Raw genomic sequence first — 56,755 nt, 5'->3', positions numbered from 1 at the left:
GCGCGGCAAGCACGCGGCGCGGAGCGGCGCCGAGCTTTTCCACCGCGCCGGCGATGTCGGCGGCCCCGGTCCAGCGGTCGCGGGGCACGGGCCGCCATTCCGGCCGGACGAGGGCGAGGAGGGGCACGCCGGCACTGCACGCGGCCTCGGCCGCGTTGCGCGACATGCTCGCGGCGAAGGGGTGGGTGGCGTCGATCAGCGCGTTGATGCGCTCGGCCTTCAGATGCGCGGCCAGCCCCTCGACACCGCCGAAGCCGCCCGAGCGGGTGGGGGCGGGCTGGTCGAGCGGGTTGCGCGTACGGCCCGCAAGCGACAGGCTGAGCGTGTAGCCCCCGCGCGCGGCCAGCTGTGCCGCGAGTTCGCGGGCCTCGGAGGTGCCGCCGAGGATGAGCAGGCGCGGGGCGCCGGCATCCCGGCTGTGGGAAGGCATGTCCATGCGGGCGGTTGAATCCGGCGTGCCGGAATCCACTGATCCGGCGTCGCGCGACGATGCGCAGGAGCGGCGCTGGTTGTCCATCGTCGGCATCGGCGAGGATGGGCTGGAAGGCCTGTCGCCGGCCGCGCGGGCGGCGATCGGCGCGGCGCAAATCGTGTTCGGCGGCGCGCGCCATCTCGCGCTCGCCGGGGACGCGGTGACCGGCGAGGCGCGCACCTGGCCTAGCCCGTTCGAGGCCGGCATCGACGAGGTGCTGGCGCTGCGCGGGCGAAGAATCTGCGTGCTCGCCTCGGGCGATCCGTTCCTCTACGGCGTCGGCGCGGTGCTGGCCCGTCATGTGCCGGCCGGCGAGATGTTCGCGCTTCCCGCGCCGTCCTCCTTCAGCCTCGCGGCGGCGCGGCTCGGCTGGGCGCTGGCGGAAATCGGTTGCCTCACCGTGCATGGCCGCTCGCTCGACCTTTTGCGGGCGCATCTCAATCCCGGCCGGCGCCTGCTGGTGCTGACCTCGGACGGGGCGGGGCCGGGCGAGATCGCGCGGCTGCTGGCGGGGACGGGCTTCGGCGGGTCGACGCTGCACATATTGGAGGCGCTGGGCGGGCCGCGCGAGCAGCTGCGTTCTTCTCTCGCCGAAGGCTTCGCGCTCAGGGACATCGATCCGCTGAACCTCGTCGGCATCGAGCTGGCGGCCGGGGAGGGCGCGCGCGTCATTGCCCGCGCACCGGGGTTGCCCGACGAGTTCTTCGAGAATGACGGCCAGCTCACCAAGCGCGAGGTTCGCGCGGTGACGCTGTCCGCGCTGGCACCGCGCCGGGGCGAGCTGTTGTGGGACATCGGCGCCGGGGCGGGTTCGGTCGGCATCGAATGGATGCTGGCCGATCCCTCGCTCCGGGCCATCGGCATTGAGGAGAACGCCGAGCGGGCGGCGCGGGCGCGGCGCAATGCGCATGCGCTCGGCGTGCCGGGGCTGACCGTGGTCGAGGGGAAGGCGCCCGACGCACTCGCCGGCCTGCCGGTGCCGGACGCGGTGTTCGTCGGCGGCGGGGCGGGGGATTCCGGCGTGCTGGACGCCGCCATCGCGGCGCTGCGGCCCGGCGGGCGGCTGGTGGTCAATGGCGTGACGCTGGAGACCGAGGCGCGGCTGATCGCCCTTCACGCGGCGCAGGGCGGCGAGCTCGTCCGCCTGTCGGTCGCCCGCGCGGCGTCGGTCGGCGGGCTCACCGGCTGGCGGCCGGCCATGCCGGTGACGCAGTGGAGCTGGGAGAAGCCTGGGAACTGGGTGAAGCCCGGGGGCGGCCTGTGATCGTCGCCGGGGTCGGCAGCCGTCGCGGTGTGAGCGCGGAGGAGGTCTGCGCCTGCGTGCGCGGGGCGATGGCGCGCCATGGTGTGAAGCTGTGCGACATCGCGCTGATGGCGACACCGGCGCTGAAGGGTGGCGAGGCCGGAATCATCAAGGCGGCGCTCGATCTCGGCCTGCTGCTGGTCATGGTGCCGCAGACGCAGCTGGAGGCGGCGGGCGCGCGCGCCGTCACCCATTCTGAGCGCGTCGTGGCGCTGATGGGTGTGCCCTCGGTGGCGGAGGCCTCGGCGCTGGCGGCGGCGGGGAGGCGCTCGACGCTGATCGGGCCGCGCTTCGTGCTCGGCGCGGTGACCTGCGCGCTGGCGCGGGAGGCGGACAAGGCTTCGGACGAGGAGACGCAGCAGCCGTGACGGTTCATTTCATCGGCGCCGGGCCGGGTGCGGCGGATTTGATGACGCTGTGCGGGCGCGATCTCATCGCGCGCTCGCCCGTCTGCCTCTATGCCGGCTCCATCGTGCCGCCCGAAGTGCTGGGTTGGTGCCCGCCGGGCGCGCGCATCGTCGACACGGCACCGCTTTCGCTCGACGAGATCGAGGCGGAATTCCTCGCCGCCGAAGCTGCGGGGCATGACGTGGCGCGGCTGCAGTCGGGCGACCTGTCCATCTATTCGGCGGTGGCCGAGCAGGTGCGCCGGCTGGAGCGGCACGGCATCGCCTATACGCTCACCCCCGGCGTGCCGGCCTTCGCGGCGGCGAGCGCGGTGCTGGGGCGCGAGCTGACGGTGCCGGGACTGGCGCAGAGCCTCGTCGTCACCCGCGTCTCCGGCCGCGCCTCGGCCATGCCGGAGAGCGAGACGCTGGCCACCTTCGCCGCGACGGGGGCGACGCTCGCTGTGCATCTCGCCATCCACGCGCTGGAGCGGGTGGTGGCGGAACTCACGCCCGTCTGCGGCGCCGATTGCCCGGTTGCCGTGGTGGTGGAGGCGACGCGCCCGACGCAGCGGGTGATCTCGGGGACGCTGGCCGACATCGCGGCGAAGGTTGCCGCCGAGCCGGTGGAGCGCACCGCGCTGATCATGGTCGGCCGGGCGCTGGCGCCCGAGGGTTTCCGCGAGAGCGCGCTGTACGATGCCGGCTACCAGCGCCGCTTCCGGGGGCGCGAATGAGGGGGCTTTGGAATGCCGTCATCCCCGGGCTTGACCCGGGGATCCACGGCTTCATCGAAGCCCGCGCCCGGCCGGACGGCGTGGATGGCCGGGTCAAGCCCGGCCATGACGGTGCTGCAGGACGTACCGGCCGCTCCGGATTCCGCCCATGACCGCGCGCGGCTTCATCATCGCAGCGCCGCGTTCGGGGTCGGGCAAGACGACGGTGACGCTCGGCGTCGCGGCGGCGCTGGCGGCGCGCGGGGTGCGGGTGCGGGCGGCGAAGTCCGGCCCCGACTATATCGACCCCGCTTTCCACGCCGCCGCCACCGGGCAGCCGGGGCTGAACCTCGACAGCTTCGCCATGAGCCCGGCGCTGGTCGACGCGTTGGCCGGCGAGGCGGCGCGCCAAGCGGAACTGGTGGTCGTCGAGGCCTCCATGGGACTGTTCGACGGCATAGGCGGCGAGCCGGGGCGCAGCGGCGCGGCGGCGGACCTTGCGGCGCGGCTCGGCCTGCCGGTCGTGCTGGTGCTCGACATTTCCGGCCAGTCGCAATCGGCCGCCGCCGTGGTGCGCGGCTTCGCGACGCATGACCCGGCCGTGCGCATCGCCGGGGTGATCCTCAATAAGGTGGCGAGCGAGCGACACCGTACGCAGGCCAGCGAGGCCATCGCCGCGCTTGGTATCCAGATATTGGGCAGCCTGCCGCGCGATGGAGCGGTCAGCCTGCCGGAGCGGCATCTCGGCCTCGTGCAGGCGGCCGAGCATCCCGCGCTGGCGGCGGCGCTCGAGGATCTGGCGGCGCGGGCGGCTGCATATATCGACCTCGACGCGCTGATGGCGCTGGCGGTGCCGCTGGCGCCGGCCGGGGGTACGCCCGTCGCGCTGGCGCCACCCGGCCAGCGCATCGCGCTGGCGCGCGACGTCGCCTTCTCCTTCATGTACGAGCACCTGCTCGCCGGCTGGCGGCAGGCGGGAGCGGAAATCCTGCCCTTCTCGCCGCTCGCCGACGAGGCGCCTTCGGAAGCGGCGGACATCTGCTGGCTGCCGGGCGGCTATCCCGAGCTGCACGCCGGCACGCTCGCCAATGCCTCGCGCTTCCTCGACGGCGTGCGCGATTTCGCGCGGACACGGCCGGTGCATGGCGAGTGCGGGGGCTTCATGGTTCTGGGCGAGGCGATCGAGGACGCGCAGGGCGTCTCCCATCCCATGCTCGGCCTGCTCGGCCACGCCACGAGCTTTGCCCGCCGACGGCTCAATCTTGGCTATCGCCGCGCGATCACGCTGGCGGATTCTCCTGTGGGCCCGGCGGGCACGCGGCTGCGCGGCCACGAATTCCATTATGCCAGCGTCACATATCCCGGCGACGATGCGCCGCTGGTCGAACTGGGCGACGGTCAGGGTAATCCTCTGGGACCTGCCGGCCGCCGCCGCGGGCAGGTGTCGGGAACCTTCTTCCACGTCATCGCGGTCGACCAACCACTGGAGTGAGTCATGAACGCCTTCCGCCGCTTTCTCGTCCTTCTGGCCGGGCTGATGGGGGCGTCGGGCGTGGCGGCGGCCGCCGCCGGGGCGCATATGAGCCCCGATCCCAACCTGACCACCGCCGCCTATTTCCTGATGTTCGGCGCCGCCGCCGTGATCGGCGCCGTGGCGCTGGCCGCCGCGCGCGGGCCGGGCTGGTCGCTGGCCACCGCCGGCGGCGGCATCCTCGCGCTCGGAACGGTGCTGTTTTCCGGCACACTGGCCGGCAGGGCGCTCTGGGACATCACGATTTTTCCTATGGCCGCGCCGACCGGCGGGACTATGCTGATCCTCGGGTGGCTGGTCCTTGGACTGGCGGCTTTCGAGCGGAGCGCCCGTGCCGGCTGAACTTGGCCAAAAGGTTGCATCAAGCAGTTTGAGTAGCCGCTGCCCGGCCCGGCCGGGACGGCGGCCGCAACGGGAGCACTAGCTGCACATGTCAGTCGAGGTCGAAGAGAAGATGCTGGACAAGCCGGAGACCCCCGCCCGCGCGGTCACCCCCGCCGCCGGCGACGACGTCGCCAAGTTCCGCGCCGCCGTGATCGCCAAGCTCACCTATGCGGTGGGCAAGAATCCGGCGGCGGCGAGCGACCGTGACTGGTTCCTGGCCACCGCCTTCGCCACCCGCGACCGCATCGTCGACCGCTGGGTGACGTCGACGCGCCAGACCTATTCGGAAGGCCGCAAGCGGGTCTACTACCTCTCGCTGGAATTCCTCATCGGCCGCCTGCTGTTCGACGCGCTGACCAATCTGGAGCTGCTCGATACGGTGCGCGCGGCGCTCGGCGATCTCGGCGTCGACCTCGACCGCCTGCGTCAGGTCGAGCCCGACGCGGCGCTCGGCAATGGCGGCCTCGGGCGCCTCGCCGCCTGCTTCATGGAAAGCATGGCGACGCTCTCCATCGCCGCCTATGGCTACGGCATCCGCTACGACCACGGCCTGTTCCGCCAGCGCATCAAGAATGGCTGGCAGATGGAATATCCCGAGGACTGGCTGTCTTTCGGCAATCCCTGGGAGTTCGAGCGCCCCGAAGTGCTCTACGACATCGGCTTCGGCGGCTCGGTGGAGACGCTCACGGTCGGCAACGACCGCAAGAAGCAGGTCTGGCACCCCGCCGAGAAGGTCGAGGCGGTCGCCTATGACACGCCCATCGTCGGCTGGCGCGGGCGCCATGTGAACACGCTGCGCCTGTGGTCGGCGCGCGCGGTCGACCCGCTGCGGCTCGACGCCTTCAACCAGGGCGACCATGTCGGCGCGCTGGCCGACCAGGTGAAGGCCGAGGCGATCTCGAAGGTGCTGTACCCCTCCGACGCCACGCCGGCGGGGCAGGAACTGCGGCTGCGGCAGGAGTATTTCTTCACCGCGGCCTCGCTGCACGACCTGATCCGCCGCCATGTCGACAGCTTCGGCGACATCCGTTCGCTGCCCGACAAGGTGTCGATCCAGCTCAACGACACCCACCCCTCCATCGCGGTGACCGAACTGATGCGCGTGCTGCTCGACGAGCACGACATCGAGTGGGACGAGGCGTTCGACATCACGGTGCGGACGATCTCCTACACCAACCACACGCTGTTGCCGGAGGCGCTGGAGACCTGGCCGGTGCCGCTGATGGAGCGGGTGCTGCCGCGCCACATGCAGATCATCTATCTGCTCAACGCCAAGCATCTGGAGCGCGTGCGCACGCAGTTCCCCGGCGACGACGCGCTGCTCTCCTCGGTGTCGCTGATCCAGGAGGATCACGGCCGGCGCGTGCGCATGGGCAACCTCGCCTTCCTCGGCTCGCACTCGGTCAACGGCGTCGCGGCGCTGCACAGCGACCTGATGACCACCACGGTCTTCAAGGATTTCTACCGCCTGTTCCCCGAGCGGATGAACAACAAGACCAACGGCATCACCTTCCGCCGCTGGCTCTATCAGGCCAATCCGGCGCTGACCTCGCTGCTGGTCGACGTGTGCGGCCCCGCCGTTCTGGACGACGCCACCCAGCTCACCAAGCTCGCGCAGTTCGCCGGCGATTCTGCGCTGCATGACCGCCTCGCCGCGGCGCGCCGGCAGAACAAGGTGGCGCTCGCCCGGCTGATCCGCGACCGGCTGGACATCAAGGTCAATCCGGGCGCGCTGTTCGACGTGCAGATCAAGCGCATCCACGAATACAAGCGCCAGCTCCTCAACATCCTGGAGACCATCGCGCTGTATGACGCGATGCGCGCCAATCCGGCCAAGAACTGGGCGCCACGCGTCAAGATCTTCTCCGGCAAGGCGGCGGCGAGCTACCAGATGGCCAAGCTGATCATCAAGCTGGCCAACGACGTCGCCAAGGTGGTGAACGACGACCCGACCGTGCGCGATCTGCTGAAGGTGGTGTTCCTGCCGAACTACAACGTCTCGCTGGCCGAGGTCATCATCCCGGCGGCGGACCTGTCCGAGCAGATCTCCACCGCCGGCATGGAGGCGTCGGGCACCGGCAACATGAAGATGGCGCTCAACGGCGCGCTCACCATCGGCACGCTCGACGGCGCCAATGTCGAGATCAAGGAGCATGTCGGCGACGAGAACATCTTCATCTTCGGCCTCACCGCCGAGCAGGTCGAGGAACGCCGGCGCAACGGCGTCGACGAGATGACCGCGATCCGCAATTCGGCGCATCTGGGCGAGGTGCTGGACGCGGTTGGCTCCGGCGTGTTCTCGCCGGACGAGCCGGACCGCTTCAAGCCGCTGGTCGACGCGCTGCGCCACCACGACTATTTCCTGGTGACGCCGGATTTCGACGCCTATTGGGATGCCCAGCGCGCCGTCGACGCCCGCTGGCACGACCGCGCCGCCTGGTGGACGTCGAGCGCGCTCAACACCGCCAATATGGGCTGGTTCTCCTCCGACCGGACCATCACCGAATACGCCACCGACATCTGGAACGTGCCGGTGCGTCCCGTCCGCTGACCCGGCGGGCCGTGCGGCGTCCGCCGCGCGGCCCGTTTCTATGGCTTCGCCACCACAGGTGGCCGTGAATCGTGGACTTTGTCTTGGCGGTAGGGGAACCTTCACTGTGCACGGGTCTTGATCCCGGTAGTCCGGCTCAGGAAAGGTTGACAGTGATGTTCGCGTGGCAGGCGCCCGGCCGTGAGGTCGACGCACTCGTAGGCGGCCGCCATGACGATCCGTTCGGCCTGCTGGGTCCGCATGAGACGCCGGACGGGCTCGTCATCCGCGCCTTCGTTCCCCATGCTGGCACGCTGGAGGCCATCGAGCCGGACGGTACGCTGATCGCCGACCTCTCCCGCCGCCATGATGCCGGCTTCTTCGAGGCGCTGGTGCCCGGTCGTCCCGCCTGGGCGCGCTACCGTCTGCGGGCGCGCAACGACGGCGGCGAGTGGCTGCTCGACGACCCCTATTCCTTCGGCCCGGTGCTCGGCCCGCTCGACGACTATCTGCTCGTCGAGGGCACGCACCGCCTGCTTTATGAGCGGCTCGGCGCGCATCCGTGCGAACACGAGGGCGTGGACGGCGTGCGTTTCGCCGTGTGGGCGCCCAATGCGGCGCGCGTCTCCGTGGTCGGCGACTTCAACCAGTGGGACGGTCGCCGCCACCAGATGCGCAAGCGCATCGACAGCGGGCTGTGGGAGATTTTCGCCCCCGGCGTCGGCATCGGCACCATCTACAAATACGAGATCGTCTCGGCCGACGGCCGGCTGCTGCCGCTGAAGGCCGATCCCTTCGGCTTCCGGGGCGAGTTTCGCCCGGCCACCGGCTCGGTGGTGGCGCGCACCGACGATTTCGAGTGGCACGACGAGGCCCATGTCGCCTCCCGCGCGGAAGGCGAGGCGCGCCGCAAGCCGATGAGCATCTACGAGGTGCATCTGGGCTCCTGGCGGCGCGGCGACGGCAACCGTTTCCTCTCCTATGACGAACTGGCCGACCAGCTTGTCTCCTATGCGGCGTGGATGGGCTTCACCCATATCGAGCTGCTGCCGATCTCCGAGCACCCGCTGGACGCCTCCTGGGGCTACCAGCCGATCGGGCTTTTCGCGCCGACCAGCCGCTTCGGCGACCCGGCGGGATTCGCCCGCTTCGTCGACCGCGCGCACCAGGCCGGCCTCGGCGTGATCCTCGACTGGGTGCCGGCGCACTTCCCAACCGACATTCACGGGCTTGCCCATTTCGACGGCGGCCCTCTCTATGAGCATTCGAACCCCCAGCGCGGCTTCCACCCCGACTGGAATACGGCGATCTACGACTTCGGCCGGCGCGAAGTCGCCAATATGCTGATCGCCAACGCGCTGTACTGGCTCGACCGTTTCCACATCGACGGTCTGCGCGTCGATGCGGTGGCGTCCATGCTCTATCTCGATTATTCGCGCCGCCACGGGGAGTGGTCGCCCAACCCGGACGGCTCCAACGACAACAAGGATGCCGTCGCCTTCCTGCGCCGCGCCAACGAGACCATCTATGCCGAGCATCCCGGCACGGTGGTGATCGCCGAGGAATCGACCTCCTGGGCCGGCGTGTCGAGCCCGGTCCATGCCGGCGGGCTCGGCTTCGGCTTCAAGTGGAACATGGGCTGGATGCACGACACGCTCGACTACATGTCGACGAACGCGGTCTACCGCCCCTGGCACCACGACAAGATCACCTTCGGCTTCGTCTACGCCTTCACCGAGAACTTCGTGCTGCCGCTCTCGCATGACGAGGTGGTGCACGGCAAAGGCACGGTGTTCACCCGCATGCCCGGCGACGACTGGCAGCGCTTCGCCACCCAGCGCGCCTATTACGCGATGATGTGGGCCTATCCCGGCAAGAAGCTGCTCTTCATGGGGCAGGAATTCGCCCAGCGGCGCGAATGGAGCGAGGAGCGCTCGCTCGACTGGCATCTCGTCGGCATGGGGCCGCATCATCGCGGCATGCAGATTCTGGTGCGCGACCTCAACCATCTCTACCGCGACACGCTCGCGCTGCACGCACGCGACTGCGAGCCCGAGGGTTTCCGCTGGATCGTGGTCGACGACCGCGACCAGTCGGTCTTCGCCTGGCTGCGGCTCGGCGGCGAGGAGGACGCGCCGGTCGTCATGGTGGCGAACCTCACGCCCGTGCCGCGCGACGGCTACCGCCTCGGCCTGCCGAAAGCCGGCCGGTGGCGCGAGATCCTCAACACCGATGCGGACGGCTACGGCGGCTCGGGGCTCGGCAATCTCGGCGCGGTGACGGCCCATGAGGCGCCCGCGCACGGCATGCCGGCCAGCGCCCATGTGGTGCTGCCGCCGCTCGCCACGCTCTACTTCAAATGGGAACCGGAAGAGGCCGCGCCGCAGGGCACGGTCGTGGACCGGCAATAGACTTCAGGGAGACGACGCTTCATGGCACGGCCGACGCTTCAGAATGCTCCACTGGCCCGTTCGGCCATGGCCTACGTCCTCGCGGGCGGGCGCGGCAGCCGCCTGATGGAGCTGACCGATCGTCGCGCCAAACCGGCGGTCTATTTCGGCGGCAAGTCACGCATCATCGACTTCGCGCTGTCCAACGCCATCAATTCCGGCATCCGCCGCATCGGCGTCGCCACCCAGTACCAGGCGCACAGCCTGATCCGGCACCTGCAGCGCGGCTGGAACTTCCTGCGCCACGAGCGCAATGAGAGCTTCGACGTGCTCCCCGCGAGCCAGCGCGTCTCCGAGACCATGTGGTATCTCGGCACGGCCGACGCGGTGTACCAGAACCTCGACATCATCGAGGCCTACGACACCCGCCACATCATCATCCTGGCCGGCGACCACATCTACAAGCAGGACTACGAGATCATGCTCCAGCAGCATGTCGACCAGGGCGCCGACGTGACGGTGGGCTGCCTTGAGGTCCCGCGCGAGGAGGCCAGCGCCTTCGGCGTGATGCATGTCGACGAGAAGGACAACATCATCTCCTTCCTCGAAAAGCCGAAGGACCCGCCCGCCATGCCCGGCCGCCCGGACAAGGCGCTGGCCTCGATGGGCATCTATGTGTTCGAGACCAAGTTCCTCATCGACCAGCTGCGCCGCGACGCTGCCGATCCGCTCTCGACGCATGATTTCGGCAAGGACGTGATCCCCTACATCGTCAAGCACGGCAAGGCGGTGGCGCACCATTTCTCCCGCTCCTGCGTGCGCTCGGACCAGGAGACGGCGCCCTACTGGCGCGACGTCGGCACGGTGGACGCCTATTGGGAGGCCAATATCGACCTCACCGGCGTGGTGCCGGAGCTTGACCTCTACGACCGCGACTGGCCGATCTGGACCTATGCCGAGATCACGCCGCCGGCCAAGTTCGTGCATGACGACGAGGGCCGGCGCGGGCAGGCGATCTCCTCGCTGGTGTCGGGCGGCTGCATCATCTCCGGCTCGTCGCTGCGCCGGGCGCTGCTGTTCACCGGCGTGCGGATCAATTCCTACGGCTCGATCGAGAACGGCGTGATCCTGCCCTATGTCGAGATCGGCCGGTCGGCGCGGCTGAAGAACGTGGTGATCGATTCCCATGTCCGCATTCCCGAGGGGCTCGTCGTCGGCGAGGACCCCGTTCTCGACGCCAAGCGGTTCCGGCGCACCGAGAAGGGCATCTGCCTGATCACCCAGTCGATGATCGACCGGATGCCGGCCTGATCCGCCCCCCGTTCCCGACGAAAGTCATCCGGGTGACGGGGAGCGGATATAGAGTGGACGTGCGGCGCAGGGCGCACCGGCAGGGGGCTGGCGCGGAATATGCAGCCGGGGTTTCAGGGCTCGGGATCGAAGCGTGTCATCCTTGAAGGTTCTCTCCGTCGTTTCGGAAGTCTATCCGCTGGTGAAGACCGGCGGCCTCGCGGACGTCGCCGGCGCGCTGCCGGCGGCGCTGGCGCCGCACGGCATCGAGCTGCGCACGGTGATTCCCGGCTATCCCGCCGTGATGGCGGGGCTGGAGGCGGGCGAGCCGGTGCACCGCTTCGACCACCTGTTCGGCGGTCCGGCCCAGCTTCTCGCCGGGCGGGCCGGCGGGCTCGACCTGTTCGTGATCGACGCGCCCCATCTCTTCGAGCGGCCGGGCGGCCCCTATGTTGGCGGCAACGGGGTCGACTGGCCCGACAATGCCGCGCGCTTCGCCGCGCTTGGCGCGGTGGCCTCGGGTCTCGGCCTCGGACTGGTGCCGGGCTTCGTGCCGGACATCGTGCACGCGCATGACTGGCAGGCGGGCCTCGCCCCGGCCTATCTGCACTATGCCGGCACGCGCCGGCCGGGCACGGTCATGACCATCCACAACATGGCCTTCCAGGGCCAGTTTCCGGCCCATGACTTCCCCATGCTCGGCCTGCCGCCGCACGCCTTTGGCCTCGGCGGCGTCGAATATTACGGCATGGTCGGCTACCTGAAGGCCGGCCTGCAACTGGCCGACCGCATCACCACCGTGTCGCCCGGCTATGCCGGCGAAATCCTGCTGCCGGAGGGCGGCATGGGGCTCGACGGCCTGCTCAACGCGCGCAGCCACGTGCTTTCGGGCATCCTCAACGGCCTCGACGAACAGGCGTGGAACCCGGCCGCCGATCCGCTGATCGCCGCGCCCTTCGACGCCAAGGCCATCAAGGGGCGCGCCGCCAACAAGGTGGCGCTGAAGGCGGCCTTCGGGCTCGACCCGGACCCGGAGGCGCTGCTGTTCGGCGTGGTGAGCCGCCTCTCCTGGCAGAAGGGGCTGGACCTGCTGGCCGACAGCCTCGGCACGCTGCTGGAGCTCGGCGCGCAGCTCGTGCTGCTCGGCTCGGGCGACGCGGACCTTGCCGGTCGCTTCGCCGGTGCGGCGCAGGCCCATCCCGGCCGCATCGGCGTGCGGCTCGGCTATGACGAGGCGGTGGCGCACCAGCTCCAGGCGGGTTCGGACGTGCTCATCGTGCCCTCGCGCTTCGAGCCCTGCGGGCTGACCCAGCTCTCGGCGCTGCGGTATGGCGCGCTTCCCCTCGTGGCGCGCGTCGGCGGCCTCGCCGATACGGTGATCGACGTCAACGAGATGGCGCGCAGTGCCGGCGTCGGCACCGGCGTGCAGTTCTCGCCCGTCACCGCGCCGGCGCTGCAACTCGCGCTCAAGCGCACCGCCGCGCTCTGGCGGGACAAGGCGCTGTGGAAGAAGCTGCAGCGCAACGCCATGACGACCGATGTCTCGTGGGAGCGTGCCGCCCGTCAGTATGACGCGCTGTTCCGCCAGCTCGCGGGGGAGCGCGCCGCGTGAGCACCTTCGCCGTCTCGCCCGGCCATCCCGAACCGCTGGGCGTGACGGCGACGGGTGCCGGCGTCAATGTCGCGGTGTTCTCGGCCCATGCGGAGCGCATCGAGTTCTGCCTGTTCGATGCGGCGGGCGAGGTCGAGACCGCCCGCATCGCTCTGCCGGCGCGCACCGGCGACGTGTTCCACGCCCATATTAACGGGGTGCCGGCGGGCGCGCGCTACGGGCTGCGCGCGGCCGGCCCGTGGGCGCCGGAACAGGGGCACTGCTTCAACCCCGGCAAGCTGCTGGTCGATCCCTATGCCAGCCGGCTCGACCGGCCGTTCCGGCTCGATGACAGGCAGTTCGACGCTCGCGCGCGCGGCGCCGAACGCGACGAGACCGACAGCGCGCCTTCCATGCCGAAGGCTATCGTGCCCAATCCGCTCGTCCATGGGTCCGGGGTGCCGGTGCACGCGCCGCTGGCGCCGTTCCCATGGGATGCGCAGGTGCTGTACGAGCTGCATGTGCGCGGCTTCACGCGGCTGAACGAGGCGATCCCGCTCGACATGCGCGGCACCTTCGCGGCGCTGGCGCAGCCGGCGGCACTGGATCATTTGGTGCGCCTCGGCGTCACCACGGTCGAGCTGATGCCTGCCATGGCGTGGATCGACGAGCGCCATCTGCCCCCGCTCGGGCTGACCAATTACTGGGGCTACAACCCCGTCGTGTTCGGAGCGCCCGACCCGCGTCTCGCGCCGGGCGGCTTCGAGGAGGTGGCGCGCGCTGTCGCCGCGCTGCACGACGCCGGCATCCGGGTGGTGCTCGACGTGGTGCTGAACCATTCCGGCGAGAGCGACGAATTCGGCCCGACGCTCAGCCTGCGCGGGCTCGACAACGCGACCTATTACCGGCATGCGCGCGAGGACGCTGCGCGCCTGATCAACGACGCCGGCACCGGCAACACGCTGGCGCTGGAGCGCGCGCCCGTGCTGCGGCTCGGCATGGACATGCTGCGGCGCTGGGCGGCCTGCGGGCTCGATGGCTTCCGTTTCGATCTCGCTGCGACACTTGGCCGGCGGCCGGACGGTTTCGACCCCGAAGCGCCCTTCCTCGCCGCGCTCCAGCAGGACCCGATGCTGCGCGACCTCGCGCTGATCGCCGAGCCGTGGGACATCGGGCCGGGTGGCTATCGGGTCGGCCAGTTCCCGCCCGCATGGGGGGAGTGGAACGACCGCTTCCGCGACACCGCGCGGCATTTCTGGCGCGGCGACGGGCGGGTGGGCGAGCTTGCCAGCCGGCTCGCCGGCTCCGCCGACATCTTCGCCGGCCGGCACCGGCCATTGTCGCGCGGGATCAACTTCATCACCGCCCATGACGGCTTCACCCTGGCCGACTTGGTGGCCTTCGAGCACAAGCGCAACGAGGCCAATGGCGAAGAGAACCGCGACGGCACCGACAATAATGGAAGCTGGAACCACGGTGTCGAGGGCTGGACCGACGACGCCGCGATCAACGCCGCCCGCCATCGCGACATGCGGGCGCTGCTGGCGACGCTGCTGACGGCGCGCGGCACGCCCATGCTCACCATGGGCGACGAGTGCGGGCGCTCGCAGGCCGGCAACAACAACGCCTATGCGCAGGACAATCTGCTCACCTGGCTCGACTGGTCGAAGGTCGATGCGGAACTCGCCGCCTTCACCGGGCAACTCGTCCGGCTGCGGCTCGACCATGCGGCCCTGCGCGGCGAGGCCCCACTCACCGGGTATCCGGTCGATGCCAGTGGCCTGCGGGACGTCGAATGGCGCGCGCCGGACGGCGGGCCGGTCGACTGGGACAATGCCGGCACGCGGGCGCTGGTCGCGGTGTTCTATGCCCCCGCCGACGGCGCACGGCCGGCCGACAGGGTGGCCGTGGCGCTCAACGGCTCGGCCGATGCGTTCGACCTCGTCCTGCCGCCGCCGCGCGCGGGCTTCGTGTGGCGCGCCGCGCTCGACACCGCCGCGCCGGACGGCACGCCCGGCGAGGAGGGCCGGCTCACCGCGCGGTCCGTGCGCGTCTTGGTGGAGACAGCCGACGCGCGCAGCACCCGGCGCGGCGATCCGCAGCTTCTGGAGCGTCTCTCCGCCAGCGCCGGCATCGACGGCGCGTGGCGGGACGTCGACGGCAACCGCCGGAGCGTGAGCGACGACACCAAGCGCGCCCTGCTGGCGGCATTGCGCCTTCCGGCGGACGGCGACGGCGAGGTGCGCGACGCGCTGGCGGCCCTCTCCGAGCAACGTGTCGGCCGCGCCCTGCCGCACGCCCGCGTGCTGCGCGTCGGCGGGCCCTGCACGCTGGTTCTGGCAGGTGCGGCGGCGATTTCGCCGGGCCGGCTCGACCTCGCCATCGGTCTTGAGAACGGCGACAGCCTGGAATGCGCCATCCGCCCCGAAGACGGGCGGCGCGCGATGGTCGAGCTGCCCGACGGGCGGCTGGCGAGCGTGCGCACCGTCGAGCTGCCGGACCTGCCCCTTGGGCGCCATGTGCTGGCGCTGGGCGACGTGCAGTGCCGGCTCACCGTGGCGCCGCCCGCCTGCTACCTGCCGCCGCGCCTTGCTGACGGCGGGCGCATCACCGGCATCGGCATGCATCTCTACACGCTGCGCCGGGCGATCAACGATCAGGGCATCGGCGACTTCACCGCGCTGGGCGATCTGGCGGAGCTGGCCGCCGGTGCGGGCGTGGAGGTGCTGGGACTGAACCCGCTGCACGCGCTGTTTCCCGGCGAGCGCGAGCGCGCCAGCCCCTATTCCCCCTCCGACCGGCGCTTCCTCGACCCGATCTATATCGACGTCGCCGCGCTGGGGGCGGACAGCGCCACCTTCGCGCCAGTGGTGGGCGGTGGAGGCATCGACTATCCCGGCGTCTGGGCGGTCAAGCTCGCGGCACTGGAGGCGGCGTTCGCGGCCTTCTGCAAGGCACCCGACGGCGATTTCGACCGCTTCGTCGCCGAGGGCGGCGAGACGCTGGCGCGCTTCGCCCTGCATCAGGCGATCTCCGCCGCGCATCCGGGCATAGGCTGGCGCGACTGGCCGGGCGGGCTCGCCGATGCCGACGGCCCGGCGCCCGCCGCCTTCGGACGCGAAAATACCGAGGCGGTGCGCTTCGCGCTCTGGCAGCAATGGATCGCCGACCGGCAATTCGCCGCCGCCGCCGGACGCGCCCGCGCCGCCGGCCTGTCGCTCGGCCTTTACCGCGACCTCGCGGTCGGCACCACACCGGACGGCGCGGAGGCGTGGTCGGAAGCCTCCATGCTGATGCAAGGGGTGAGCGTCGGCGCGCCGCCCGATCCGCTGGGGCCGGAGGGTCAGGACTGGAGCCTGCCGCCTTTCGACCCGCTGGCGCTGACCCGCGACGGCTATGCGCGCTATGCCGGCCTGCTGCGGGCGAATATGCGCCACGCCGGGGCGCTCCGCATCGACCATGTGATGGGGCTGCGCCGCCTGTTCCTCATCCCGCACGGGGCGAGCGGAGCGGACGGCGCCTATCTCGCCATGCCCTTCGACGACCTCGCCGGGCAGGTGGCACTGGAGAGCGTCCGCGCGGAATGCCTCGTGGTGGGTGAGGACCTCGGCACCGTGCCCTTCGGCATGCACGAACAGCTCGCAGGCGAGCGCATGCTCTCCTACCGCGTGCTGTGGTTCGAGCGGCAGGGCCAGGATGCGCAGGGGCAGGACTTCACGCCACCGCAGGACTATCCCACGCTCGCGGCGGCCTGCATCTCGACGCACGACCTGCCGACACTGGCCGGCTGGTGGACGGGGGCGGACATCGCCGAGCGCCACGCGCTGGGGCTCGACACCGAGGAAAGCCTGACGGCGGCTCTCGCCGGGCGTGCGCGCGAGCGTGCGCGGCTTGCCGAGGCGCTGCTCCGGGAAGGGCTGATCGCCGCGTTGCCGGGGGAAGGCGCACCGCTCGACGATGCCTTCCTCGCCGCCGCGCATGCCTATATCGCGCGCACCCCCTCCGTGCTCGCCTTCGCCCAGCTCGACGACCTCGCGGGGGAGACCGTCGCGGTCAACCTGCCCGGCACGGATCGCGAGCGGCCGAACTGGCGGCGCCGGCTGACGCGTCCGCTGGACGAGGTCATGGCCTCGCCAACGGCCACGGCCGCGCTCGCGGCCATGAGGCAGGAGCGCGGCCGAATTTCCTGATCGCCGGGCATCGTGGCCGCCGCGCCCGTGGGGCGGACGCGGCGGTCAGGTCCCGTCACGGCGTGGTGGGCGCGGCCGGGGCTGGAGCGTCGGGGGCCGGAGCGGCCGGCGGGGGCGTTTCCGGCGTCGCGGGCGCCGGCGTCGCGGGCGTGTCGGCCGGCGGCGGCGTCATGGTGTCGGGCGCCGGCGGGGGCGGCGTGACGGGATCGGCCGCCGGGGGCACGGCCGGCGTGGTCGCGGCGGGCGGCGTCGGGTTCTCGGTCGGTTGCGTCGTCATGCGGCCCGAATACTGAACGGCCGCATAGGCCGCGAAGACGAGGACGATGGCGGCGATGATCATGAGGGTGGTGCGGCGCATGTGTCGCGTCTCCCGGTGGGCGCCCTCAGGCGGGCAGGGACGCATGCGGGCACCAGGCCGGCACGAAGGTACCGTTTTCCCCGGAAATCCAGCCCGCACGCAGATTTCGATTGTCCCAACGTGACGATTGGACGAAAGTTCCGGGATACCCCACGCTATATGCCGCTGGGGCATGTCATCGAGCCGCCGAAGCGGCCACGGAGCCCGCCAAGACGGGCCGGACAGGGAGGGAACGAACATGCCGCATGCCGACTTCGACGTCGTTACGCTCTCGCCTTCCACCGTGCGCGTGATGCATCGCGTCGCCCACCACATCTACGAATTCGCGCTCGTCCACGATGGTGACGGGCGCCGCGTGGTCAGCCGCGGGCCGCAGATCACCTTCGGCCGGGACGGCGACATCCCCGCCTGGGAACTCGTCGGCGTCGCCGAACAGGTCGCCGCCGACACCGCCCGCCACACCGGCATGATCGACTGAGGCGAAGGCCAGTACCCTTGGGAACTGCCAATAGCGGCCCGCCAAGATGGCGGACGGCAAGTGGAAGGGATTCTTGTACGGTATCGGCTGGGGTGCGAAAAGCCGTGGGCAGGAGACTGTCAGGACACCTTCGGGCAACGGGAGGGGTTGAATGGCAGCGGTCCACCGACGTAACGTCACTCGGCATGACCGCCGGGCTGGTGCCGAAGGTGACAGGCGTCGACGATCGCCGTGTCGGTGTTGAGTTAAGCGTGCCGCAGCTCGTGCGATAGCGGTTCCGCGAACGCCAGGGGAGTCGATGATCGAGCGGCGTCTGTTCCTGAAGCTTGCAGCTTCCTCCCTCGGAACCCTGGCCGTCGGCGCCCCTGCTTCCGCCCGCAGCTGGGAAGCGCACTTCGCGAGCGCCTCATGGGCGCGGCTGGGTGCACGGGTGCGGCTGGAGCTTCCATCTGCCGAGCTTGCGGTTCTGGACGAGGAGGGCAATCTCCTGCTGCGCCGGTTCGGCAGCGTGCGGGCGGGCCTTGCCGGCGTCGTCGGCGAAGAGCTGGAGCTCCGGCTTGCCGACGATTTCCGCTCCGGACGTGTCACACGGGTCGGCGGGGTTAGTTTCGCCCGCACCGAGGTAGTGCTGTTCCTGCTCGCTGCCCGGCCCGGGCAGGCGTGAACCTGCGGGACCTTGGGACAGATGGCTGCCGGATACATCGATGCGCGCGGATCGGAGGTTGGCGAGGAAATCGAGGCTTCGGTCGCCATTTTCGGCGCCGGCGCTGCTGGCCTTACCCTTGCGCGGGAGCTCTCCAGAAAGATCGGCGGCGTGGCTCTGATCGAAGCGGGCGGCTTCGATCTGGAGGGCGAGACGCAGAGCCTCTATTTCGGGAACCAGCTCGGCCTTCCCTATTACAATCTGGCGGCCTGCCGCCTGCGCTATTTCGGCGGAACGACGAACCACTGGAGCGGCTTCTGCCGGGCCAACGACGCCATCGACTATGAGGGGCGGCCCGTTCTGGGCCTGCCGAAATGGCCCGTCACGCCGCAGGAAGTAGAGCCCTATATTCGCTCTGCCGCTGAGTCCCTGGGCATTTCCGGTGACTTTTTCGACGTCGGGCTCTTTGTCGAAAGCCTGGGGCTCTCCAGCGACGAGCTGGCGGACGGCCGGTCCGAGGTGCTGGAGACCAAGGTTTTCCAGGTGGCCCGCGACATCAGGCTGGGGAAGATCTACCGCGAACCGCTGGGAAGCACCGGCAACCTCACCGTCTATCATCACCTCAACGCGGTGCATGTGCGGCTCGCCGCCGATGGCAGCCGGGTGGAGGCGGTCGACTGCGCGACGCTGACCGGTCGGAAGATTCGGGTAAAGGCGAAGATCACCGTGCTCTGCTGCCACGCCATTGAGAATGCGCGCCTCCTGCTGGTGTCGAACGACGTCATGAACGTTGGAATCGGCAATGAGAGCGGGTGCGTGGGGCGCTATTTCATGGATCACACGCATATATTCGCGTCCCGCTTCATTCCGAGCCCGACATTTCCGCTGATCTACGACAAGCGCTTTACGGAACGGAACAATCTGAATCTAAATGTCGGATTCAAAGATGATTTCCTGCGCAAGGAAAATTTGCTTCAGTATTATTGCCGATTCAATCCAGTGTATTTCGACGAAGATATCGGCGAGTCCGTTCGGAACATTCGTTACGGACTCTTCGAGCCGGGGGATGTCCGGTTTCTGAAGGATGTCGCCAATGTGCTCAGTGACATTCACGGCGTGGCGGCGCAGGCTGCGACCTATCAGGACATGCTGCCCTATCCCCTGCCGCGCTACTACAAGCTCGAGCACCGGCTGGAACAGGCACCCAATCCCCATTCGCGTATCGTCATTTCTGACCGCAAGGACGCGCTTGGCAGCGCGATCGCCGATCTCGACTGGCAGATCAACGAGCATGATATCGACAGCTTCCGGCGCGGGCAGGAGTATCTGGTCAACGAGTTCTCCGCGCTGGGGTATGGCCGCGCCGAGATCGAGGAGATCACGCCGGAACTGGTGAAGAGCCGCGTCTCCGGGCATTATCACCACATAGGCACAACCCGCATGAGCGACACACCGGCGGACGGCGTGGTCAATGGGGATTGCCGGGTTCACAATGTCGCGAATCTCTACATCGGTGGCAGTTCAACCTTCCCCACGGCGGGCTATTCCGGGCCAACCATGATGATCATAGGTTTCTCCCTCCGGCTGGCGGATCGGATCGTGGCCGATCTGCAGGCCTGAACTCTTTTCTACCGGACCGGCTCCATGATGTTGCGACTTCTCGGCATGTTGTTCAGCCTCGTGCTGCCGCCGGTGGGAGTCTATCTCGTGTGCGGCGTGGGCTTGTCTCTGTACGCCAGCATCGCGCTCACGCTGCTTGCGCTAGCCGTCTTCTTCGGGCTGTTTGCCGGACCGGGGCTGGCGTTATTCATCCTCGCCATTCTTCATGCCTTCGCATGCACACTGTTGTGCCGGCGCCGTGCGACGGCCTCCTGACCGGCTACTTTTATTTGGGGCAAACCGTCGTGCGAAAATTCCTGGCGTTCGGAACACTCGGGCTGGCTCTCGCGGCATGTGGCGGCGAGCCGGAGCCCGACCGGCAGGCCGTGGCGCGCGGCGAAAAGCTGGCGGTCAATTGCTCGCCCTGTCACAGTCTGAAGAGCCGAAGCGAAGGCATTGGCCCGCCGCTGCTGGGGGTCATCGGCCGAAAGGCCGGCGGCTACCCCGGTTATGACTACTCGCCGGCCCTCAAAGCGTCCGGCATAAGCTGGGCGCCGGAGCAACTCGCCAGCTTTATCCAGAATCCGGTCGGGGTCGTGCCGGGTACCAAGATGGCGCTGAGCCCGCTGAGTCCGCAGGAGGCTTCCGACATCGTGGCCTATCTGCGCTCCCTCGACTGATGATGGGCTCGACAGGCCCATCGCAATCTCCTCGCACGAGCCGCCACGAGGCGGCCTGAGGGCTGCCGGTCCGCCCCCAGCCACGCCGCGCGGATCACCTCTGGCATCCACCGGGTATTCATGTATATGGACGGATACATGTATATCAGCGGATATACGAAAGAGGGAGCCGCGCCATGTCGTCTCGTCGTCAATTCCTGAGCCGCGCCTCGGCGCTGGTCGCCTTCGCCGCGCTAGTTGGCACCGCCCTCGCGCCTGCCGGCCTGCGTGCGCAGGAGGCCGCGCCGACGGTGTTTGCCGCCGCCAGCCTGACCAATGCCTTTCAGGACATCGGCAAGCTCTACAAGGAGAAGACCGGCAAGGACGTGACCTTCTCCTTCGCCGCCTCCTCGGCGCTCGCAAAGCAGCTTGAGGCCGGGGCGCCCGCCGCCATCTTCGCCTCCGCCGACAACAAGTGGATGGACTACGCCGAGGGCCGGGACCTGACCCTCAAGGCGACCCGCGTCACCCCCATCGGCAACAGCCTCGTGCTGATCGCTCCGGCCGACAAGGCGAAGGACGTGACCATCGACAAATCGTTCGACTGGCTCGCCTTCCTCGGCGCCGACGGCAAGATCGCCACCGGCCTCACCGACAGCGTGCCGATCGGCATCTACGCCAAGACCGCGCTGACCACTCTCGGCCAGTGGGACAAGCTGCGCGAGCGCATCGTCGGCGCCGAGAGCGTGCGCGCGGCACTGGCGCTCGTCGAGCGTGGCGAGGCCGCCGCCGGCATCGTCTATTCCACCGACGCGGCCATCGCGAAGAATGTGAAGGTGATCGCCACCTTCCCGGCCGACAGCCACCCGCCGGTCGAGTACCCGTTCGAGATTGTGAAGGGCCAGGACACGCCCGCGACGAAGGCGTTCTTCGACTTCCTGACGGGTCCCGAGGCCAAGGCGGTGTACGCGAAGTACGGCTTCGTGGTGAAGTGAGCGTCTGAAAATTCAGACCGTCCGTCACGACATCATCCCGGCCGAAGCGTAGCGCAGAGCCGGGATCGCTTCCAGAATGGCGTCCGATCCCGGATCGCGCGTTCCGCGCGTCCGGGATGACGCCGGTGGAAACAAACGCATGCTCACTCCCGAGGAATGGACCGCCGTCCTGCTGAGCCTCAAGGTCGCCTTCTGGGCCACCTTCTGGAGCCTGCCGGTTGCCGTCGCCACGGCGTGGCTGCTGGCGCGCGGACGCTTCCCCGGACGCGGGCTTCTCGACGGCCTCGTCTACCTGCCGCTGGTGCTGCCCAAGGTGGTGGTCGGCTATCTCCTGCTCATCAGCCTCGGCGCGCGCGGCTTCATCGGGCAGTATCTCGACGCCTGGTTCGGCATAAAGCTGATCTTCACCACGGCGGGCGCGACGGTGGCCGCAGCCGTGGTGAGCTTCCCGCTCACCGTCAATGCCATCCGCCTCGCGCTGGAGGCGGTCGACCGGGGGCTGGAGGTGGCGGCACGCACGCTCGGCGCCTCGCGCATCGACGTGTTCTTCTCGGTGACGCTGCCGCTGATGCTGCCAGGCATCCTCTCCGGCGCGTTGCTCGCCATCGCCTCGGCACTGGGCGAGTTCGGCGCCACCATCACCTTCGTCTCCAATATCGAGGGCCAGACCCGCACCATCCCGCTGGCCATCTACAGCGCCACCCACATGCCGGACGGCGACGCGATGGCGCTGCGGCTGACCGTGGTCTCCATCCTGCTCGCGCTGGGCGCGCTGCTGCTGGCGAGCCTCGTCGACCGGCGCATCCGCGCCCTGCTCGGGCGGGCGTGAGGGGCGGCATGATCGAGATCGATATCCGCCTCGCCCGGCCGGGCGGCTTCGCGCTGGAGGCGTGCTTCGCGACGCCGGGCTCGGGCATCACGGCGCTGTTCGGCCGCTCGGGCGCGGGCAAGACCACCATCATCCAGGCGGTGGCCGGCGTGGTGCGGCCCGACGCCGGGCGCATCGCGGTGGAGGGCGAGGTGTTCTTCGATTCCGAACGCGGCATCGACCTGCCCATCGAGGCGCGGCGCACCGGCTATGTGTTCCAGGACGCGCGGCTGTTCCCGCACCTCACGGTGGAGGGCAATCTGCGCTATGGCGAGCGGCGTGCGCGCATCGTCGCGCGCCGCATCGGCTTCGACGCGGTGGTCGAGTTGCTCGGCATCGGCCATCTGCTCGCGCGCCGGCCGCACACGCTGTCCGGCGGCGAGCGCCAGCGCGTCGCCATCGGCCGGGCCCTGCTGGCGCAGCCGCGCCTGCTCTTGATGGACGAGCCGCTCGCTGCGCTCGATGAGGCGCGCAAGGCTGAAATCCTGCCCTATGTCGAACGGCTGCGCGGCGAGATGGGGCTACCGGTGCTCTATGTCAGCCATTCGGTCGACGAGGTGATGCGTCTGGCCGACCGCATCGCTGTGTTGCGCGAGGGCCGGCAGGTGGCGTTCGGCACGGTCGGCGAGGTGATGGCGCTGCCCGAGGTGGTGCCGGTGATCGGCCGGCTCGACATCGGGCGCGTGCTCGACTGCGTGGTGGCCCGGCACGATGGCGACTACGCGCTCTCCGATCTCGCCTTTCCCGGCGGTACGCTGCGCGTGCCGCAGGTCGATCTGCCGGTCGGCGCGCCGGTGCGCGCGCGGGTACGCTCGCGCGACGTCGCGCTGGCGCTGTCGAAGCCGCAGGACGTCTCCATGCTGAACCTCTTCCCCGCATCCGTGGAAGAGGTGCGGCTGCAGGAAGGGCCCTATGCCGATGTGACGCTCGCGCTCGGCGAGGGCAGGCTCTCCTCCACGGTCACGCGCGAGAGCGTGGAGCGGCTGGGGCTACGGCCCGGACTTCCTGTTTGGGCGATGGTGAAGAGCGTGGCGGTGGACAGCCGCCATGCCGGCTTCGGCGGGCCGAACTCCTAGACCTCAGGGCGGGGTGGAGATCGGCGCGACGCCGGGGCCGACCGCCCACTCGTCGCTGACGAAGCCGACCACCGCGAGGATGAGCAGCGCGATCACCAGCGCGACGATGATGCCGCGCACGCCGCCGGCGCGGTGGCCGAAGAAGCCGGTGATGCTGAGCACCACGAGGATGAGGATGACGACGATGAGGGTCTGCATGGCGCCTCGCGCGGGAGTGTGTCCGCCGACAACCCGCCAGCGCCCGCAAGGTTCCCCGCTACCGGGGCGCGGCTAGCCGCGCGTCGTCCCCGGCGGGGCGAGGGCGGCGCGCAGTTCGTCCACCGCCTCGCGGCTCGCGAGGGCGCTGTCGCGCTCGATGGAGCGGTAGAGCGCGATCAGCCGTTCGCCGAAGGGTGTGAGCTCGCTGCCATGGCCGCGCCGGCCGGGATGGGTCTCGACCACCGGTTCGCGGAAATTGCGGCCGATTTCGTCGACCAGCAGCCAGGCCCGGCGGTAGCTCATGCCCATTTTCTTGGCAGCGGAGAGGATCGAGCGTTCGCGGCGTATGGTCTCCAGCAGGTCGATCATGCCGGGGCCGAGATGGCGGCCGTCGCCGAAATAGACGCGGATGAACAGCCCGTCGCGCGGGGCTTGCGCGGGTGCTTCGTCCTTCTCCTCGGTCTCCATAGATGGATTCGCCACGCGCCTCTCCCCGCCGCGATGTTAGGGGAAGAGGCGCGCGGCTGGAACCCGCCGGAGGCGACGCGATCAGGCTGTCCGCAGCCGCGTGCGCCGCCATCCGAAGGCGAGGTCGAGCGCCAGCATGACGACGAGCGAAGCCCCGACGAGGGGGAACACGAGCCCGACCGCCGCCATGATGGCGATCAGCCCCCACATGACCGAGCGGTCCGCCGGCGCCGGCGGCACGCCAAGCGAGCCTTTAGGTCGCCGCTTCCACCACATCACCCCGGCCGAGACCGACATGAGGATGATGGCGAGGCAGACCGCGAGCAGGAAGAGCTGGTTGGCGAGGCCGAATTCCTGGCCCATGTGGAAATTGATGCCCCATTCCATCGCCTTGGCGGCGGGCCCGTAATCGGCATAGCTCATGTCGATCAGCGGCTTGCCGGTGTACTGGTCGAGATGGATCACCCGCTGCTTCGAGAGGTCGTCGGGATAGACCGTCGCCGAATAGACGCCGCTCGCCCCGCCTGGCAGGCTGAGCGTATAGCCCGGCGAGATGCCGAGCCGCTCGACGGCCGCCGCCGCCGCGTCGATGCCGATCGGCGTGCCGGAGCCCGTCGATTCCGGCATCTGCGCCTGCTCCAGCGACCAGGTGGTCGGGCCGTTGGCATGGTGGAGGTGCTCGTCGGACATCGGCACGTCGACATAGACGCCGGCGGGATAGCCGTAATTGGTACCGTTGGCCCACTCATTGACCTTCTCGCCCCAGACGAGCGACCACGGCATGCCCGACAGCGACATGAAGGCGATGACGATGCCGGCCACCGCGCCGGTGACGGCGTGCAGGTCGCGCCAGAGCACGCGCTTGCGCGGCGTGCCGCGCACGCTCATCACGCCGCCGCTCTGCTTGCGCGGCCACCAGAGATAGAAGCCGGTGCCGACCAACAGGATCGACCAGCCGCCGACGATCTCGATGATCGCATTGGCGTAGGTGCCGAACTCGGCGAGGCTGTGCAACCGGCGCATCAGCCACATGATGGTGCCGCGGTCCGGCAATTCGCCGAGCACGCGGGAATCATAAGGGTCGACATAGACCGAGCGGCGCGTACCCTCGGCGGTCTTGATCACGACCTCGGCGGAGGCGGTGGAATCGGCCGGGGCGATGATCTTGAGCGCCGTGCCGGGGCGGGCCTTGAGCGCGGCGTCGATCCACGCGCTCGGCGCTTCCACCGGCGTGGCGCGCGCCTCGACGACTTTCAGCGGGCGGTGCCAGAGGTCGTCGATCTCGTCGCGGAACAGGTACAGCCCGCCGGTGACGGCGAGCAGGATCATGAAGGGCAGCACCAGAAGGCCGGCATAGAAATGCCAGCGCCACACGGCGCGGTAGAGGCTGGCGGCGCGGTCGAGACCCGCGGCGGGCTCGGCGGCCCCGGCGGCGGACATGGCGGTATCGCTCATCGGAATCGTTTCCGGAAAAAGGGTGTGTCTGGATGTGCGCCGTCGTCCGGCCGCCGTCAGCCGGCGGCCGGGATCAGGCGGCGCGTGCGCGGATCAGTTGGCGGGGGCGCCGTGCTCGTGGCTGTGCGCGTCCGCCGCCGGGGCGTCCTTCGGCCCGGCCATGCCCTCGACCTTGAACACGACGTCGACCGTGCCGGCCTTGGCGAAGGTGAGCGTACCCTTGAAGGTCTCGCCTTCCTTCAGCGGCTGCTTCAGGCCCATGAGCATCAGGTGGAAGCCGCCCGGCGCAAGCTTCACCTCGCCGCCGGCGGGAATCTCGATGCCGTTTGCGAGCTGGCGCATCGTCATCACGCCATCCTTCACCGACATTTCGTGGATTTCGGCCTTCTCGGCGATCTCGACGGTGGCGGAGACGAGGGTGTCCGCCTCCTTGCCCTCATTGTGCAGGGACAGGTAGCCGCCGGCGACCTTGGCGCCGGCCGGCGTCACCCGCGACCAGGGATGGCCGATCTCGATCTCGCCAACCTTGAAACCGTGCGCGAGCACGGGCTGGGCAGCGAACAGGACGAGGGCGGCGGCGAGGATGGCGAAGCCGATGCGGTCTTCGGCGCGGCGAAGCGCGTGCTTCAGGAAAAAGCGGATCATGGGTTCACTCCCGTGGCCGGCGGGCGCGCAGCGGCGTGGCCGGCGAAATCGACTGACGTGATGAGACGCGGTGAGGCGGCGTCAGGCGAGGGGAGGGGCGCGGGTGTGGCGCGGCGTGCGCTCGGGCTGGAGGGCGAGCACGCGCGCGCGCGGCAGCGGCGCGCGGCCAAGCGCCTGCCCGACCGGTAGGGCAGGCGCGGCGGCGACCGGCGGGGGCAGGCCCGCGCCGGCAGAGGTCTGGCAGCCGGTGGTGCAGCAGTCCGGTGCGTGATGGGCCGGGTCGGCGGGGGAGGTGGGTCCGCCGGCGCTATTGGCGCAGATGACCTGCCCGAACGGGTCGAGCGCGATGCCGGCAGCGGCATGGGCACCGCCCGCCATTCCGCCGAGGATCGCCTGAAGGACGAGGAGATAGGCGACGGCAAGCGCCATCGCCGCGCGGCGAAGGGCCGTCGCGGGCGTCGGCCGGGCCGGGTGCCTGTCCTCGGTCGTCATCGGTGCATCCTCGTATCGCGATCTAGCACGGCACGGGCATGCACGGAACAGCGGCACGGCGCCGCTGGCCGGGCTGACCCGGCCATCCAGGTTCTCAGGTCGCGTCGCCGTTCAGGTCGCGTCGCCGTTCAGACCGAGGCGCCGGGGCCGGCAGCGGCGCCGGGCGGGCTCTTGCCGAGGATGATCATGCCCAGCACCTCGTCCTTGGTGACGTCCGAGGTGCGGGCGGTGCCGACCAGCTTGCCGTTCTTCATCACGCTCACCCGGTCCGCGAGGTCGAAGACGTCGTGGATGTCGTGGCTGATGAGGAAGATGCCGATGCCCTCGGCCTTGAGCTGCTTGATCAGCTCGGCCACCTGCGCGGTCTCCTGCGGGCCGAGCGCGGCGGTCGGCTCGTCCATGATGAGGATGCGGGCGTTGAAGTGGATGGCGCGGGCGATGGCGACAGACTGGCGCTGGCCGCCGGAGAGGCCGCGCACCGGCTCCTTGAACTTGCGGAAGTTCGGGTTGAGCCGGCCCATCACCTCGCGGGTGGCCGCCTCCATCGCCACGTCGTCCAGCGTGCCCCAGGCGGTGCGCAGCTCGCGGCCGAGGAACAGGTTGGCGGCGGCGTCGACGTTGTCGGCGAGGGCGAGCGTCTGATAGATCGTCTCGATGCCGTAGCGCTTGGCGTCGCGCGGATTGGCGATCTCGGCCTTCTCGCCGTTGATGCGGATCTCGCCGGCATCCGGCTTGTAGGCGCCGGCGAGGATCTTGATCAGCGTCGACTTGCCCGCGCCATTGTGGCCAAGCAGGCCGACGACCTCGCCGGGATAAAGATCGACGCTCACCCCGTCGACGGCGCGGATGCCGCCGAAGGCGATGCAGATGTCGCGCATCTCGACCAGCGGCGTGCCGGAGATGCGGGAAGCGCCGGGATTGGCGACGGGAGCGGCGGCTTCGGCCGTGACAGCGTTCATGACCTCACCTCTCACTTGAAGCGCTTGCGGTAGACGGTGTCGATCCACACCGCGAAGACCAGTACGATGCCGACCACGATGTTCTGGTAGGGCGTGTCGACGCGCATCAGCACCATGCCCGACTGCAGGCTCTGCATCACCAGCGCGCCGACCATGGCGCCGGCGATGGTGCCCGAGCCGCCGGAGAGCGAGGTGCCGCCGATGACCGCCGCGGCGATCACATAGAGCTCGTCGAGCGTGCCCTGCGCGTTGGTCGCCGAGTTCAGGCGGGCGGTGGAGATGGCGGCGCCGATGGCGGCAAGCGCGCCCATCAGCGCGAAGACGGCGAGGGTGATGCGCTTGGTGTTGATGCCGGCGAGATCGGCCGCCTCCGGGTTGCCGCCGATGGCGAAGACGTAGCGGCCGAAGCGGGTGCGGGTGGTGACGAAGGTCATCACGATGCCGACGGCGACCGCCACAAGCACGGGCACGGCGAAGCCGAAGCTGATCGAGATGCCTTCCGGCGGCACGTCGAGGCCGGCGGCCTCGGCATAGCGGCGGGCGAGGACGGGCGGCAGCGTGTAGGCATTGACGATCAGCGTCGCGGCGACGACGGCGGCGCAGCCGGCGGCGACGGTGACGAACTCCGCCCACATCGGCTTGAGCGGGAAGTGGAAGCGCTGGCGCTGGCGGCGCGCCTGAACGGCGGCGACCGCGATGGCGATGCAGGCGATGGCAGCGATGATCCAGCTCCATTCGGCGCCGATCGAGCCGTTGGCGCCGCCGCCGAGCAGCTTGAAATTGTCGTCGACGAGCGGGATCGTCTTGCCCTCGGCCACCGCCCAGGCGGCGCCGCGCCAGACCAGCAGGCCGCCCAGCGTGACGATGAAGGCCGGCACGCCGAGATAGGCGATGACGAAGCCGTGCAGCGCGCCGATGGCGGCGCCCAGCCCGATGCCGAGGGCGAGCGTCAGCACGAAGACGGCGGGATGGTTGAAGCCGAAGGCCGGCATCAGCGTGCCAACCTGGAACACCGCCATCGCCATGCCGGTGACGCCGAGGATGGAGCCCACCGACAGGTCGATGTGGCGCATCACGATCACCAGCACCATGCCGGTCGACATGACCGCGATGGAGGAGCTCTGGACCGAGAGGTTCCACAGGTTGCGGGCGGTGAGGAAGGTGCCGCCGGCGAGGACGTCGAACACGATCCAGATGACCGCCAGCGCGCCAAGCATGCCCATGAAGCGCATGTCGATTTCGAGCGCGCCGAAGAAGGAGGTCGGCGCCGAGGGCGCCCCGCCCTGCGGCCGGGATGACGGAGCCGGGGTGCTGGCCGGGGTGGCTGGCGTGGCCGTCGTGGTGTCGGTCATGTGCGTCCTCCTGCGGCCCGCGTCGGTTCCGCGGGCGCGCTCATGGGCGGGCGGCGGGGTTGGGCCCCGCCGCGGTTGTGCTCGATCAGTTGCAGGCCTTGACCGTGCCCGGCTTCACGCCCTGGCAGACCGTGGCCTTCGGCACCCAGCCAGCCTCGATGATCACGTCGAGATTGTCCTTGGTGATCGGGACCGGCTTGAGGAAGGTGGAGTTCATCGGCACCTTCTTCGGGCCGCCGGTGAAGGTGGTGGTGCCCTTCACCGCCTTGGGATCGGTGCCCTTGGCGAGGTCGAGGGCGATCTCCGCCGCGCGCTGGCCGAGCTCGCGGGAATCCTTCCACACCGAGACGGTCTGGGTGCCGAGCGCGACGCGGTTCAGCGCGGCGAAGTCGGCGTCCTGGCCGGACACCGGCACCGAGCCGGCGAGGCCCTGGGCGGCGAGCGCGGCGATGGCGCCGCCGGCGGTGCCGTCATTGGAGGCGACGACGGCGTCGACCTTGTTGTTGTTGGCGGTCAGGAACTGCTCGGTGTTGCGCTGGGCGTTGGCCGGCAGCCAGCTGTCGGTATAGGCCTCGCCGACATTCTTGATGTCGCCCTTGTCGATCGCCGCCTTCAGCGTCTCCATCTGGCCGGAGAACAGGAAGTCGGCGTTCGGGTCGGAGGCCGAGCCCTTGATGAAGATGTAGTTGCCCTTCGGCTTCACCTTCATCACCTCGGCGGCCTGGATGCGGCCGACTTCCTTGTTGTCGAAGGTGATGTAGTAGGCATAGGGATTCTCGATCAGCCGGTCATAGCCGACGACCGGGATGCCTTCGTTCTGCGCCTTGGCGATGGCCGGGGCGATGGCGTCCGAATCCTGCGCCAGGATGATGAGGGCCGTGGCGCCCTGGGCGATCAGCGCCTCGACGTCGGAGAGCTGCTTGGCCGCCGAGGACTGGGCGTCGGCCGAAATGTACTTGGCGCCGGCGGCGGCGAGCGCCTTCTTGATCGCGGCCTCGTCGGTCTTCCAGCGCTCTTCCTGGAAGTTCGACCAGCTCACGCCCACCACCGGTTCGGCGGCATGGGCGACGCCGGCCGCCATGACGGTGGCGAAGGCGGCGGCGGTGACAGTCAGTTTCAGATTCATGCTTTCCTCCCAAGGGGGTGCGATAGGCTTGCCGCTCGGCTTGGCGCTCCGGTCGCGCGCGGCGGCGGTCGTTCTTGACGTTCGAACCTCAGAAGCACCGAGATCCATCAGATTCAGGATCGGCCGCGACCGGCCGACATTCCTCCAGACACCTCGGCCAGCGCGCCGATGACCGTCAACGTAACAAATCGTGAGAATCTATGCCCCTGATATTTGCTTCAGGCAATCGCCTCATTCGATGAGTTGCGTACCTCAGATTTTGAGGGCAACATGGCGACATGTCCAGAGGTGTTTCGCGCATAACCCTGCAAGACGTGGCCCGGGAGGCTGGCGTGTCGCTCGCCACCGCCGACCGCGTGCTCAATGGGCGCACCGGCGTGCGCGGCATCACCGCCGAGCGCGTGCGGGACGCGGTGGCGCGCCTCGGCTACCGCCCGAACCTCGCCGCCGCCCGCCTCGCGCGGGGCGAGACCTACCGCCTGTGCTTCGTGCTGCCGGTCGGCGCCAACGTGTTCATGCGCATGCTGGCCGAGCAGGTGGCGAACACGGCGAGCTGGCTCGCCTCCAACAACGCCTACATCGACACGCTGCGCGTCGACGTGTTCGCCCCCGAGACGCTGGCGGCGGCGCTGGAAGGGCTGATCGGCCATTATGACGGCGTCGCCGTGGTGGCGCTCGACCATCCGCGCGTGCGCGCCGCGATCGACGACCTCACCGCCTCGGGCGTCGCGGTGGTGACGCTGGTGTCGGACGTGCCGTCCTCGCACCGCCTGCATTATGTCGGCATCGACAACATCGCCGCCGGGCGCACCGCCGCCACCCTGCTGGGCCGTTTCGCCGGCGGGCGGCGCGGCGCGGTGGGGCTGATCGTCGGCACGCCGGCGCTGCGCGACCATGCCGAGCGCCAGTTCGGCTTCACCCAGGTGCTGGCCGGCGAATATCCGGCGCTGCGCGTGCTGCCGGTGCAGGAGAGCCTCGACGAGGACGAGCGCACCGAGGCGATCGTCACCCGGATGCTGCGCGAGGAGCCCGATCTCGTCGGCCTCTACAATGTCGGGGCCGGCAATCGCGGCATAGCCGCGGCGGTCTCCGCCGCCAACCGCGCCGGCGACCTCATCTTCATCGGCCACGACCTCACCGACGACACGCGCCGCTTCCTGTTGCGCGGGGTGATGGACGCGGTGATCAACCAGGACGCCGGGCACCAGTCGCGCTCGGCGGCCCGTGTCCTGCTGGCCCGCTGCTCCGGCGAGCCGCTGCTCGACGAGCAGGAGCGCATCCGCATCGACATCTTCGTGCGGGACAACCTGCCGTGACCTCCCCAAACCGTGCTGCCGAAAGGGCGTGAGGCATGTTTCTCGGCCTCGATATCGGAACCTCCGCCATCAAGGCGGTGCTGGTCGACGGCGACCAGAACGTCGTCGCCACCGCCGAGACGCCGCTGGCGATCTCGCGTCCGCATCCCGGCTTCAGCGAGCAGAACCCGGAAGACTGGTGGCAGGCGACGCTGGGCAGCATCGACCGGCTGAAGGTTGATCACCCCGCCGCCCTGTCCGCCGTGCGCGGCATCGGCCTGTCCGGCCAGATGCATGGCGCCGTGCTTCTCGACACGGCCGGCGAGGTGCTGCGCCCGGCGATCCTGTGGAATGACGGGCGCGCCTCCGCCGAGTGCCGCGAGCTGGAGGAGCGCTTTCCCGCGCTCCACGCGGTTGCCGGCAACTTGGCCTTCCCCGGTTTCACCGCGCCCAAGCTGCTGTGGGTGAGGAAGCACGAGCCGGAGATCTTCGCCCGTACCGCCAAGGTGCTGCTGCCCAAGGCCTATGTCGGCTACCGGCTGACCGGCGAGATGGTGGAGGAGATGTCCGACGCCTCCGGCACGCTCTGGCTCGATGTCGGCGCGCGCGACTGGTCGGACGCGGCGCTGGAGGCGACCTATCTCACCCGCGCCCATATGCCCCGTCTGGTCGAAGGCAGCGCGGCGGCCGGGCGTATCCATGCCGATCTCGCGGCCCGCTGGGGCATGGCGAGCCCGCCGGTGCTGGCGGGCGGGGCGGGCGACAACGCCGCCGGCGCCGTCGGGCTCGGGGCGATCCATGCGGGGAACGCCTTCGTCTCGCTCGGCACCTCGGGCGTGCTGTGGGCGACCACCGACCGCTACGCGCCCAACCCGCAATCGAGCGTGCACGCCTTCTGCCACGCCATCCCCGCCACCTGGCACCAGATGGGCGTCATCCTCTCGGCCGCCTCGGCGCTCGGCTGGTGGTCGGGCGCGGCCAAGGCGACGCCGGCCGACCTTCTGGCGCCGCTCGGCGAGCGGCCCGCCGCGCCCTCCACGGCGACCTTCCTGCCCTATCTTTCCGGCGAGCGCACGCCGCACAACGACACCGCCATTCGCGGCGCCTTCATCGGTCTCGACCACGACACCTCGCGTGAGGTGCTGACACAGGCGGTGCTGGAAGGCGTCGCCTTCGCCTTCCGCGACTGCCTCGATGCGCTCTCCGCCGCTGGCACGCGGCTGGAAGAGGCCGACGTCATCGGCGGGGGCTCGCGCTCGCGCTTCTGGATCGCCGTGCTGGCGAGCGTGCTCGGCCTGCCGCTCAACCGGATCGAGGACGGCGAACGGGGCGGGGCCTTCGGTGCCGCGCGCCTCGCCCGCATGGCGGCGACCGGCGAAAGCCCGGCGGCGATCTGCCTGCCGCCGCGCCGGCTCGAAACCATCCTGCCGGACCCTGAACTTCAACATGCCTATGCGGAACGGCACGCGCTCTACCGGGCGCTGTACCCCGCCCTGAAGGGAGTGACGTCATGACTGCATCCGCCCGTTTCTTCGCCTCCACCGAGCCGCTGAAATATGCCGGCCCGGAGAGCCGCGATCCCTTCTCCTTCCGCTGGTACGACAAGGACCGGGTGGTGCTCGGCAAGCGGATGGAGGACCATCTGCGCTTCGCCGTCGCCTACTGGCACAGCTTCACCTGGCCCGGCGGCGACCCGTTCGGCGGCGAGACCTTCCTGCGCCCGTGGATGCACGGCGCCGACGAGATGGCGCTTGCCCGCGCCAAGGCGGACGTCGCCTTCGACCTGTTCCGCATCCTCGACGTGCCGTACTTCGCCTTCCACGACCGGGACATTGCCCCGGAAGGCGCGAGCCTGAAGGAATCCAACGCCAATGTGCGCGCCATCGCCGACATCTTCGCGAAGAAGATGGAAAGCGAGAAGGTGCGCCTGCTGTGGGGCACCGCCAACCTCTTCTCCAACCGGCGCTTCATGGCCGGCGCGGCGACCAACCCCGATCCGGACGTGTTCGCCTTCGCCGCCGCGCAGGTGAAGAACGTGCTGGAGATCACCCATGAGCTCGGCGGCGAGAACTACGTGCTGTGGGGCGGCCGCGAGGGCTACGAGACGCTGCTCAACACCGACCTGAAGCGCGAGCTCGACCAGATGGGCCGCTTCCTCAATCTCGTGGTCGAGCACAAGCACAAGATCGGCTTCAAGGGCACGATCCTCATCGAGCCGAAGCCGCAGGAGCCGACCAAGCACCAGTACGACTTCGACGTCGGCACCGTGTACGGCCTGCTCGCCCGCGCCGGGCTTGAGAAGGAAGTGAAGGTCAATATCGAGGCGAACCACGCCACGCTGGCCGGCCACAGCTTCGAGCACGAGATCGCCATGGCGGCGGCGCTCGGCATCTTCGGTTCTATCGACATGAACAAGGGCGACGCCCAGTCCGGCTGGGACACTGACCAGTTCCCGACCAATGTCGAGGATACTGCGCTCGCCATGTACGAGATCCTGCGCGCCGGGGGCTTCACTACGGGCGGGCTCAATTTCGACGCCAAGATCCGCCGCCAGTCGATCGAGCCGGAAGACCTCGTGCTCGCCCATGCGAGCGCGATGGACGTGTGCGCCCGCGCCCTGCTGATCGCCGCCGACATGATCGAGGACGGCGCGCTGCAGAAGGCGGTCGATGCGCGCTATGCCGGCTGGGACGCCCCGGCGGGCCGGGCGCTGCTCGACAAGGGCTCCTCGCTGGAGGCCATCGCCGCCCGCGTCGAGGCCGAGAACCTCGATCCGCAGCCGCGTTCAGGCCGGCAGGAGCGGCTGGAAGCGCTCGTCTCCAGCTATCTGCGCTGAGGTCTGACGTTCGGCGCCGGCGGAACGGCCGGCGCCGATTTCATCATACTGCAATTGACTTGGTGGCATTTCCCCCGTTCGATCCCCGGCGGGAGCGACCCGTGAATCGGCAGCCGCATGCGCAGGCGGCGCCGATGCCTTGAGAGGGAAGTGTGGAAATGCGTGTTCGCATGTTGGGTGCGGCGCTGGCCGCCGCGGCCGTCCTGTCGATTTCCGCCGCCGACGCGCAGCTGCGTCCGCAGGCGAGCCTCGGCAACCAGATCGTCGACGTGCCCGAGAAGCCGGGCTACGTGCCGACGCCGGACGAGGAGAACCTCGACCCCGCTTTCCGCCGGCAGCCGGTGTATTTCCGCACCAACGAGCCGCCGGGCACCATCATCATCCACACCAATGAGCGCTTCCTGTATCTCGTGCAGGGCGACAACCGGGCGCTGCGCTACGGCATCGGCGTCGGGCGCGACGGCTTCCAGTGGGCGGGCCTGCAGAAGGTCAGCCGCAAGGCCGAGTGGCCGGACTGGACCCCGCCGCCCGAGATGATCGAGCGCCAGCCCTATCTGCCGCGCTTCATGGCGGGCGGGCCGGGCAACCCGATGGGCGCCGCCGCGCTCTATCTCGGCTCCACCGTCTACCGCATCCACGGCACCAACATGCCGAACACCATCGGCATGGCGATCTCCTCCGGCTGCTTCCGGCTGGTGAATTCCGACGTGCAGGATCTCTTCAACCGCGTTCCCGTGGGAACCAAGGTCATCATCCGGCAGGCGCCCGAGCTGTGACGCGCCCAGGCCCGACGGGGGGAAACATGAACAGGATCGCAACCGCGCTGGCCTTCGCCGGCGCCCTGACCGGCGCCGTCGCCACCGCGAACGTGGCCCATGCCGGCACGCTCGACGACGTGAAGGCGCGCGGCACGCTGAAATGCGGCGTCAGCCAGGGGCTGGCCGGCTTCTCGGCCAAGGACGACAAGGGACAGTGGGCGGGCTTCGACGTCGACTTCTGCCGCGCCGTCGCGGCCGCCATCTTCGACGACCCCGCGAAGGTGGAGTATGTGCCGCTCTCCGCCGATGCGCGCTTCCCGGCGCTGCAGAAGGGCGAGGTCGATCTGCTCTCGCGCAACTCCACCTGGACGCTGTCGCGCGAGGCGGACCTGAAGCTGCTGTTCGCCGCCGTGTCCTATTATGACGGGCAGGGCTTCCTCGTGCCGGTGGCCAAGAAGGTCGACGGCGCGCTGGAGCTCGACAAGTCCAAGGTCTGCACCCAGAGCGGCACGACGAGCGCGCTCAACGTCCAGGACTACTTCAAGCAGAACAAGATGGAGCTGGAGCTGATCCAGCTGCCGACCGTCGCCGAGGTCGTGAAGGCCTATGCCGACGGCAAGTGCGACGTGCTGACGACCGACGTGTCGCAGCTCTATGCGCTGCGCCTCCAGCTTCCCAAGCCCGCCGACCACATCGTGCTGCCCGACGTCATCTCCAAGGAGCCGCTGGGCCCGGTGGTGCGGCAGGGCGACGACGCGTGGCTGAACCTCGTGAAGTGGAGCTTCTTCGCGCTCATCAACGCCGAGGAGCTGGGCATCAGCACCGAAACCCTCGTTCAGGCGATGAAGTCGGAAAAGCCGGACGTGAAGCGCTTCGTCGGCACGGACGGCGCCTATGGCGAGCAGCTCGGACTGTCCAAGGACTGGGCGGTGCGCATCGTGAAGAATGTCGGCAATTACGGCGAGGTCTTCGAGCGCAACATCGGCGCGCAGTCGACGCTCGGCATTCCGCGCGGCATCAACCAGCTGTGGAGCGTCGGCGGCATCCAGTACGCCCCGCCGATCCGCTGAGCTTTCGCCGGCCATTCGCGGGCCTGAACGAAAATAAGCCGGCGATCCTGGAAGGGATCGCCGGCTTTTTCAGTTGCTCCTCGAGGGGAGAGAGTGGGCCGGCGCTGGCCCGGAGGGGCGCCGGCCGGATGTCACGCCGCGGGAAGCCGCATGCGGTAGAGCGGGGAGGGCCATTCCAGCTTCGAGGTGCCGCCGTTAAGCATCGGCGTCCAGCCGAGCTGCGCGATGGGCAGCCAGAGATAGCCGTCGGGGGTGATCCACGGCGCGTCGGCCCAGCGCAGACGCGGGTCGCTCAGCACGGTGGAGAGGGTTCCCTCCGGCGTCAGCTTCTTGATCGAGCGGTCGTTGACCGAGTTGAGGTACAGATTGCCCTTCGCGTCGATCGCCGTGCCGCTGAGCGGGGGCGTCTCGGCGAAGAACTTCAGCCCCTCGGTGAGCTGGGCTTCGCTCGCCGACGGGTCGGTGAGCAGCGCCACCTCGATGCGCGACATGCCGCCATTGAGCGGCTGGATGTAGAACCAGCGCCCGTCCGGGGAGACTTCGAGCTGGTTGGCATTGGTGCCGAACGGCTTGCCGGCGGCGTTTTTGAGCGGCTGGCCGTCGATGACTACCGGCCGCTTGGCCGGGTCCATCACCAGCAGCGGGTTCTTGACCAGCACGCGGCGCAGCTTGTCGGTGGTCAGGTCGAGCAGCACGATGGAGCCGACGCCGCTTTCCGAGACGAAGGCGTGGTTGCCGTGGATGCGGATGTCGTTGGGGGCGGCGTTCGGCTCCTCGAAGATGCCTTCGAGCGCGTGGACCTTCTTCACCGCGCCGGTGGCGACGTCGAACACCACCAGCTTGGAGCCGCCGGGCAGGCGCTTGCCGCCGAGCGGGGCGCCGGAGTCGACGACCCAGAGCTCGTCGCCCTTCGGGTTGAGGCGGACGGCGTTGACGCTGACCAGCGTCTTGGTCGGATCGGATTCCGGTTTCCAGGCGTTCCACTCATTGCCCGGCCAGGGCCGCAGCACGCCGTCCTTGCCGATCTCGCCGGCGCCGGCCGAGGGGCCGAGCCAGTTCGGCAGCGCGACGAATTTGCGGCCGTCCGGGGTGATGGTGATGCCGTTCCAGAGGGTGTCCTTGCTCTCCGCCATGGTCTCGAGCGGGTCGGCGCCTGCGGCGGCGGCGCTGCGCGAGACGAGGTTGGCAAGCGTGGGCGCAAGCGCCAGTGCGGCCGAGCTGAGAAGCAGCCGGCGCCGGTCAATGGTCATCATCGGTTTCCTCCTAGACAAAGAATTCGTGGATCGAATTCCTGTTTTGTTTTGCTTTCTTGGCTTCGTTTGGCGTCATCGTCGGATCGTTGCGTTTCACCTCCTCGTCGAACCTGCCGGGAGCCTGCGGCGGGCCGTGTTCTCCGGCCGCTTCGCCGGCTCCCGTGCGATGTCTCACGCCGCCGGCCGGTCACGGCCGGCGGAATCGTTACCTGCCGCGCCACTCCGGGGTGCGCTTGGCGAGAAAAGCCTCGACACCTTCGTGAAAATCGGCGCTGCCATAGATTTCGCGCACGAGATCGGCGTCCGGGGCGTGGGTATCGTGGGCGAGGCGGCGCAGCATCTGCTTGGTCACGCGCACTGTGAGCGGGGCGTTGCCGGCGATGCGGGCGCACAGTTCCTCCAGCGCCGCGTCGATGGTGTCGGGCGCATGGATCGCCACATAGCCCGTCGGCATCTCCTCGGCGGTCGGCATTTCGGCGGCGAGCAGCATGCGCCGCACCACGCTGAGGCCGAGCGTGGCGACGAGGCGCTGCACGTTGGAGGCCGACAGGCAGTTGCCCAGCGTGCGGGCGATCGGCACCCCGAAGCGCGCGCCGGGCGTGGCGAGGCGGAAGTCGCAGGCATTGGCGAGCGCCATGCCCCCGCCCGCCGCCCAGCCCTCGACCACCGCAACGGTCGGTACCTGCACCTGTTCCAGCAGGCTCACATAGTGATCGACCTTCTCCTCATAGGCGATGCCGTCCTGCCCCGTGGAGAAGGCGCGGAACTGCTCGATATCCGTGCCGGCGATGAAGGCCTTGCCACCCGCCCCGCGCAGCACGGCGACGCGGATCGCCGGATCGGCGGCGATCCGGGCGAGGGCCTCCGCCATTTCCTCATACATGCGCCAGGTCATGGCGTTGCGGGCGGAGGGGCGGTCGAAGACGAGACGGGCGACCGCGCCCTCGACGGAAAAGCGGACCGTGCCCTGGTCCGCTTCCGGCTTCAGGGTCTGGGGGCTGGCGGCGAGGTTCATGGCGCGAAGGCTCCGCGGGCGGCGAGGGCCTCGACGGCCGACGTGTCGAGGCCGATCTCCTTGAGCACTTCGTCCGTGTGCTGGCCGAGCAGAGGCGGGTGCAGGCGGACCTGCTGGGGCGTGCCGGTGAGCTTCACCGCGAAGCCGATGTTCGAGACCTTGCCCTCGTGCGGGTGGTCGATCTCGATGCGCATCTCGCGATGGCGGCCGTGCTCGCTCTCGAACGCCTCGGGGTAGGTGTACATGGTGCCGGCAGGAATGCCGACGCCGAGCAACGCCTCCACCCATTCGTCCGACGTGCGGGTGACGAAGGTCTTCTCCAGTTCCTCGATCAGCACCTCGCGGTTGGCGAGGCGGTCGGGGTTGGTCTTGAAGCGCGGATCCTCGACCAGCTCGTTGCGGCCCAGCGTCTCGCACAGCAGAAGCCAGAGCTTCTGGTTGGTGGCGCCCATGACGAAATAGCCGTCCTTGGACTTCACCGCCTGATAGGGCGCGCTCATGCGGTTGGCGGTGCCGAGCGGGATCGGCTGGGTGCCGCGGCCCCAATATTCGGAGATGTCCCACACCGAGAAGGCGAGCGCCGCCTCGAACAGCGAGGCGTCGATGTACTGGCCCTCGCCGGTGGCCTTGGCGCCGATATAGGCGGCGAGCACGGCATAGGTGGCGAACAGGCCGCAGCCGATGTCGGCGACGGGCACGCCGGCCTTGACCGGCGGGCCGCCGGGATGGCCGGTGACGCTCATCACGCCGGACATGGCCTGCGCCATCAGGTCGAAGCCGGGGCGGCCGGCCCACGGGCCGGACTGACCGAAGCCGGAGATCGAGGCGTAGACGAGGCGCGGATTGTACTTGGCGACCGTCTCATAGTCGCATTTGAGCTTCTTCATCACGCCCGGCCGGTAGTTCTCGACCAGGATGTCGGCGTTCTTCACCAGCTCGTAGAACAGCTCGCGGCCCGCCTCGCTCTTGAGGTTCACCGCGACCGAGCGCTTGTTGCGGTTCATGTTGAGGAAGCCCATGGAGTCGGGCCCCTTCATCTTGAAGCCCATGGCGCCGCGGGTCTGGTCGCCGGTTCCCGGCGGCTCGATCTTGATGACGTCGGCGCCGAGATCGCCCAGCAGCATGCAGCTATAGGGGCCGGCCATCACCTGGCTGACGTCGAGCACGCGCACGCCGGCGAGGGGAAGCGGGCGGGTGGGCTTGGCCGTGTCGGCCTCGCGCTGCGGCGTGGCGGCGGGATTGCCCGGTGCATGGTCAAGAACGTCGCTCATCGGTGTCGAACCCTTTCCGAACTCCGGGCCTGGCCCGAATGCACAATCAATAATTACGGCTTTCGGACAGCCGCCCGCCGGAAGGCGGGGGCGCCCGTGCTCAGGCGGTCAGCGTGCTGGCGGCGCGGCGGCCGCGCCCCGGGGCGCGCTCCTCGGTCGGCGCGGCGGGCGCTTCCACGCTGATGCGCCGGATGAAGGCGCGGGCGATGCCGGAGGTGGTGCCCATTACGTGGAGCTCCAGCAGCGCGCCGAGTCGCGGGCCGTCGCGCGCTTCCAGCGCCTCGATCATCTGGCCGTGCTCGACGACGGCGGCGGCCCAATGCTCGCGGCTCTTGCGCACCACGAAGCGGCAGGCGTGGATGCGGGTGAGGATCTGCTGGTAGAAGGCCGAGAGCGTCACATTGCCGGCGAGCTCGAAGAAGGATTCGTGGACCAGCCGGTTGTGGCGCAGATACTCGACCTCCTCGCCCTTCTCGAAGTGCCGCATCATCTCGTCGTGCAGCGCGCGCACGCGGGCGATGTCGGCGTCGCTGGCGCGGGTGCAGGCGAGCATGCCGGCGAGGCGCTCCAGCGAGGCCATGATCGGGAAAAGTTCCTCGATCTGTTCCTCGGTGATGCGCGCGACGATGGCGCCGCGATGGGGGAGGATCTGCAGCACGCCCTCGGCGGCCAGCACCTTCAGCGCCTCGCGGATAGGCGTCCGGGAGACACCGAAGCGTTCGCAGAGCTGCTCCTCCGGCACCTTCTCGCCGGGCCGCAGCTCGCCCTGCAGGATCATCTCCCGCAGGGGCGCCACGAGCGATTCGTGAAGAGAGTGGCGGACGATGGGCGAAGACGGCATTCGTCGGTTCCTTGACGGCTTCTTCGAGCCTGAGCGTTTCCTTTCCGGAGAATAGCCGGGAAACTCGGGCGTCGGGAAGACGATCACGCGGACCTCCCCTGGGCACCGGCGTCGCCCGCCCGGCCGAACAGCCCGCCCTTGAAGACGGCGGTGATCAGCGGCAGGCACAGCAGCAGGATGCCGAGGCCCATCATGGTGGAGACCAGCGGGTTGGAGAAGAAGATCGCCGGCGAGCCGTCCGAGGTCAGCATGGCCTGGCGGAAGGCGTCCTCCGCCTTGTCGCCGAGCACCATGGCGAGCACGAAGGGCGCGAGCGGGTAATCGAGCTTCTTGAAGACGTAGCCGACGATGCCGAAGGCCAGCGCCAGCCAGATGTCGAAGACGTGGTTCGCCACCGTGTACGCGCCGATCACGCAGACGATGGTGATCATCGGCCCGACCACGGTGAAGGGCGCGCGCAGGATGAAGGCGAACAGCGGAACCGTCGCCAGCACCAGCACCACGGCGATGATGTTGCCCATATACATGGAGGCGATGAGGCCCCACACGAAGTCCGGGCGGGTGGAGAACAGCATCGGGCCGGGCGACAGGCCCCAGATCATCAGGCCGCCCATCATCACCGCTGCCGTGGCGGAGCCGGGAATGCCGAGCGCCAGCATGGGCAGCAGGGCGCAGGAGCCGGCCGAGTGGTCGGCGGTCTCGGGGGCGACGATGCCCTCCGGCTCGCCCTTGCCGAAATACTTGCCGCGGCGCGAGAAACGGCGGCCGAGCGCGTAGCTCATGAAGGAGGCGGCGGTCGGGCCGCCCGGCGTGATGCCCATCCAGCAGCCGATCAGCGCGCTGCGCACCAGCGTGACCCAATAGCGCGGCACTTCGGCGACGGTGCGGGCGATGGTGCGGATGTCGAGCTTGGCCTTCACGCCCTCGAACTTCAGCCCTTCCTCCATGGTAAGCAGCAGCTCGCCGAGGCCGAACAGGCCGATCACCGCGATGAGGAAGGAAATGCCGCCGATCAGCTCGTCGAACTCGAAGGTCAGCCGGCTCTCGCCGGAGATGGTGTCGATGCCCACCGTGGCGGCGGCGAAGCCGAGCATCATCGAGACCAGCGTCTTGAAGGGCGAGCCGCCGGCCATGCCGATGAAGCTGGCGAAGGCCATGAAATAGACCGCGAAATATTCGGCCGCGCCGAAGCGCATGGCGAAACTGGCGACCCAGCTCGACAGCAGCGTGATGACGATGACACCGGTCAGTGCCCCCAGACCCGCCGAGGTGAAGGCGAGGGTGAGCGCGCGCACCGCCTGGCCCTGCTTGGCCATGGGGTAGCCGTCGAAGGTGGTGGCGACGGAGGAGGGTTCGCCGGGAATGTTGAACAGGATCGAGGTGGTCGATCCCCCGAACAGCGCGCCCCAGTACATGGAGGTGAGCAGGATGATCGCCGAGATCGGGTCCATGGTGAAGGTCAGCGGCAGCAGCAGCGACACGCCGTTGGGCGCGCCGAGTCCCGGCAGCACGCCGACGATGAGACCGAGCAGCACGCCCATCACCATGATCATCACGTGGTGGGTGGTGAGCGCGACGGCGAAGCCGTCCATCAACTGACCGAAATTGCCCATGGCCTCGTCCTCTCCCTGGCTCTTCTTCTTGGTTCTCAGTAGATGCCGAAATATTCGAGGATCGGGCCCTTCAGCAGCGGGACCATGAAGATCTTCTCGAAGATGACGAAATTGACCGCGACCACGATGGCGGCCGTGAACAGCGCGGTGTGGGTGCGGAAGCCCGCCGAAACGCGCATGGCGTAGAAGGTGTAGAGCGCCATGCCGACATAGAGGCCGAGCCAGGCGGAGACGAGCGTCAGCGCCATGATCGGCAGGAAGAAGGCGACGACGGTGCGCAGCCGCTCGCCGTCGATGAAGATGTCGGCTACCGAGGTCCGCCGCAGCACGGTCTGGACGATGGTGACGAGGCTGCCGACGATGATGAGGCAGCCGATATAGAACGGGAAATAACCCGGCTCAGGACCGTCATTCCAGCCGATGCCGTTCTGCGTGGCGCCGTAGCACACGATGCCGCCGACGGCGGCGGTCGCGCAGGCGGTGGCGACTTCCATGGTGTTGCGCGAGATGTCCATGACGTCCCTCCGGGCGGGCGGCGTGGGCCCGCTCATTCGTCGATCCGGGTGTTGGAATGAGGGGGCGGTGCACCGCCCCCTCGGGCTGTCAGCCGTAGCTCGGGCTCACTCGGCGGCCTTCAGCCAGCCATTCGCCTTGTACATCTCGGCGTAGGACGCCTCGTGCTTCTTGATGAAGTCCTTGAAGGCGTCGCCGGTCAGCATGCGCGGGATCTGGGCTCCGCGCTCCTCGTAGCCCTTGAACTCCGGGGTGGCGACTGCCTTGGTCATGAGCTCGACATAATAGGCGAGGGCCTCCGGCGGGATGTCGGCCGCCGCCCAGACGGTGCGCGGCTGGGCGAAGCTCGGCACGTTTATGCCGGCCTCGACGCAGGTCGGAACGTCGTTCCACGACATGCCGTCGGCGATCACCGTCTTGTCGGCGAGACGCTCGCTCTCGAACACGCAGAGCGGCTTCTGCACGCCCGCCTTCCACTGCTCGACGCTCTCGCTCGGATTGTTGACGTTGGCGGTGATGTGGCCGCCGGCCACCTGGATCGCCGCCTCGCTACCCGACTTGTAGGGGATGTAGGTGAGGTCCGTGCCGGTGGAGCGCTCGATGAGGGTCATCAGCGTCTCGTCAGCTTCCTTGGCCTTGGCGCCGCCGAGCTTGATCTGGCCGGGAGCCTCCTTGGCCTTGGCGATGAAGCCCTTCACGTCCTCAATGCCCGAGGCTTTCGGGTTCACCCAGAGGATGAAGGGGTCGAACACCAGCGCGGCGACCGGCGTGAGGTCCTTCAGGCTGTAGGAGAGCTTGTTGGCGAGCGGCAGGACATAGGCATCCTGCGTGCCGAAATAGAGCTTGTAGGGGTCGCCCTTGTTCGACTTGGCGTAGATGAAGGTCTCCGCGCCGCTGCCGCCAGCCTTGTTGGCGACGATGATCGGGGTGGTGAGCAGTTCGTTCTTGCTCAGCGCCGACTGGACGACACGAGCGAAGGTGTCGGTGCCGCCGCCAGGTCCGGCCGCCGCCACGAACTCGACCGGGCGGTTCGGCTGCCATTCGGCAAGAGCGGCGCCCGGAAGGGCCACCGTAAGCGTGAGCGCAAACGCAGTAAGGGCATGACTGGGCATGAACGTCCTCTCCCTGTTGAGACTTCTTTAGCGGGCAGGATGATGTTCCCGGCCTCGCGGTTCTTAGCGGGCACGCTATCGCATCAATCATTTCACATCAATAATTATAGATGCGATTTCACCGTAGCGCGTTATGTCGCGTGTGTGGACAGGGCGGCCCGCGTTCCTCAGTTGGAAAATATCTAATTATATCAATAGGATAAATCGAGAGGGTACCCGCCGTGCCGGTGTCAGGACAGGGCGCCGGCAGGAGCGGCGCGCTCAATACGCCACAGGGCGGAGGCCCGCTGGCTCGCTTTCGGCAGCGGTACGGCGGTCGAAACGCGCCTGCGCGTCGGCGATGTGGTCGAGGTTCGCCTGCGCCCATTGGCCGAGCGCCATCACCGGCTCGCGCAGCGAATGGCCGAGCGGGGTGAGCTCATAATCCACGCGCGGGGGAATGGTGGGGTAGACGGTGCGCGAGACCAGCCCGTCACGCTCCAGCCCGCGCAGGGTGAGAGTGAGCATGCGCTGGGAAATGCCGTCGATCATCCGCTTCATCTCGTTGAAGCGGCGCGGGCCGTCCGCCAGCATCATGACGATCAGCACGCTCCATTTGTCGCCGATGCGCGCCAGCACACGGCTGACGCCGCGGCAGCTCTCGCTCTGCAAATCGTGATGTTCCTCAGTCACTTCGGTGTGCCTCGGTATGAGAATTGTGCGTTCTTGCGGCATATAGGGATAGGCACCTAATTAGTCCAGGTCACAATTCGTAACCTTGGCACTGAAGGTCCTCCATGTCGAACGCGATCCTCCTGCACCTCGATTCCTCCATCCTCGGCGATCATTCGGTCAGCCGCCAGGTGAGCGCCGCCATCGTCGCGCGCCTGACGCAGGCCGATCCGGCGCTGAAGGTGGTCTACCGCGACCTCGCGGCCGAGCCGCTGCCGCACGCCACGCCCGCCAGCATGCCCGCCGACCATCCGCTTTCCGGCGGCAAGGGCGACGCGGCGAGCCAGCAGGCGCTCGACGCCTTCCTCGCCGCCGACATCGTGGTGATCGGGGCGCCGATGTATAATTTCTCGATTCCGACGCAACTGCGCGCCTGGATCGACCGCATCCTCGTGCCGGGCAAGACCTTCGCCTATGGCGCGGACGGCGCGGTGACGGGCCTTGCCGGCAACAAGCGGGTCATCGTGGCGCTGGCGCGCGGCGGCCACTATGCCGATCCGGGCTTCGCCACGGCGGCCGAGCATGCCGAGACCTATCTGCGCTGGGTGTTCGGCTTCATCGGCATCACGCCGGAATTTATCGCGGCGGACGGCATCGCGGCCGGCCAGCGCGAGGCGGCGCTGGAGGGCGCGCTCAGGAGCGCGGCCGAACTGAAGGCGGCGTGAGGCGGCCTGTTCGGGCGGCCATAGGCCGATCCGGAATCGCGTGCGGAACGGATAGCGGGCCCGGCTCTCCGCTTCGCTGCGGCCGGGATGACGTTCTGTCCGAAGAAGGCCCGCTACTCGGCCGCGCGGCTCTCCGGCGGATCGAGCGATTCGTGCACCATCGCCGCCTTGTGCCGCAGGTGCAGCTTGAGGATGGCGCCGAGCCGCGCGCCGTCGCGAGCGCGCAGCGCCGCCATCATCTCCTCGTGGTCGTCCACCGCCTCGCGCCAGCGGTCGCTGGATTTCTGGGCGATGAAGCGCACCGCGTGGATCCGCACCATGAGCGTCTGGTAGAGCTGCGACAGAGCGTGGTTGCCGGCGATGTCGAAGAATTTCTCGTGGATGGCGCGGTTGAGCCTGAGATAGGCGGCGGGATCGCCGGCCCGGTAGTGCACCAGCATCTCGTCATGCATGGCCTGGACGGCGGCGACGTCGGCGTCGGTGGCGCGGGCGCAGGCGGTCTCGCCCGCCACCGCCTCCAGCGCCCCCATGATCGGGAACAGCTCGTCCACCTCATCGGGCGACACGCGCGCGACGCTCGCCCCGCGATTGGGCGAGAGAATCAGCAGACCCTCGTTTGCGAGCACCTTCAGCGCTTCGCGCAGCGGCGTGCGGGAAACGCCGAAGCGCTGGCACAGCGCCTGTTCGGAGATCTTGTCGCCGGCCTTGAGGTCGCCGCGCATCAGCATGTCGCGCAGCTGTGCGGCCAGCTCGTCATGCAGGCTGCGCCGCGGAATGATCGCCGTATCCGACATCGCCATGCGGCGGGTCTCCCGAAGCCGCGCGCCCGGCGCGGCATGAAGTGTCATGTGCTCCTAAATTGACCCGGCCGGCGGATTTCGCAAGCCGGCCGGGCCCGGTACCTCACGCAGCGGCGCTCAGCGTGCCGGAGGCGCACTCGGCGAGATAGTCCATCGCCGCCTGCGCGCCGCCCTTCTTGTGCGGGACGCCGGCCACCGACAGCCCCATCTCGACGCCGGCGAGGGCGCCCAGGATGGTGAGGTCGTTGGTGTCGCCCAGATGCCCGATGCGGAACACGCGGCCCGACAGCTTGGTGAGGCCGGTGCCGAGCGACATGTCGAAATGGTTCAGCGTCTTCTCGCGGAAGGCGTCGGCGTCGTGCCCCTCCGGCATCACCACGGCCGTCAGCACCGAGGAATAGTACTTCGGGTCGCGGCAGAGAATCTCGAGGCCCCAGGCGCGGACGGCGCGGCGGGTCGCCTCGGCATGGCGGTCGTGGCGGGCGAAGACGTTATCGAGCCCTTCCTCGTGCAGCATGTCGATCGCCTCGGCGAGGCCGTAGAGCAGGTTGGTGCCGGGCGTGTAGGGGAAGAAGCCCTTCTCGTTATGGGGGATCATCTCCTCCCACGACCAGAACAGCTTGGGCATGCTGGACTTCTTGGCGGCCGCCAGCGCCTTGGGCGAGATGGCGTTGAAGGACAGGCCCGGCGGCAGCATCAGGCCCTTCTGCGAGCCGGAGACGGTGACGTCGACGCCCCATTCGTCATGGCGGTAGTCGATCGAGGCCAGCGAGGAGATGGTGTCGACCAGCAGCAGGGCGGGGTGGCCGGCATTGTCGATGGCCTTGCGGACCTCGGCGATGCGCGAGGTGCAGCCGGTCGAGGTCTCGTTATGGACCACGCAGACCGCCTTGAGCTCGTGGTTCTTGTCCTCGCGCAGCCGGGCCTCGATAGCGTCGGCATCGGCGCCGATGCGCCAGTCCGAGCCGATGAATTCGGGATGCAGGCCGAGCTTGATGGCCATGTTCTTCCACAGCGTGGCGAAGTGGCCGGTCTCGAACATCAGCACCTTGTCGCCGGGGGAGAGCACGTTGGCGAGCGCGGCTTCCCACGCGCCGGTGCCGGAGGCGGGGTAGATGATGACCGGGTTGGCGGTCTTGAAGACGCTCTTCATGCCTTCCAGAACGCGCTTGCCGAGCTTCTGGAACTCGGGGCCGCGGTGGTCGATGGTCGGCATGTCCATCGCGCGCAGGATGCGGTCGGGCACCGGGGTCGGGCCCGGAATCTGCAGGAAATGACGACCCGCGACCCGGGCGGCATTGCTGGACATCTGTGTTCTCTCCCTTGGTCGGCGCCGGTTGATGCGCGCCGCTTGATCGACGGCAAGTTTATCGACGGAATGCCGGGAACACGCACCCGGCGCGTTCCATCTTGCATAAATGAATTATGAATGCAAAATGCGGTCAAGTCCATGGGGGCCGCTCGCGGTCCCGCACAGATGGGCGCATGGGAGTGAGAACATCATGGCGGCACGGCTGACGCCCGGTCTGGAGCGGCGTCTGAAGGCGGAAGTTTCCGGAGATGTGTGGTTCGACCGCTTCAACCGCGGGCGCTATGCCACCGATGCCTCCTTCTACCAGATCATGCCGCTGGGGGTCGTCGTGCCCCGCACGACCGAAGAGGCCGAGCGCGCCATCGCGCTGGCCCGCGCCGAGGGCATTCCCGTCACCCCGCGCGGCGGCGGCACCTCGCAATGCGGCCAGACCATCAACGAATCCCTCGTCATCGACGGCTCAAAGCACCTCAACCGCATCCTCGAACTCGACGTCGAGGGCCGGCGCTGCATCGTCGAGCCGGGTATCGTGCTCGACGACCTGAACCGCCAGCTCAAGAAGCACGGCCTGTGGTATCCGGTGGACGTGTCGACCGCCTCGCGCGCCACGATCGGCGGCATGGCCGGCAACAACAGCTGCGGCGGGCGCTCGCTGCGCTACGGCACGATGCGGGACAATGTGCTGTCCATTGACGCCATGCTGGCGGACGGCACCAAGGCGCATTTCGGCACGGTCGACCACAACCTCGCAGACCTGCCGCTCGATTCCCCGCTGGCGCCGCTCGCCCGCGACCTGCTCGATCTCGGCGCCCGCGAGGCGGCGGAGGTGGCGGCGCGCTTCCCCAGCGTGCAGCGCCGCGTCGGCGGCTACAATCTCGACGCGCTGGTGCCGGGCGAGCGCGGCTACAACCTCGCCCACATCCTCGTCGGCTCGGAAGGCACGCTCGCCTATTCCACCCGTATCGAGCTGAAGCTCTGGCCGCTGATCGGCAAGAAGGTGATCGGCGCCTGCCATTTCGGCAGCTTCTATCAGGCGATGGACGCGGCCCAGCACCTGGTGAAGCTCAAGCCCATTGCGGTGGAACTGGTCGATTCCACCCTGCTGGCGCTCGCCAGTGAAATCCCGATGTTCCAGTCGACGCTGCGCCAGTTCGTGCGCGGCACGCCGGACGCCATCCTGCTGGTCGAGTTCGCCGAGGACGAGGCGGAGAACGAGCGCCGGCTGAAGCTCCTCGAAGACACGATGGGCGATCTCGGCTTCGGCTGGGATCGCGAGGGTGCGCGCTGGGGCGGCGTCGTCGCCGTGCGCGAGGCGGGGCTGCAGGCGGCCATCGCAGATGTGCGCACCTCGGGTCTCAACATCATGATGTCGATGAAGCAGGCGGGTAAGCCCGTCTCCTTCGTCGAGGATTGCGCCGTCCCGCTGCCGCACCTCGCCGACTACACGGCGCGGCTGACGGAAGTGTTCGAGAAGAACGGCACCAAGGGCACGTGGTACGCGCACGCCTCCGAGGGATGCCTGCATGTGCGCCCGGTGCTGAACCTGCGTCTGGAAAAGGACGTGAAGGCGATGCGCGCCATCGCCGAGGAAGCCTTCGCCATGGTGCGCGAGTACAAGGGCTCGCATTCGGGCGAGCATGGCGACGGCATCGTGCGCTCGGAGTTCCACGAGCCGATGTTCGGCACCCGGCTGGTGCGCGCCTTCGAGCAGGTGAAGGACCGCTTCGACCCGAACGGGCTCTACAACCCCGGCAAGATCGTGCGGGCGCCGAAATTCGACGACCGCAGCCTGTTCCGCTACGCGCCGGACTACAAGGTGCAACCGATCAAGGCGGCGCTCGACTGGACCGGCTATTCCGGCGAGGGCGGCGGCCTGCAGGGCGCCATCGAGATGTGCAACAACAACGGCGCCTGCCGGAAGACGGCCGGCGGCGTCATGTGCCCGAGCTACCGTGTCACCCGCGACGAGAAGGATGTGACGCGCGGGCGCGCCAACACGCTGCGGCTCGCCATATCGGGCCGGCTCGGTCCGGATGCGCTGGCCTCCGACGAGATGATGGAGACGCTGAAGCTGTGCGTTTCCTGCAAGGGCTGCCGGCGCGAATGCCCGACCGGCGTCGACATGGCCAAGATGAAGATCGAGGCGCTGGCGGCGCGGGCGAAGGCCAAGGGCGTCAGCCTCCACCAGCGCCTCGTCGCCTATATGCCGCGCTATGCGGGGCTGGCCTCGAAGGTGCCGTGGCTGCTGAACCTGCGCGACAGCCTGCCGGGGGCTGCGATGCTTTCGGAAATCGTCGCCCAGTTCTCCGCCCGCCGCAGCCTGCCGCGCTGGCGCGCCGACGCTTTCCGCGAGGAGGCCGTCGCCTTTGGCCCGGCGGACGGCCGCGAGGTGGTGCTGTTCGCCGACACCTTCAACCGCTGGTTCGAGAAGGAGAACGTCGTCGCCGCGCTGGAAGTGCTGGTCGCGGCAGGCTACCGCGTGCACATGCCGCGCCCGGTGGATGGCAGCAGGCGTGCCCTGTGCTGCGGACGCACCTTCCTTTCCGCCGGCCTCGTCGACGAAGCGAAGGCCGAGGCGCGGCGCGTTGTGGAGACCTACGCCCCCTTCGTGGCGCGCGGCGTGCCGGTGGTGGGGCTGGAGCCGAGCTGCCTGCTCGCCTTCCGCGACGAGTTGCCCTCCATGCTGCCGGGGGAGGGGACGCAGAAGCTCTCTGCCCATGCGCTGCTGATCGAGGAGTTCATCGCCCGCGAGATCGACGCCGGCCGCTTCGACCTGCCGCTAGCGCCGGTGGCCGAGAAGGCGCTGCTGCACGGGCACTGCCACCAGAAGTCCTTTGGCGTTATGGGCGCGGTGGAGAAGGCGCTGCGCCTCGTGCCGGGGCTGCATGTCGAGACGGTGGAATCGAGCTGCTGCGGCATGGCCGGCGCGTTCGGCTACCACTCCGAGACCATCGACACCTCGCTCGCCATGGCGGAGCTTTCGCTGCTGCCGGCGGTGCGCAAGGCCGAGCCCGGCACGCTGGTGGTTGCCGACGGCACCTCCTGCCGTCACCAGATCCACGACGGCGCCGACCGCGACGCGGTGCATGTCGTGCAGGTGCTGGCCCGCAGCGCGGCGGCCGCCCGCGATGGCGGCGCGCTGCGCCGGCTGGAAGCGGCGGAATAGGGGAGAACGAAGAGATCGCTTGATTTAGATGCCGACGTTTTGCATTATGAATGCATAACTCAAAAGAAGACTTCGGAAACGCATCGGACGCTCGGAAAAACGGGCGCCATCACAAGAGAGGACACACGCTATGAGCTTCGTCTCTAAACGCGCCGCCATGCTCGCCGCCTGCCTGTCGGGCCTCGCGCTCACCGCTTCTGCGGCCCTTGCGGACTGGCAGCCCACCAAGCCCATCGAGATCATCGTTCCCGCCGGCGCCGGCGGCGCTTCCGACCAGATGGCCCGCATGATGCAGGCCGCCATCCAGAACAATAAGCTGTCCCCGACCCCGATCATTGTGACGCTGAAGGGCGGCGCCAATGGCGGCGAGGGCCTGATGGACATGCTGGGCAGCCCCGGCGATCCCTACAAGATGGTCATCTCCAACTCGGCCATCTACACGTTGCCGCTCGCCAACAAGCTGCCCTTCGACTGGCGCAAGCTGACCCCGATCAGCATTCTCGCCTTCGACAACTTCGTGCTGTGGGTCAATGCCAACGCGCCCTACAACACGGCGCAGGACCTCGTGGCCGCGATGAAGAAGGAGCCCGAGGGCGCCTACAAGATGGGCGGCACCGGCTCCAAGCGCGAAGATCACATTCTCACCGCCGCGGTCGAGCGCATCGCCGGCGTTAAGTTCAGCTACATCCCCTACAAGTCGGGCGGCGAGGCGGCCACCCAGCTCGTCGGCGACCACATCAAGGTCAACGTCAACAACCCGTCCGAGAACGTCGCCGTGTGGCGCGCCGGCCAAGTGAAGGCGCTGTGCGTGTTCGACAACGAGGTGATGGACTACCCGGCCAAGGTGACGGCCGACAAGTCCTGGAAGGACATCCCGACCTGCAAGTCGCAGGGCATCGACTTCCAGTGGATCATGCTGCGCGGCGTGTTCCTGCCCTCCGGCGTGACGCCCGATCAGGTCGCCTTCTACCAGACCATGCTCGGCAAGCTCGTCGAGACCGCCGAGTTCAAGGAATACCTCGAGAAGCAGGCCCTCAAGCCGTCCGACCTCAAGGGCGCCGAGATGGTCAAGTTCCTTGAGAAGGACGAGGCCCTCTACAAGGACCTGATGACCCAGTCCGGCTTCGTCGCCACCAACTGATGCCGTCCGACGCGTCGGCGCCCGCGTGACGGGCGCCGACGTTGTCCTGCCTGCGCGGTGCCTCGCCGGGAGCCTCCCGAGGCCCTCCCGCGTCCGGTCGCGCGCGAGCGGCCCGCCCCTTTCTGGAGAATACCGATGTCGAATGACCCGAACGCGGAGGTCGATCCCGCGCTGGTGTCGACGCGCAGCGTCGAACTCGTGGTGATGGCGCTGCTGCTGGCCGTTGCTGTCTTCCTTGGCTGGGACAATTGGCGGATCGGCGCCGGCTGGGCTCCCGACGGGCCGCAGGCGGGCTATTTCCCCTTCTACCTCTCCGTCCTGCTCGGCGGCGCCGCCATCGTCGGCATCGTCTCGGTGCTGCGCAGCGTGGATTTGCGCGACGAGGTGTTCGTCGGCCGCTCCGCCTTCGGGCGCGTGCTGCGCGTGTTCATCCCCACCATCCTGTTCGTCTTCCTCGTTCAGGTGGTGGGGCTCTACGTGGCGAGCTTCGTCTTCGTCTCGCTGTTCATGATCGTGATCGGCAGGCTCTCGCCCTGGAAGTCGGTGCTGACCGGCCTGATCTTCTCCGGGCTGATGTTCTACATCTTCGACGTCCAGTTCAACGTCCTGCTGCCCAAGGGCCCGCTCGAAGCGGCGTTCGGTTTCTGAGGAGGGCCCGATGGAAGCACTCGATTCACTGTTCCACGGCTTCGGCGTACTGCTGACCTTCCACAACATGGCGCTGATGCTGATCGGCATCTGCCTCGGCATCCTGGTGGGCGTGCTGCCCGGCCTCGGCGGCCCCAACGGCGTCGCCATCCTGCTGCCGCTGACCTTCACGATGGACCCGACCTCGGCCATCGTGCTGCTGTCCTGCATCTACTGGGGCGCGCTGTTCGGCGGCGCCATCACCTCGATCCTGTTCAACATACCGGGCGAGGCGTGGTCGGTGGCGACCACCTTCGACGGCTACCCGATGGCCCAGAAGGGCGAGGCGGCCGAGGCGCTGACGGCGGCGTTCACCGCCTCTTTCGTCGGCTCGATCGTCGCGGTGATGCTCATCACCTTCCTCGCGCCGTGGATCGCCAGCTTCGCGCTGCGCTTCGGGCCGCCGGAATTCTTCGCCGTCTACATGCTGACCTTCTGCTCCTTCGTCGGACTCGGCAAGGAAGCCCGCCACAAGATCATCATCTCGCTCACCATCGGCTTCCTGCTGGCGGCGGTCGGCATGGACACGGTGTCGGGCGAGTTGCGCATGACCTTCGGCTCGGTCGAACTGCTGCGCGGCTTCGACTTCCTCGTCGCGGTGATCGGCCTGTTCGGCATCTCCGAAATCCTGCTGGCTATGGAAGAGCACCTCGCCTTCAAAGGCCAGGAGGCCAAGATCCGCCTCACGGTCGTGTGGCGCACCTGGATGACGCTGCCGCGCTACTGGATGACGCTGCTGCGGTCCAGCGCCATCGGCTGCTGGCTCGGCGTGACGCCGGGCGGCGCCATCGCCGCCTCCTTCATGGGCTACAACCTCGCCAAGCGCTTCTCGCGGGACGGCGCGCAGTTCGGCAAGGGCAAGATCGAGGGCGTGCTCGCGCCCGAGACCGCCGCCCACGCCGCCGGCACCTCGGCGCTGCTTCCCATGCTGGCGCTCGGCATTCCCGGCTCGGGCACGGCGGCGGTGCTGCTCGGCGGACTGATGGTGTGGGGCCTGCAGCCCGGCCCGCTGCTCTTCGTCGAGCAGAAGGACTTCGTGTGGGGCCTCATCGCCTCCATGTATCTGGGCAACATCGCCGGGCTCATCATCGTGCTCGCCACCGTGCCGCTGTTCGCCTCCGTGCTGCGCGTGCCCTTCGCCACCATCGCCCCGATGATCATCGTCTCCTGCGCGGTCGGCGCCTTCGCCGTGCAGAACGCCATGTTCGACATCTGGCTGATGCTCGGCTTCGGCATCGTCGGCTATGTGTTCAAGAAGATCGGCATCCCGCTGGCGCCGATGACTCTGGCGCTCGTGCTGGGCGACAAGGCGGAGGACGCGTTCCGTCAGTCCATGATCGGGCTCGACGGCGGGCTCGGCATCTTCTGGTCGAACAAGCTGGTGGGCACCATCACCACGCTGGCCTTGATCATGCTGTTCTGGCCGCTTATCGGGAAGCTCTTCGACATGATCCGCGGCTCGGGGCGTACGCCCGCGGGCGCGGCCAGCAGCGAGACCAGCCGCCCATGAGCCTGACCCTGAACGCCGCCCAGACGATCCTGTCCACCGCCCTCGACACCATACGCAAGGGCAACTTCAAGCCGATGGCCGTCGTGGTGCTCGACGCGCGCGGGGCGGTGAAGGTCTCCGCCGCCGAGGATGGCACCAGCCTGAAGCGCTTCGAGGTCGCGCACGGCAAGGCCTATGGCGCGCTCTCGCTCGGCATGGGCTCGCGCTCGATCTTCAAGCGCGCCAAGGAGCAGGCTTTCTTCGTCGCCTCGGTGACGGACGTGGTTGGCGGCGCGCTGGTGCCGGTGCCCGGCGGCGTGCTGATCCGCGACGCGGACGGCGAGATCGTCGGCGCGGTCGGCATCTCCGGCGACACCTCGGAGAACGACGAGGCGGCGGCCATCGCCGGCATCGAGGCGGCCGGCCTCAAGGCCGACGCCGGCGCCGACTGACCCCGGCCCAATACGAACGTGATACCGTCCTGTGAGGGCGCGCGGGAACCCTGCGCGCCCTTATACGTTTGCCCTTCGAGAATGCTGTGTCTGACTATTCTGAACGTATGTTCAGGAATATGAAATCTCGCCGCAGATTTCGTTCAGGGAGCATTCATGGAGCAGCCGTTACATCCTGTGTAATGGTTGTAGTTCGGAGGAATATACTATGAAAAAGCTCTCTATTGCCATCGCGACGGCGGCGATGGTCGTCACATCGAGCGTAATGCCGGCGATATCTGCGCCGTTCGTGCCGCAGCCCGTGGCGCAGTCGAGTTCGAATATCGAGCAGGTGCAGTACCGGCCGGGCTATCGTCAGGGCTACCGCCAGGGCCAGCGTCAGGGTTATCGCCAGGGCGCGCGCCGCGGTTATTGGGCCAGCGGCCGCAACCACTATTACAATGGCTATCAGGGCTACAACTATTACCGCCCCGGCTATCGCCAGTATAATGGCTGGTGGTTCCCGGCCGGCGCCTTTGCTGCCGGTGCGATTATCGGCGGTGCGCTGGGTGCGGCGGCGAGCCAGCCGAGTTATTCCGGCGGCGGCAGCGCCCATGTCCAGTGGTGCGCGAGCCAGTACCGCTCGTACCGGGCGTCCGACAACACCTTCCAGCCCTATAACGGGCCGCGCCAGCAGTGCGTCTCGCCCTACTGAGCGCACGTTCCGCCCGATGACCATGCGAAGCCCGGCCGCGAGGCCGGGCTTTTTGTTGGCTTCGATCGACGCCAGCGGCGCGGCCGGCGGAGCGTCCGGCGAGTCAAACCGCGCGTCGCCGGAACCGGGATGCCCGGGACGGAAGGGCCTATTATGATTGAATGTAATTCAAAATCAGAAACGCTTGAAACGTTACGATTCGTTACAAAACGGCGTTGGGATGACAATATCCGCAGGCTTATATCATTCTAATAAGTGAATCTTGGCCTCCTCACGGAGAGTCGAGGCTTAGCGTTCGGGTACGAGGCAGCCCGCGCCTGTTCATCCGCAGGCACGTTTCACTATGGGCCACGGACGAGTGGCGTCCGACTACGCTCATCGACTGCGGCGATATCGCTCAGATTGTGATTTGCGCGGCTCAATATACTGTTTATGTTCCCAGCCGGGTGGGCTTGCTGGGAATCCGATATGATCGTCGAATCGCGCGCCGTTTGCGAAAAGAAACGTCTTGTCAACGTTCTACGTCGTTCGACGGCGCTGGTGAGCGTGGGGTCGGTGTCGGACCGGCAGTTTTCTCTGGCCGGGCTTGGCATGCGTGCGGCGCGCGCGGGCGTGCTCTTTGGTGCCGTAACCGTTCTCGCCACCACCCATGCGGCACCTGCGCGGGCCGAGACGTTGAACGGCTCCGGCCAGGTCGGCTTCGACACGCTCATTCCCCAGGCGACGCAGCCCGGCGACAACGACACCGTTAATATCAGCGTCGGCACGACCTCGGGCAATGTCGTCATCGGCTCGGATCTGGCGCTTCCGGGCCTGGCCCAGGGCATACAGCTCAATTTCGTCACCGATCCGAGCACTTCGGCCGGCGGCGCGAACGTCAATGTCGAGAACGGCGCGAATTTCGGCATCGGCGCCGGCGCGGGCGTCGATTTCGTCGGCAATGGCCGCTTCAACGTCGGCCGTGGCGCGGGTGTCGAGGGTTCGGTCGGCATGACCGGCGGCACGCTGTCGCTCGGCAAGGACGGCGGCTATTCGGTGCTCAACGTCGGTTACACGGGAATCGGCGCCTTCAACCAGTCCGGCGGCGCGGTTGATCTCGACGGCAGCGCCTTCCAGCTGGGCGTCGGCGGGGGCAGCGGCACCTATAATATGAGCGGCGGCAGCTTCGACCTGACGCCCGGCTCGACGATCTATATCGGCGAAAGCGCGGGCGGCAACGGCACGCTCAACATCACCGGCAACGCCCAGTTCACCACGACCGACGTCACCTCGGGCAGCGGTACGCAACTCTTCATCGGCACGGATGGCGGCACCGGCAAGATCGTGCAGGACGGTGCCGGCTCGCTGGTGTCGATCGACACGGGCGGCAATGCGTTCTGGCTCGGCTCGGGCAGCGCCGGCGGGCAGGCGACGTATGATCTGCGGGCCGGAACCTTCAATCTCGACGGCACGGCGGGAATGGTTTTCGGCCGTGACGCCGGCACGACGGGCAGCTTCCTGCAGAGCGGGGGCACCTTCGCGGCGGTCGGCCCCGTTACCATCGGCTCCGCCGGCGCGGGCTCCTATGTGCTTTCCGGCGGCAGTTCGACGATGAACGGCGGGCTGCGCATCGCCTCCAGCACCGGTAGCGGAGAGGTCGTGCAGACGGGCGGCGCCGCGACGGTGGTCGGCGCTATCACCTTCGGCAACAGCACCGGCACGGGCAGCTATTCCCTCGACGGCGGCACGCTGACGGCCGGCGGCCTGACGGGCGGCAACGCCAATTCGACCTTCAGCTTCGGCGGCGGCACGCTCATCGCGGGGCAAAGTTTCACGACCTCCTCGGCCTTCGCCACCAGCTTCGATGCCGCCTCGACCATCCAGGTCGACGGCACCGATGTGCTGACCTGGAACAGCGTGATCTCCGG

Annotated in this window: 51 protein-coding genes (1 of these 51 cut by a window edge); 31 read left to right on the top strand and 20 right to left on the bottom strand. The window is 68.6% G+C overall.

From position 1 onward, the window contains the following. A protein-coding gene (locus MWN33_RS16540; RefSeq protein ID WP_247202146.1) for a cobalt-precorrin-6A reductase crosses the window boundary here: on the bottom strand, positions 1 to 436 show its 5' portion. It extends 368 nt beyond the left edge of the window; 436 of the gene's 804 nt are visible here — the first part of the coding sequence; the start codon lies at positions 434 to 436; its stop codon lies beyond the left edge, outside the window. On the opposite strand from MWN33_RS16540, the gene cbiE reads away from it, so the two are divergent. The 10 genes from cbiE to glgX all read left to right on the top strand — a co-directional run bounded on the left by cbiE (position 435) and on the right by glgX (position 16,783). After that, the gene (gene cbiE, locus MWN33_RS16535; RefSeq protein ID WP_425532019.1) at positions 435 to 1,736 is read left to right on the top strand and encodes a precorrin-6y C5,15-methyltransferase (decarboxylating) subunit CbiE; all 1,302 of its coding nucleotides are present in this window, start codon (positions 435 to 437) and stop codon (positions 1,734 to 1,736) included. The genes MWN33_RS16540 and cbiE overlap by 2 nt on opposite strands. Then, a complete protein-coding gene (locus MWN33_RS16530) occupies positions 1,733 to 2,143 on the top strand; it encodes a cobalamin biosynthesis protein (protein ID WP_247202144.1) in 411 nt (136 codons plus the stop codon). The genes cbiE and MWN33_RS16530 overlap by 4 nt, the downstream gene beginning before the upstream one ends. After that, on the top strand, positions 2,140 to 2,898 hold the full coding sequence (cobM, locus tag MWN33_RS16525) for a precorrin-4 C(11)-methyltransferase (RefSeq protein WP_247202143.1): 759 nt from the start codon (positions 2,140 to 2,142) through the stop codon (positions 2,896 to 2,898). Before MWN33_RS16530 ends, cobM begins: the two co-directional genes overlap by 4 nt. A 148-nt stretch (positions 2,899 to 3,046) precedes the next feature. Then, positions 3,047 to 4,369 (top strand): cobyrinic acid a,c-diamide synthase CobB, encoded by a 1,323-nt coding sequence (locus MWN33_RS16520; protein ID WP_247202142.1) that lies wholly within the window; start codon positions 3,047 to 3,049, stop codon positions 4,367 to 4,369. Positions 4,370 to 4,372: 3 nt separating this feature from the next. Continuing rightward, on the top strand, positions 4,373 to 4,750 hold the full coding sequence (locus tag MWN33_RS16515) for a DUF423 domain-containing protein (RefSeq protein WP_247202141.1): 378 nt from the start codon (positions 4,373 to 4,375) through the stop codon (positions 4,748 to 4,750). An 88-nt stretch (positions 4,751 to 4,838) separates the two neighbouring features. Next, entirely contained in the window at positions 4,839 to 7,343 is a 2,505-nt protein-coding gene (locus tag MWN33_RS16510) for a glycogen/starch/alpha-glucan phosphorylase (protein ID WP_247202140.1), read from the top strand. Between the two features lie 155 nt (positions 7,344 to 7,498). Next, positions 7,499 to 9,733, top strand: coding sequence for a 1,4-alpha-glucan branching protein GlgB (gene glgB, locus MWN33_RS16505; protein WP_247202139.1), 2,235 nt, complete (start codon positions 7,499 to 7,501; stop codon positions 9,731 to 9,733). A gap of 21 nt (positions 9,734 to 9,754) precedes the next feature. Then, a complete protein-coding gene (glgC, locus tag MWN33_RS16500; RefSeq protein WP_247202138.1) occupies positions 9,755 to 11,023 on the top strand; it encodes a glucose-1-phosphate adenylyltransferase in 1,269 nt (422 codons plus the stop codon). A 133-nt stretch (positions 11,024 to 11,156) separates the two neighbouring features. Continuing rightward, the gene (gene glgA, locus MWN33_RS16495; RefSeq protein ID WP_247202137.1) at positions 11,157 to 12,614 is read left to right on the top strand and encodes a glycogen synthase GlgA; all 1,458 of its coding nucleotides are present in this window, start codon (positions 11,157 to 11,159) and stop codon (positions 12,612 to 12,614) included. Next, on the top strand, positions 12,611 to 16,783 hold the full coding sequence (gene glgX / locus MWN33_RS19170; RefSeq protein WP_247202136.1) for a glycogen debranching protein GlgX: 4,173 nt from the start codon (positions 12,611 to 12,613) through the stop codon (positions 16,781 to 16,783). The genes glgA and glgX overlap by 4 nt, the downstream gene beginning before the upstream one ends. 55 nt (positions 16,784 to 16,838) lie before the next feature. Here glgX and MWN33_RS16485 read toward each other — a convergent pair whose 3' ends face one another. Continuing rightward, a complete protein-coding gene (locus MWN33_RS16485) occupies positions 16,839 to 17,141 on the bottom strand; it encodes a hypothetical protein (protein ID WP_247202135.1) in 303 nt (100 codons plus the stop codon). 238 nt (positions 17,142 to 17,379) lie between these two features. Between MWN33_RS16485 and MWN33_RS16480 the strand changes: the two genes are divergently transcribed. From MWN33_RS16480 to modC, 8 genes are all read left to right on the top strand, one after another. After that, positions 17,380 to 17,619 (top strand): hypothetical protein, encoded by a 240-nt coding sequence (locus MWN33_RS16480; protein ID WP_247202134.1) that lies wholly within the window; start codon positions 17,380 to 17,382, stop codon positions 17,617 to 17,619. A gap of 298 nt (positions 17,620 to 17,917) precedes the next feature. Then, a complete protein-coding gene (locus MWN33_RS16475) occupies positions 17,918 to 18,283 on the top strand; it encodes a hypothetical protein (protein WP_247202133.1) in 366 nt (121 codons plus the stop codon). Positions 18,284 to 18,304: 21 nt separating this feature from the next. Next, positions 18,305 to 19,882 carry a GMC oxidoreductase gene (locus MWN33_RS16470; RefSeq protein WP_247202132.1) on the top strand — a complete coding sequence of 526 codons (1,578 nt, stop codon included), beginning with the start codon at positions 18,305 to 18,307 and terminating at the stop codon, positions 19,880 to 19,882. Between the two features lie 24 nt (positions 19,883 to 19,906). Beyond that, entirely contained in the window at positions 19,907 to 20,137 is a 231-nt protein-coding gene (locus MWN33_RS16465) for a YqaE/Pmp3 family membrane protein (RefSeq protein ID WP_247202131.1), read from the top strand. Further along, positions 20,098 to 20,541 (top strand): c-type cytochrome, encoded by a 444-nt coding sequence (locus MWN33_RS16460; RefSeq protein ID WP_247202130.1) that lies wholly within the window; start codon positions 20,098 to 20,100, stop codon positions 20,539 to 20,541. The genes MWN33_RS16465 and MWN33_RS16460 overlap by 40 nt, the downstream gene beginning before the upstream one ends. A 176-nt stretch (positions 20,542 to 20,717) precedes the next feature. Then, on the top strand, positions 20,718 to 21,515 hold the full coding sequence (modA, locus tag MWN33_RS16455; protein WP_247202129.1) for a molybdate ABC transporter substrate-binding protein: 798 nt from the start codon (positions 20,718 to 20,720) through the stop codon (positions 21,513 to 21,515). Positions 21,516 to 21,654: 139 nt separating this feature from the next. Beyond that, the gene (gene modB, locus MWN33_RS16450) at positions 21,655 to 22,344 is read left to right on the top strand and encodes a molybdate ABC transporter permease subunit (RefSeq protein ID WP_247202128.1); all 690 of its coding nucleotides are present in this window, start codon (positions 21,655 to 21,657) and stop codon (positions 22,342 to 22,344) included. Positions 22,345 to 22,352: 8 nt separating this feature from the next. Then, positions 22,353 to 23,459, top strand: a complete 1,107-nt coding sequence (gene modC, locus MWN33_RS16445; protein ID WP_247202127.1) for a molybdenum ABC transporter ATP-binding protein — start codon at positions 22,353 to 22,355, stop codon at positions 23,457 to 23,459. Positions 23,460 to 23,462: 3 nt separating this feature from the next. On the opposite strand, the gene MWN33_RS16440 is transcribed toward modC, so the two are convergent. The 8 genes from MWN33_RS16440 to xylF all read right to left on the bottom strand — a co-directional run bounded on the left by MWN33_RS16440 (position 23,463) and on the right by xylF (position 30,154). Further along, positions 23,463 to 23,657 (bottom strand): hypothetical protein, encoded by a 195-nt coding sequence (locus tag MWN33_RS16440; protein ID WP_247202126.1) that lies wholly within the window; start codon positions 23,655 to 23,657, stop codon positions 23,463 to 23,465. Between the two features lie 72 nt (positions 23,658 to 23,729). Continuing rightward, positions 23,730 to 24,140: a winged helix-turn-helix domain-containing protein gene (locus MWN33_RS16435; RefSeq protein ID WP_247202125.1), complete on the bottom strand. Its 411-nt coding sequence runs from the start codon at positions 24,138 to 24,140 to the stop codon at positions 23,730 to 23,732. 66 nt (positions 24,141 to 24,206) lie between these two features. Continuing rightward, on the bottom strand, positions 24,207 to 25,580 hold the full coding sequence (locus MWN33_RS16430) for a PepSY-associated TM helix domain-containing protein (RefSeq protein WP_247202124.1): 1,374 nt from the start codon (positions 25,578 to 25,580) through the stop codon (positions 24,207 to 24,209). 93 nt (positions 25,581 to 25,673) lie between these two features. Continuing rightward, on the bottom strand, positions 25,674 to 26,225 hold the full coding sequence (locus MWN33_RS16425; protein WP_247202123.1) for a copper chaperone PCu(A)C: 552 nt from the start codon (positions 26,223 to 26,225) through the stop codon (positions 25,674 to 25,676). A gap of 81 nt (positions 26,226 to 26,306) precedes the next feature. Continuing rightward, complete coding sequence (locus MWN33_RS16420) at positions 26,307 to 26,717, bottom strand: hypothetical protein (RefSeq protein ID WP_247202122.1); 411 nt, start codon at positions 26,715 to 26,717, stop codon at positions 26,307 to 26,309. 128 nt (positions 26,718 to 26,845) lie between these two features. Then, complete coding sequence (locus MWN33_RS16415) at positions 26,846 to 27,595, bottom strand: ATP-binding cassette domain-containing protein (protein ID WP_247202276.1); 750 nt, start codon at positions 27,593 to 27,595, stop codon at positions 26,846 to 26,848. A gap of 92 nt (positions 27,596 to 27,687) precedes the next feature. After that, positions 27,688 to 29,028 carry a sugar ABC transporter permease gene (locus MWN33_RS16410; protein WP_247202121.1) on the bottom strand — a complete coding sequence of 447 codons (1,341 nt, stop codon included), beginning with the start codon at positions 29,026 to 29,028 and terminating at the stop codon, positions 27,688 to 27,690. 85 nt (positions 29,029 to 29,113) lie between these two features. Further along, positions 29,114 to 30,154: a D-xylose ABC transporter substrate-binding protein gene (gene xylF / locus MWN33_RS16405; protein WP_425532018.1), complete on the bottom strand. Its 1,041-nt coding sequence runs from the start codon at positions 30,152 to 30,154 to the stop codon at positions 29,114 to 29,116. Between the two features lie 278 nt (positions 30,155 to 30,432). On the opposite strand from xylF, the gene MWN33_RS16400 reads away from it, so the two are divergent. The 5 genes from MWN33_RS16400 (at position 30,433) to MWN33_RS16380 (ending at position 36,113) form a co-directional block, all read left to right on the top strand. Continuing rightward, positions 30,433 to 31,470, top strand: a complete 1,038-nt coding sequence (locus MWN33_RS16400) for a LacI family DNA-binding transcriptional regulator (RefSeq protein ID WP_247202120.1) — start codon at positions 30,433 to 30,435, stop codon at positions 31,468 to 31,470. Positions 31,471 to 31,505: 35 nt separating this feature from the next. Further along, a complete protein-coding gene (gene xylB, locus MWN33_RS16395; RefSeq protein WP_247202119.1) occupies positions 31,506 to 32,963 on the top strand; it encodes a xylulokinase in 1,458 nt (485 codons plus the stop codon). Continuing rightward, a complete protein-coding gene (xylA, locus tag MWN33_RS16390; protein WP_247202118.1) occupies positions 32,960 to 34,285 on the top strand; it encodes a xylose isomerase in 1,326 nt (441 codons plus the stop codon). Before xylB ends, xylA begins: the two co-directional genes overlap by 4 nt. A gap of 158 nt (positions 34,286 to 34,443) precedes the next feature. Continuing rightward, complete coding sequence (locus tag MWN33_RS16385; RefSeq protein WP_247202117.1) at positions 34,444 to 35,061, top strand: L,D-transpeptidase; 618 nt, start codon at positions 34,444 to 34,446, stop codon at positions 35,059 to 35,061. Positions 35,062 to 35,087: 26 nt separating this feature from the next. Beyond that, positions 35,088 to 36,113, top strand: a complete 1,026-nt coding sequence (locus tag MWN33_RS16380) for an amino acid ABC transporter substrate-binding protein (RefSeq protein ID WP_247202116.1) — start codon at positions 35,088 to 35,090, stop codon at positions 36,111 to 36,113. Positions 36,114 to 36,244: 131 nt separating this feature from the next. Here the strand turns inward: MWN33_RS16380 and MWN33_RS16375 are convergent, their stop codons facing one another. The 8 genes from MWN33_RS16375 to MWN33_RS16340 all read right to left on the bottom strand — a co-directional run bounded on the left by MWN33_RS16375 (position 36,245) and on the right by MWN33_RS16340 (position 44,445). Further along, a complete protein-coding gene (locus tag MWN33_RS16375; protein ID WP_247202115.1) occupies positions 36,245 to 37,366 on the bottom strand; it encodes an SMP-30/gluconolactonase/LRE family protein in 1,122 nt (373 codons plus the stop codon). 205 nt (positions 37,367 to 37,571) lie between these two features. After that, on the bottom strand, positions 37,572 to 38,381 hold the full coding sequence (locus tag MWN33_RS16370) for an enoyl-CoA hydratase/isomerase family protein (RefSeq protein WP_247202114.1): 810 nt from the start codon (positions 38,379 to 38,381) through the stop codon (positions 37,572 to 37,574). Then, entirely contained in the window at positions 38,378 to 39,652 is a 1,275-nt protein-coding gene (locus tag MWN33_RS16365; protein WP_281493826.1) for a CaiB/BaiF CoA transferase family protein, read from the bottom strand. Before MWN33_RS16365 ends, MWN33_RS16370 begins: the two co-directional genes overlap by 4 nt. Positions 39,653 to 39,752: 100 nt before the next feature. After that, positions 39,753 to 40,493: a GntR family transcriptional regulator gene (locus MWN33_RS16360; protein ID WP_247202113.1), complete on the bottom strand. Its 741-nt coding sequence runs from the start codon at positions 40,491 to 40,493 to the stop codon at positions 39,753 to 39,755. An 83-nt stretch (positions 40,494 to 40,576) separates the two neighbouring features. Beyond that, a complete protein-coding gene (locus MWN33_RS16355; protein ID WP_247202112.1) occupies positions 40,577 to 42,106 on the bottom strand; it encodes a tripartite tricarboxylate transporter permease in 1,530 nt (509 codons plus the stop codon). Between the two features lie 35 nt (positions 42,107 to 42,141). Continuing rightward, a complete protein-coding gene (locus MWN33_RS16350; protein WP_247202111.1) occupies positions 42,142 to 42,621 on the bottom strand; it encodes a tripartite tricarboxylate transporter TctB family protein in 480 nt (159 codons plus the stop codon). A gap of 105 nt (positions 42,622 to 42,726) precedes the next feature. Then, positions 42,727 to 43,731 carry a Bug family tripartite tricarboxylate transporter substrate binding protein gene (locus MWN33_RS16345; RefSeq protein WP_247202110.1) on the bottom strand — a complete coding sequence of 335 codons (1,005 nt, stop codon included), beginning with the start codon at positions 43,729 to 43,731 and terminating at the stop codon, positions 42,727 to 42,729. Positions 43,732 to 43,992: 261 nt separating this feature from the next. Next, positions 43,993 to 44,445 (bottom strand): winged helix-turn-helix transcriptional regulator, encoded by a 453-nt coding sequence (locus MWN33_RS16340; protein WP_281493825.1) that lies wholly within the window; start codon positions 44,443 to 44,445, stop codon positions 43,993 to 43,995. Positions 44,446 to 44,507: 62 nt separating this feature from the next. Between MWN33_RS16340 and MWN33_RS16335 the strand changes: the two genes are divergently transcribed. Next, entirely contained in the window at positions 44,508 to 45,107 is a 600-nt protein-coding gene (locus MWN33_RS16335; protein WP_247202108.1) for an FMN-dependent NADH-azoreductase, read from the top strand. Positions 45,108 to 45,220: 113 nt separating this feature from the next. On the opposite strand, the gene MWN33_RS16330 is transcribed toward MWN33_RS16335, so the two are convergent. Further along, positions 45,221 to 45,955: a GntR family transcriptional regulator gene (locus tag MWN33_RS16330; RefSeq protein ID WP_247202107.1), complete on the bottom strand. Its 735-nt coding sequence runs from the start codon at positions 45,953 to 45,955 to the stop codon at positions 45,221 to 45,223. Between the two features lie 55 nt (positions 45,956 to 46,010). Beyond that, complete coding sequence (locus MWN33_RS16325; protein ID WP_247202106.1) at positions 46,011 to 47,216, bottom strand: pyridoxal-phosphate-dependent aminotransferase family protein; 1,206 nt, start codon at positions 47,214 to 47,216, stop codon at positions 46,011 to 46,013. A 193-nt stretch (positions 47,217 to 47,409) separates the two neighbouring features. Between MWN33_RS16325 and MWN33_RS16320 the strand changes: the two genes are divergently transcribed. The 7 genes from MWN33_RS16320 to MWN33_RS16290 all read left to right on the top strand — a co-directional run. Continuing rightward, positions 47,410 to 50,385, top strand: a complete 2,976-nt coding sequence (locus MWN33_RS16320) for an FAD-binding and (Fe-S)-binding domain-containing protein (RefSeq protein WP_247202105.1) — start codon at positions 47,410 to 47,412, stop codon at positions 50,383 to 50,385. A 157-nt stretch (positions 50,386 to 50,542) separates the two neighbouring features. Then, positions 50,543 to 51,526 carry a Bug family tripartite tricarboxylate transporter substrate binding protein gene (locus tag MWN33_RS16315; protein WP_247202273.1) on the top strand — a complete coding sequence of 328 codons (984 nt, stop codon included), beginning with the start codon at positions 50,543 to 50,545 and terminating at the stop codon, positions 51,524 to 51,526. 135 nt (positions 51,527 to 51,661) lie between these two features. After that, positions 51,662 to 52,174, top strand: coding sequence for a tripartite tricarboxylate transporter TctB family protein (locus MWN33_RS16310; protein ID WP_247202104.1), 513 nt, complete (start codon positions 51,662 to 51,664; stop codon positions 52,172 to 52,174). Between the two features lie 10 nt (positions 52,175 to 52,184). Next, positions 52,185 to 53,723, top strand: a complete 1,539-nt coding sequence (locus MWN33_RS16305) for a tripartite tricarboxylate transporter permease (RefSeq protein WP_247202103.1) — start codon at positions 52,185 to 52,187, stop codon at positions 53,721 to 53,723. Then, positions 53,720 to 54,154 (top strand): GlcG/HbpS family heme-binding protein, encoded by a 435-nt coding sequence (locus MWN33_RS16300; RefSeq protein ID WP_247202102.1) that lies wholly within the window; start codon positions 53,720 to 53,722, stop codon positions 54,152 to 54,154. The genes MWN33_RS16305 and MWN33_RS16300 overlap by 4 nt, the downstream gene beginning before the upstream one ends. Positions 54,155 to 54,362: 208 nt before the next feature. Then, a complete protein-coding gene (locus MWN33_RS16295) occupies positions 54,363 to 54,848 on the top strand; it encodes a BA14K family protein (RefSeq protein ID WP_247202101.1) in 486 nt (161 codons plus the stop codon). A 591-nt stretch (positions 54,849 to 55,439) separates the two neighbouring features. Further along, positions 55,440 to 56,755 (top strand): beta strand repeat-containing protein (locus MWN33_RS16290; protein WP_425532017.1); only part of this gene is annotated, 1,316 nt, incomplete at its 3' end.

This window comes from Ancylobacter koreensis (genome assembly GCF_023016525.1).
GTDB classification, from domain to species: Bacteria; Pseudomonadota; Alphaproteobacteria; order Rhizobiales; family Xanthobacteraceae; genus Ancylobacter; species Ancylobacter koreensis.
Note: the sequence above shows the minus strand (reverse complement) of the source record. Positions and strands in the feature narration are given on the sequence as shown.

Bases quoted from the DNA above. Each gene is read 5' to 3' on its own strand.
- MWN33_RS16315 (WP_247202273.1), top strand. From the start codon at position 50,543: ATGCTCGCCGCCTGCCTGTCGGGCCTCGCGCTCACCGCTTCTGCGGCC.
- MWN33_RS16345 (WP_247202110.1), bottom strand. From the start codon at position 43,731: ATGCCCAGTCATGCCCTTACTGCGTTTGCGCTCACGCTTACGGTGGCC.
- MWN33_RS16355 (WP_247202112.1), bottom strand. From the start codon at position 42,106: ATGGGCAATTTCGGTCAGTTGATGGACGGCTTCGCCGTCGCGCTCACC.
- MWN33_RS16340 (WP_281493825.1), bottom strand. From the start codon at position 44,445: ATGCCGCAAGAACGCACAATTCTCATACCGAGGCACACCGAAGTGACT.
- MWN33_RS16510 (WP_247202140.1), top strand. From the start codon at position 4,839: ATGTCAGTCGAGGTCGAAGAGAAGATGCTGGACAAGCCGGAGACCCCC.
- MWN33_RS16400 (WP_247202120.1), top strand. From the start codon at position 30,433: ATGTCCAGAGGTGTTTCGCGCATAACCCTGCAAGACGTGGCCCGGGAG.
- MWN33_RS16350 (WP_247202111.1), bottom strand. From the start codon at position 42,621: ATGGACATCTCGCGCAACACCATGGAAGTCGCCACCGCCTGCGCGACC.
- glgC (WP_247202138.1), top strand. From the start codon at position 9,755: ATGGCACGGCCGACGCTTCAGAATGCTCCACTGGCCCGTTCGGCCATG.
- MWN33_RS16375 (WP_247202115.1), bottom strand. From the start codon at position 37,366: ATGATGACCATTGACCGGCGCCGGCTGCTTCTCAGCTCGGCCGCACTG.
- xylB (WP_247202119.1), top strand. From the start codon at position 31,506: ATGTTTCTCGGCCTCGATATCGGAACCTCCGCCATCAAGGCGGTGCTG.
- MWN33_RS16385 (WP_247202117.1), top strand. From the start codon at position 34,444: ATGCGTGTTCGCATGTTGGGTGCGGCGCTGGCCGCCGCGGCCGTCCTG.
- MWN33_RS16305 (WP_247202103.1), top strand. From the start codon at position 52,185: ATGGAAGCACTCGATTCACTGTTCCACGGCTTCGGCGTACTGCTGACC.
- MWN33_RS16470 (WP_247202132.1), top strand. From the start codon at position 18,305: ATGGCTGCCGGATACATCGATGCGCGCGGATCGGAGGTTGGCGAGGAA.
- MWN33_RS16515 (WP_247202141.1), top strand. From the start codon at position 4,373: ATGAACGCCTTCCGCCGCTTTCTCGTCCTTCTGGCCGGGCTGATGGGG.
- MWN33_RS16420 (WP_247202122.1), bottom strand. From the start codon at position 26,717: ATGACGACCGAGGACAGGCACCCGGCCCGGCCGACGCCCGCGACGGCC.
- MWN33_RS16330 (WP_247202107.1), bottom strand. From the start codon at position 45,955: ATGACACTTCATGCCGCGCCGGGCGCGCGGCTTCGGGAGACCCGCCGC.
- MWN33_RS16380 (WP_247202116.1), top strand. From the start codon at position 35,088: ATGAACAGGATCGCAACCGCGCTGGCCTTCGCCGGCGCCCTGACCGGC.
- MWN33_RS16465 (WP_247202131.1), top strand. From the start codon at position 19,907: ATGATGTTGCGACTTCTCGGCATGTTGTTCAGCCTCGTGCTGCCGCCG.
- MWN33_RS16410 (WP_247202121.1), bottom strand. From the start codon at position 29,028: ATGACCGACACCACGACGGCCACGCCAGCCACCCCGGCCAGCACCCCG.
- modC (WP_247202127.1), top strand. From the start codon at position 22,353: ATGATCGAGATCGATATCCGCCTCGCCCGGCCGGGCGGCTTCGCGCTG.
- MWN33_RS16460 (WP_247202130.1), top strand. From the start codon at position 20,098: ATGCACACTGTTGTGCCGGCGCCGTGCGACGGCCTCCTGACCGGCTAC.
- MWN33_RS16485 (WP_247202135.1), bottom strand. From the start codon at position 17,141: ATGCGCCGCACCACCCTCATGATCATCGCCGCCATCGTCCTCGTCTTC.
- MWN33_RS16295 (WP_247202101.1), top strand. From the start codon at position 54,363: ATGAAAAAGCTCTCTATTGCCATCGCGACGGCGGCGATGGTCGTCACA.
- MWN33_RS16325 (WP_247202106.1), bottom strand. From the start codon at position 47,216: ATGTCCAGCAATGCCGCCCGGGTCGCGGGTCGTCATTTCCTGCAGATT.
- MWN33_RS16425 (WP_247202123.1), bottom strand. From the start codon at position 26,225: ATGATCCGCTTTTTCCTGAAGCACGCGCTTCGCCGCGCCGAAGACCGC.
- MWN33_RS16370 (WP_247202114.1), bottom strand. From the start codon at position 38,381: ATGAACCTCGCCGCCAGCCCCCAGACCCTGAAGCCGGAAGCGGACCAG.
- MWN33_RS16320 (WP_247202105.1), top strand. From the start codon at position 47,410: ATGGCGGCACGGCTGACGCCCGGTCTGGAGCGGCGTCTGAAGGCGGAA.
- glgB (WP_247202139.1), top strand. From the start codon at position 7,499: ATGTTCGCGTGGCAGGCGCCCGGCCGTGAGGTCGACGCACTCGTAGGC.
- MWN33_RS16475 (WP_247202133.1), top strand. From the start codon at position 17,918: ATGATCGAGCGGCGTCTGTTCCTGAAGCTTGCAGCTTCCTCCCTCGGA.
- modA (WP_247202129.1), top strand. From the start codon at position 20,718: ATGTCGTCTCGTCGTCAATTCCTGAGCCGCGCCTCGGCGCTGGTCGCC.
- MWN33_RS16520 (WP_247202142.1), top strand. From the start codon at position 3,047: ATGACCGCGCGCGGCTTCATCATCGCAGCGCCGCGTTCGGGGTCGGGC.
- xylA (WP_247202118.1), top strand. From the start codon at position 32,960: ATGACTGCATCCGCCCGTTTCTTCGCCTCCACCGAGCCGCTGAAATAT.
- MWN33_RS16365 (WP_281493826.1), bottom strand. From the start codon at position 39,652: ATGAGCGACGTTCTTGACCATGCACCGGGCAATCCCGCCGCCACGCCG.
- MWN33_RS16360 (WP_247202113.1), bottom strand. From the start codon at position 40,493: ATGCCGTCTTCGCCCATCGTCCGCCACTCTCTTCACGAATCGCTCGTG.
- MWN33_RS16310 (WP_247202104.1), top strand. From the start codon at position 51,662: ATGTCGAATGACCCGAACGCGGAGGTCGATCCCGCGCTGGTGTCGACG.
- MWN33_RS16480 (WP_247202134.1), top strand. From the start codon at position 17,380: ATGCCGCATGCCGACTTCGACGTCGTTACGCTCTCGCCTTCCACCGTG.
- MWN33_RS16440 (WP_247202126.1), bottom strand. From the start codon at position 23,657: ATGCAGACCCTCATCGTCGTCATCCTCATCCTCGTGGTGCTCAGCATC.
- modB (WP_247202128.1), top strand. From the start codon at position 21,655: ATGCTCACTCCCGAGGAATGGACCGCCGTCCTGCTGAGCCTCAAGGTC.
- MWN33_RS16415 (WP_247202276.1), bottom strand. From the start codon at position 27,595: ATGCGCGACATCTGCATCGCCTTCGGCGGCATCCGCGCCGTCGACGGG.
- MWN33_RS16300 (WP_247202102.1), top strand. From the start codon at position 53,720: ATGAGCCTGACCCTGAACGCCGCCCAGACGATCCTGTCCACCGCCCTC.
- MWN33_RS16430 (WP_247202124.1), bottom strand. From the start codon at position 25,580: ATGAGCGATACCGCCATGTCCGCCGCCGGGGCCGCCGAGCCCGCCGCG.
- cbiE (WP_425532019.1), top strand. From the start codon at position 435: ATGCGGGCGGTTGAATCCGGCGTGCCGGAATCCACTGATCCGGCGTCG.
- xylF (WP_425532018.1), bottom strand. From the start codon at position 30,154: ATGAATCTGAAACTGACTGTCACCGCCGCCGCCTTCGCCACCGTCATG.
- MWN33_RS16335 (WP_247202108.1), top strand. From the start codon at position 44,508: ATGTCGAACGCGATCCTCCTGCACCTCGATTCCTCCATCCTCGGCGAT.